This window comes from Streptomyces sparsogenes subsp. cuspidosporus (assembly GCF_039532705.1).
GTDB lineage: Bacteria > Actinomycetota > Actinomycetes > Streptomycetales > Streptomycetaceae > Streptomyces > Streptomyces sparsogenes.
In genome coordinates this window covers 1-47,707 of sequence record NZ_BAAASD010000055.1, presented here as the reverse complement: position 1 = coordinate 47,707, position 47,707 = coordinate 1, and the positions used below count along the sequence as shown (strand labels likewise).

Below are 47,707 nucleotides of genomic sequence, written 5' to 3'. Positions count from 1 at the left end.
CCAGGCCGTCCTCGCCCTCGCCCGGCGCCGTGTCAACGTGCTCTGGGCTCTCATCCGTGACGGACGGTGTTACCAAGTCACACCACCCGTCACGACAGCGGCTTGACATCAGCATTGGGAAGCCTCCTCCTGAGGCGTTGCGGGCGTCGCGGGCTTCGCGGCCGCTGCGGTACTACCGGGCGTCGCGGGCTTCGCGGCCGTCGCGGGCTTCGCGGCCGCTGCGGTACTACCGGGCTCCGTGGACTTCGCGGGCTCCGTGGGCTTCGCGGGGGCGGTGAGGGTGACGCGGTCGGCGCGGTGGTGGTCGACGTCGAGCACGGTCAGCTCCCAGCCGTCGAGGTGGACGGTGTCGCCTTCGGCGGGGATGCGCGCCAGGCGGGTGGCGAGCAGCCCGGCCAGGGTCTCGTACGGGCCGTCGGGCGCGGCGAGGCCGATGCCGGCGAGCTGGTCGAGGCGCACGCCGCCGTCGGCCTCCCAGACGGCGCGGCCGTCGTCGGCGGGCGGAGCGGGCAGCAGGTCGGGGGGGTCGAGCGGGTCGTGTTCGTCGCGGACCTCGCCGATGACCTCCTCGACGACGTCCTCGACGGTGACCACCCCGGCGGTGCCGCCGTACTCGTCGATGACCACGGCCATGGCGCCCTCGGCACGCAGGCGCTGCAGCAGGGTGCCGACGGGCAGGGTGTCGGGCACCAGCAGCGGGCGCGTGGCCAGGTGGGTGACGGGGGTGGCGGCGCGCTTGGCCGGGTCCAGGGCGAGCACGTCGCGGATGTGGACGGTGCCGATGACCTCGTCCAGGCTGTCGCGGTAGACGGGGAAGCGGGACAGGCCGGTGGCGAAGGTGAGGTCGGCGGCGTCGGCGGCGGTGGCGTGGGCCTCCAGGGCCTGGACGTCCACGCGCGGGGTCATCACGTTCTCGGCGGTCAGCTCGCCCAGGTGGAGGGTGCGGACGAACAGCTCGGCCGAGTCCGGCTCGATGGCCCCCCGCTCGGCGGAGTGGCGGACCAGGGCCACCAGTTCCTCGGGGGTGCGGGCGCCGGCCAGCTCCTCGGCGGGCTCCAGGCCCAGGCGGCGTACGAACCGGTTGGCGGTGTTGTTGAGGTGGCGGATGAAGGGCGAGAAGGCGGCGGTGAAGCCGCGCTGGGGGCCCGCCACGACCTTGGCCACGGCCAGCGGGCGGGAGATGGCCCAGTTCTTGGGCACCAGCTCGCCGACCACCATCAGCACCACCGTGGAGACGGCCACGCCCAGGACGGTGGCCACCGAGGAGGCGGCGCCGCCCAGGCCGACGGCCCGCAGGGGCCCGAGCAACAGCGCGGCGAGTGAGGGCTCGGCGAGCATGCCGATCACCAGGGAGGTGACGGTGATGCCCAGTTGGGCGCCGGACAGCTGGAAGGTCAGCCGCCGGACCGCCGCCAGCGCGCCCCCGGCGCCGCGCTCGCCCGCCTCGGCGGCGCGCTCCAGCTCACCGCGCTGGACGGTGGTGAGCGAGAACTCGGCGGCCACGAAGACCGCGCAGGCCAGGGTGAGGACCAGGGCGAGGAGGAGCAGCAGGACCTCGGTCACCGTGCCACCCCCCACTTCCCGCTCGACTGCCGACGGGGGACGACACGGCCGGTACTGGGAGGTTCACCCATGGCGGGTCCGCCGCTCCTTTCCTCGTTCTCTCAGGGTTTCCGGGGTCTCTCGGGGCTTTCCGGAGCCTCTCGGGGTTTCCGGGGGACGCATCCTCCCCCAGTCAACGTAAAGGGATGGTAAAGCATTCCCGGGGGGACGCGTCGCCTCTATGCTTCTACATGCGTGTAGAGAACGACGCGGAACAGAATACTTGTGAAGGAGTGAACGCCGCGATGGTGTTCAAACGACTGCTCGGCTCCCTCGGCATCGGCGGCCCCACCGTGGACACGGTCCTGGAGGGCGGCCCGGTGCGCCCCGGTGGCGCGCTGAGCGGCCAGGTCCACCTCAAGGGCGGGTCCTCGGACTTCGACATCGAGCAGATCACCCTGGAGCTGGTCGCCCGGGTCGAGGCCGAGTACGAGGAGGGCGAGCGCGAAGGCGTCGTGGCCTTCGACCGCTTCACGGTCGGCGGCGGGTTCCGGCTCGCCGAGGGGGAAGACCGCAGCGTCCCGTTCTCCGTCACCCTCCCGTGGGAGACGCCCGTCACCGAGCTGTACGGACAGCCGCTGGGCATCGTCCTGGGCGTGCGCACCGAACTGGCGGTGGCGGGCGCCAAGGACAAGGGCGACCTGGACCCGCTGACCGTGGGCCCGCTGCCCGCCCAGGAGGCGGTCCTGGAGGCCTTCGGACAGCTGGGCTTCGGCTTCAAGTCGGCCGACCTGGAACTGGGTCACATCCGTGGCACGGGGCAGACGCTGCCGTTCTACCAGGAGATCGAACTCACCCCCGCGCCGCAGTACGCCCACGCCGTGAACGAGATCGAGGTCACCTTCCTCGCCCACCCCGGCGGCATGGAGGTCGTCCTCGAGGCCGACAAGCGCGGCGGCCTCTTCTCCGGCGGCCACGACGCCGTCAACCGCTTCACGGTCGGCCACGAGGGCGTCGAACACCGCGACTGGAACGCGGAGGTGGACGCCTGGGTGCGGCAGATGGTCGAGAACCACGGCTCGTACGGCTCCCACGGCGCGCCCTACGGGCAGGATTACGGCCACCACGACGGGTATGCGCACGACGGCCACGGGCACGGACATGGCCACGGGCACGACGGCCACCACCGCTCCGGCCCGAGCACCGGCGCGGTGGTCGCGGGCGTCGCGGCCGGGGTCGCGGTCGGCGTGGTCGGCGGCATCGTGGCGGCCGAGGTAGTCGACGAGATCGGCGACGCCTTCGAGGACGAAGAGGACTGAGGCGGCGAAGAGGACCGAGACGGCGAACAGGACCGAGCCGACGAAGGGGACGACCGAGCCGGAAGGCCGCGCGCCCTGCTAGCTTTTACACCACTGTAGAAACACCTCACGTACGGAGTTCTCATGGCCCTGTGGGATCGCATCAAGGATTCCGCCCAGACGATGCAGACCCAGCTCGTCGCGAAGAAGAACGACCTCAAGAGCGGGGCGTTCCGCGACGCGAGCATGGCGATGTGTGCCCTGGTCGCGGCGGCCGACGGCAGCGTCGACCCGTCCGAGCGGCAGCGCGTCGCCCAACTCATCGCCACGAACGAGGTGCTGCAGAACTTCCCCGCGGACGACCTGCAGCGCCGCTTCAACGACTACCTCAACAAGCTCACCGCCGACTTCGACTTCGGCAAGGTCAGCCTGTTGCAGGAGGTCGCCAAGGCGAAGAAGAAGCCCGCCGAGGCGCGGGCCGTCATCCAGATCGGCATCGTCATCGGCGGCGCCGACGGCGACTTCGACAAGACCGAGCAGGCCGTGGTCCGCGAGGCCTGCTTCGCGCTCGACCTGCCGCCGGCCGAGTTCGACCTGTAAGCCAACGCCTCCGGCGCCGGCGCCCTACAGGGGGGTGGCGGCCTGGAGGACGAGGAACAGCGCCACCGCCGCGTTCGCCGAGGACAGCGCGGACGCGGCGGTGCCGGCGGCCGCGATCCACGCGGCCAGCCCGGCCGCGGTGGCCACCGGCGGCCACCACCGGGCCGGGGGCACCGGGCCCAGCAGCGCGGCCACCCGCCGGGGCACGGGCCCGGGCGCGGCGAAGCCCGCCAGCGTGGGGGCGGGCGTGCCCTGGGAGACCAGGGCCGCCTTGCCCACCGCCCGCGCCATCACCCGGCGGTCCCCCACCGCCCGGGCCGCCTCCTCGTCGGCCCACCGCTCCGCGCAGTAGGCCACCGCGCCCCGCAGCGCGTGCAGCAGCGGGTTCGCCCGCGCCGCCAACTGGGCCACCAGGAGGTGGCGGTGGTGCCGCCCGTCCAGGTGGGACCGCTCATGGGCGATCAGCGCCTGCCGTTCGCGCGCGGTCAGGCAGTCCAGCATCGCGGTGGAGACGACGATCCGCCCCCGCTCGCGACACGCCCCTGGCCCGCCCGGCAGCGCGTACGCGTACGCCTTGCCGTCGGGCAGCACCGCGACCGGCGACTGCGGCAGGCCGGCCAGCGCCGCCTGGGCGCGCCGCCGCACGCTCACATGCCGCACCACCGTGGCCGTACAGCCGACGGCCACCACGGCCAGCGCGCCGATCGCGGCCTTCCCGGCCACCTCGTCGTACGGCACCGCGGCCCGCACCTCGGGGTCGGACCAGCCGTCCGGGAGCGGATTGCCCGGCAGTTGGGCCGTGCCGACGACGACCAGCAGGCCCAGGCACAGCGTCGAGCACAGCGCGAGCACGCCCCCGACGAAGGTCAGCAGGCGGGTGGCGGCACGCGGGTGGAGATGCTGCTCGGCCAGGCGCGCGATCGGCAGCGCCGTGAGCGGCAGCACCAGGGGGAGGAAGACGAACACGCCCATGTCAGCCCTCCGACTCCTCCGCGGCCTCGCCCAACAGGTCGCGCAGCAGCCGCTCGTCGTCCGCGGACAGCCCCGTCACAAAGCTCGCCAGCACGGCCTCCCGGTCGTCCTGGCCGTCCAGCACCCGGCGCATCCGCAGCGCGGCCAGGCCCGCCTCGTCGGCCTGGGCCCGCCACACGAACGACCGGCCCACCCGCTCCCGCGCCACGGCCTGCTTGGTGTGCAGCCGGGACAGGATCGTCATCACCGTCGTGTACGCCAGGTCGCCCTCGAGCCGCTCCTGCACCCAGGCCGCCGTGACCGGGCCGCCCGCCCGGCACAGCACCTCCAGGACCTGCGCCTCCAGCTCGCCCTGCCCGCGCCGACGAGAACGCGGGCGCGGACCGTCCTTGTCCTGGTCCCTCACACCGTCTCCCTCCGCTCCGCCGGGACGCGCCGTACGCCGCCGGGCCGCGCGCTGCTCGCGGCCGGCTGACACAGGACCGTACCTCCTCGGAGGCCGCGCACCGCCCCCACGCGTCTTCTACAGTGATGTAGATTTTGCTTCGGCCCATCGGGGGCAGGCCCTCGGGCACCGGCCCATCGGGCACTGGCCCATCGAGCACAGGAGGAGAACGTGGGAGTTTCCCTGTCCAAAGGCGGCAACGTCTCGCTCACCAAGGAGGCGCCGGGCCTGACGGCCGTCCTGGTCGGCCTCGGCTGGGACGTGCGGACCACGACAGGCACGGACTACGACCTGGACGCCAGCGCCCTGCTCCTGGACGAGTCCGGCAAGGTGGCCTCCAACCAGCATTTCGTCTTCTACAACAACCTCACCAGCCCCGACGGCTCGGTCGAGCACACCGGCGACAACCTCACCGGCGAGGGCGAGGGCGACGACGAGGTCATCAAGGTCGACCTGGCCGCCGTACCCGCCGAGGTCACCAGGATCGTCTTCCCGGTGTCCATCCACGACGCCGAGGCACGCGGCCAGAGCTTCGGCCAGGTGCGCAACGCCTTCATCCGCGTCGTCAACCAGGCCGGCGGCGCCGAGATCGCCCGCTACGACCTGAGCGAGGACGCGGCGACGGAGACCGCGATGGTCTTCGGCGAGCTGTACCGCCACGGCGCGGAGTGGAAGTTCCGGGCGGTCGGCCAGGGTTACGCCTCCGGCCTGGCGGGCATCGCCGCCGACTTCGGCGTCAACGTCTGATCCGCGACGGCCCCGGCGCCGGCCCTCACGCCACCCCGACCGCACCGCCACGCCCAGGAAAGCAGGTACCGATGCTCGGGATCAGTGAGCTCTCGCTCCTCCTCATCGTCGTCATCGTCGTGATCGGGGCCAAGAAGCTCCCGGACCTGGTCCGCTCCATGGGCAAGTCGGCCCGCATCCTCAAGAGCGAGGCCAAGGCGATGAACTCCGAAGCCTCGCCCGCCGTCTCCCAGGACGGGTCCGGACACCGGGTGATCCGGGCCGAGCCCGGCGATGTCATCCGCTCCCGGACGGAGACCGATCCGGGCCATGGCAAGGAGGGCGGCAAGGACGGCGGCACAGGCGACGACAACGGCACGGGCAGGGGCAACGGCACGGGCACCGGCAGCGGCGCCGGGCCGCGCTGATCCCGCTCGGGCGGGGGCCACGGCCGCACAGCACCGAGCGGAACTGTCGGTACCCTGAAGCGGTCGCGGTCCCCCCACCACCACCTCGTACGGTGCCGTTGTCCGTCCGCGTCGGTTTGCTTCAGGTTCGATCAGGATCGAGGTTGGTGCGCACGTGCTGGTGGCGGATCGGTACCGGTTGGAGACGCCCATAGGCCGCGGAGGCATGGGCGAGGTCTGGCGCGCCACCGACGAGGTGCTGAGACGGACGGTCGCCGTCAAGTTGCTGATCGGGGACGACCCCGGCTCACAGGCGGCGGCCCGCTTCCGGCTCGAGGCCCAGACGGCGGCCCGGTTGAGCCACCCCAACATCGTGGGTGTCTTCGACTTCGGAGCGCGCGACGGGCGTTTCTACCTGGTGATGGAGTTGGTCGAGGGCCGCAGCCTCGCCCAGGAGCTGGCCGCCGAGGGCACGCTCCGCGCGGAGCGGGTGGCCGCGGTCGCCGCCCAGGCGGCCGCGGGGCTGGCGTCCGCGCACCGCACGGGGATCGTCCACCGGGACATCAAGCCGGGCAACCTGATGTCCGATGCCGACGGAATGGTCAAGATCGGCGACTTCGGGATCGCCCGGTTCGTCGACGACCCCGCCACCGCGCTCACCACGGCCGGGCAGATCATCGGCACCAGCCTCTACCTCGCCCCCGAGCGCGCCCTGGGGCGGCCCGCGGGGCCGGCCTCCGACGTGTACTCGCTGGGCTGCCTGCTGTACCAACTGCTGACCGGCACCCCGCCGTTCCAGGCGGACACCTCCGCCGCCACGCTCGCCCAGCACATCGACGCCCCGCCGCTGCCGCCCAGCCACCGGGGCGCCGCCCTGCCGCCCGCCTTCGAGAACTACCTGCTCGGCATGCTCGCCAAGCAGCCCGAGGACCGCCCCACCGCGCAGCAGATCGCCGACTGGTTCGGCTCCGGCGCCTGGCAGGGCCGCCCCGAGCCCATGCCGGAGCCCATGCCCGCCCCCGCCCCCGCGCCCGCGCCCGCCGCCATGCCGGGGCCGCCCCCGCACGCCCAGGTCTTCGGCACCACTCCGGCCGCCGGCCCGGCATCCGGAGCGGCCACCATGCCGCCCCGCGCGCCCGAGACACCTTCCGTGGCCACGTACCGCCTGCCCCAAGCCGCCGCGCCGGCCGACCGACGGCGCCGGCCCGCCCCCGCGCAGCGGCAGGGCGCCCGCGAACTCGTCCGGCGCCGGCCGAGGGTGGCGAGCCTGATCGCCGGTCTGGTGGCCTTCGTCATCGCGATTCTGATCGGCATCGCGTTGTTCTGATCGGCATCGCGTTGTTCTGATCCGCCGACGGGCCGGCGGACCGCCCCTCGCCAGGGGGTCACGCGGTCAGCCGGACATGGGCCGGGGTTCCAGCGTCCGGCGGGCCTCGTCGTCGACGGAGACGAACCGTTCCACTGTCCGCGGGGGCCAGCGGCTTCCTCCTCAAGGACGTCACCCCCGAGCACCTGGTCGCCGCCGTCCGCATGGTCCGCTCCGGCGACGCGCTGCTGGCCCCGGCCATCACCCGGCGCCTCGTCGAGCGGTACGCCCGCCGGGACCCCGAGACCGCCGCGCTCCACCGCGACCTGGCGGGGTGGACGGCGGGACGCCGACGGCGGCTGAGAAGAACGGCCCCGGTTTCCGTATCTCTTCGGTATGCGACGACAACCGATGAGGGGCGGCCCGGGCGGCCCGGTGAAAAGCAGGAAGAGACACAAGCGGTCCCGAGTGATCGTGATCTCCGTGGTCGGTGCGACGGCGTTGGCCGTGGGGGGCGGAGCGCTCCTGATGACCGACAACAACGCCTCGGCCGCCAAGGAGACCCCCGCGCAGCAGGCGGCCGCCCGGTCCGGGATGACGGTCAAGTGCCCCGATGTCGCCACCAGCCTGTCGAGGGTGCCGCAGCGGGCGCGGCCGGCCGTCAACGACGAGCTGGCGAAGATGGACAGCCAGGTCGCCGACGCCTACCGGCGGCTCACGGCCCAGGGCACGCGGGCCGACCAGGAGTTCGTGCGCACGCGCGTACTGGACCCGCTGACGGCCGAGCGGCGGCAGACCCTCGACCGCATCGCCACCGAGATCGAGAAGGTCGCCACCCGCCCGTCGGGCCTGGACTCGCTCGCGTCCTGCACGGTCAAGCAGGACACCGCGGCGCTCGCGGCCGCGTCGGACGCCCAGGCGCAGGGCGGGGGCGGCCAGGCGCAGGGCAGTCAGGCGCAGGGCGGGGGCGGGCAGGCGCAGGGCGGGCCGCAGCGGTCGGACTTCGTGGACATCCGCAAGGTGAGGCCCAACGTGAAGAACCCGCGGGTGCGGGCCACGGGCTCCAAGGGCCGCTTCTCCTCCCGCTGCGGGCGCAACGAGAACAAGCACTTCAACTCCGACAACGTCATCGTGGCCCCGGGCGTGAGCAACGGCGCCCACCACATGCACGACTACGTCGGCAACCTCAAGACCGACGCCTTCGCCTCCAACGAGGTCCTCGCCTCTGCCGGGACCACCTGCACCAACGGCGACCGCTCCACCCACTACTGGCCGGTCCTGCGGCTGCGGGACGGCACGAAGGAGGCCGACGCGGGCGCCCCGGGCGGCGGGACGGAGGGCAACATCGGGCGCATCCTGCGGCCCGCGTCCGTGCAGATCAGCTTCCGCGGCAACCCGGTGTCCAAGGTCGCGGCGATGCCCCGTTTCCTGCGCATCATCACCGGTGACGCCAAGTCGTTCACCAACGGAACGGCCAACGCCAACGCCTCTTGGAGCTGCACCGGCTTCGAGGACCGCCAGCTGAAGGACAAGTACCCACTGTGCCCGAGGGGCAGCAAGGTGGTGCGCACGTTCACGTTCCAGAGCTGCTGGGACGGCAAGAACGCCGACAGCGCGAACCACCGTACGCACGTGGCGTTCGCCCGCGCCGACGGCTCGTGCCCGCAGGGGTTCAAGGCCATCCCGCAGCTGGTGCAGCGGATCACCTACAAGGTGGCGCCCGGCGCGAGGAACATCGCGGTGGACAGCTTCCCCGAGCAGCTGCACAAGCCGGTGACGGACCACGGGGACTTCATCAACGTGATGTCCTCGAAGCTGATGAAGCAGGCGGTGAACTGCATCAACAGCGGCCGTCGCTGCGGCTGACGCACAGCGGCCCGGCAGGGGTTCCCACCCCTGCCGGGTCTACCGCGCGGCCTGGATGCCCAGGGCCGATTCCGCTCATTCGCCGGGCTGGTGACCGACGGTGAAGTGCTTGTCCCCGCCCGGGTTCTCGAGTTCGTCGAGGACGGCCACGGCGAGGTCTTCTGCCGAGATCCTGGACGTGCCGTCGGCATCGGCGATGAGGGTGGTGGTCCCCCGGCGGTACGCACCGGTGCGCTGTCCGGGTTCGAGGAGCGCCGGCGGGCTGAGGTAGACCCAGTCGGCCGGGTGGGCTCGGCAGACATCCAGTTGCGCGGCGCTGGCGGCGGCGAGGGTGCGGAATTGCCGCGGCACGTAATCCGGGCTGTCGAGGACGAGCCGGTCGGGGTGTCCCGGGATGCTCAGGGGGGCCGCGCCGCCGACGACGAGGATCCGTGCCCCGGCCGCCGCGGCGGCGTCGAGCAGGGCGGTGGTGGTGGGGACGGCGGTGTCCTCGTGGCCGGGGGCGGGGCGGGTCGCGGCCACGATCGCGTCGGCGTCCTTGAACAGCCGGCTCATGTGGTCGGTGTCGGTCGCCTCGCCCTCGACGGCGGTCACCGCGGGCGGCAGGTCGGCCGGCCGCTGGGTGCGGAACACCGCGACGAGGTCATGGCCCCGGCGCACGGCCTCCGTCACGACGCGCGAGCCGACCATGCCTGTGGCTCCGACGACGACGATCTTCATCGAGGTGTCCTTTCGGGGGTGGGTGTCCCGGGAGTGGGTGTCTCAGGAGTGGGTGTCCCGGGAGTGGCCGTCCCGGGGGCGGGTGTCGAGCCCGACGTGCGGGTGCGGGCGGGGGCGGGGAGCTGTCCGGCGACGATGGCGGCGAGCGAGAGCCCGAACCCGAGGAGCTGGACGGGGCCGAGCGTCTGGTCGAGCAGGACGGCGCCGAGCACGGCGGCGACCAGCGGCGAGAGCAGGCCGAGCACCGCGACCGAGGTCACGGGCAAGGTGGTGATGCCCTGGAACCACAGGGCGTAGCTGATCAGCCCGCCCACCAGGCCCAGCCACAGGTAGCCGAGGGCGGCGGCGCCGTCGATCGCGGGAGGCGGCCCCTCGACGAGGAAGGTGACGGGCACCAGGAAGAGCCCCCCGGCGGTGAGCTGCCAGCCCGCGAAGGCGGTGGGCCCGACCCCCGCGGGGCGTCCCCAGCGCTTGGTGAGCGTCACGCCGAGCGCCATGGTGACCGCGCCGGCCAGCCCCGCCACGATCCCCGTCGTGTCGAGCGCCGCGCGCGGCCCGATCACCACCAGGCCGACGCCGACGACGCCGATCACCCCCCACAGCAGGCGCCAGACGGACAGCCGCTCGTGGAGGACGGTCACGGCCAGGACGGCCACGCCGAGCGGCTGGGCCGCCCCCAAGGTCGCGGCGACACCTCCCGGCAGTCGCTCGGCCGCGACGAACAGCAGCGGCAGGAACAGCCCGATGTTCAGCACGCCGAGCGCCGCCGCCTTCCCCCACCAGGCCCCGCGCGGCAGGGTCCGGGTGACCGCGAGCGCGATCAGCCCGGCGGGCAGCGCCCGCAGGAGCCCCGCGAACAGCGGGTGTCCGGGCGGGAGAAGCTCGGTCGTGACCACATAGGTCGTGCCCCACACCAAGGGGGCGAGCGCCGTCAGCGCGGTGCGCGGCAGGTCTCCGCGGCGGATCCCCCCGGCTCCGCCGGACACGGTTCGGCTTGTCATATCTGGAGTCTCGCCGCGCGGGGATCAATGAGTCCAACACATGTTTGTCACGTCATTGATCTCGATCCGCGATAGATCATGATGGATCCATGGAACTCCAGCAGATGCGGTACGTCCTCGCGGTCGCCGAGACGAACAGCTTCACCCGGGCCGCCCAGCGGTGCCTGGTGGTCCAGTCCGCCCTCAGCCACCAGATCGCCCGCCTGGAGCGGGAGTTGGGCGCGCGGCTCTTCGACCGCACCAGCCGCCGGGTGCGGCTGACTCCGGCCGGTGAGGCGTTCCTCCCGGCCGCCCGTCAGTGTCTGGACGCCGCCGAGCGCGCGGCCGCCGAGGTCGCCGCGGCTGTCGGAGAGGTACGCGGGCGGCTCGCCGTGGGCCTGATCCCCACCGTCGCCGCGGTCGACATCCCCCGCGCGCTGCACGACTTCCGCCGGCGGTATCCGCAGGTGCGCGTCAGCTTGCGGGTGGGCGCGAGCGAGGACCTCGTCGAGCAGGTCAAGCAGGGAACCCTCGACGTGGCCTTCCTCGGGCTGCCGACCACCGCGCACCCCCAAGGCGTCACCACCCGGGAACTCGCCCGCGACCGCCTCGTCGCCGTGGTCGCTCCCGACCACCCCCTCGCCGGCGAGCCCGCGGTCACCCTGCGCAGGCTCTCCACCGAGGTGTTCGTGGACCTCCCGGCAGGGACGGCCGGGCGCGCCCAGTCCGACCAGGCCTTCGCGGCCGCCGGCCTGGTCCGTGACGTCGCCTTCGAAGTGACCACCGCGGACCTCATCGCCCGGCTCGTCGGGCAGGGCCTCGGCGTGGCCATGCTCCCCTCCGCCTACGCGCCGCAGCTCGCCGGCGTCGTCACCATCGAGGTCGCCGACGCGCCGGCCCGGGTGGAGTACATCGTCTGGAGCCGCTTCAGCCTCACCCCGGCGGCGACCGCATTCCTCGACGTACTCGACCTCGCCCCCGAGCCATGAGCCGGCCCCGGCGTCAGGGTCGCGCGGGGGTCAGCTCAGCGCCCGGTAGCGCTCGTTCCAGTAGAACGCCTGCGAGAAGCCCCACCCGGCGTAGACCCGGGCGAACGCCCGCAGCCCCGCCGCGTACCCCGGAGCCCGGCGGCCCAGCCGCCACTCCGGGTCCGCGGTGAGCACCGCCCTCAGTCCCTCCAGGAACACGGCGTTGTGCGGCGCGGTCTTCGGCGATCCGCAGAACGGCAGGGCGCGCGCCACCATGCCCGGATACGACACCGCCCACTGGTACGTCTGCTGCGCCCCCATGGAGCAGCCGATCACCAGCTCCAGGCGTTCGATGCCGAAGTGGCCGCGCACCAGGGCGTTGTTGGGCACGAACGTTGTCGCGCATCGTGATGTGCGGGAAGCCGGCGCCGGCCTGGGGCGCGGGGGTGTTGGAGGGCGAGGAGGACAGGCCGTTGCCGAAGAGGCGAACCAGGTGGGCAGCAGGATGGCGTTGGACTTGTCGGGCGCGAGCTGGCCGTGCGTCCGGTAGGCGAGGCGCGCCGGGTCGAGCACGCCGCCCGTCTCCAGGCGGAAGCCGGGCAGTTCGAGGACCGGGTAGTCGCTTGGCGTGGTCATGTGATGTTCCTGTTTCTGGTCAGGTCAGGGGAGTCGGGTCAGAAGGGTGATCGGCTCAGGGGGTCAGGCGGTGGGCGAGGGCGGCCGCCTTGGCCTCGTCTCCGGGACGGCATACGAGTTGCAGGGCGACGGGCAGGCCGTCGACCGCCCCGGCCGGGACGCTGAAGGCGGGCAGGCCCAGGACGTTCCACGGGCTGGTGAGGGAGAGCAGGGCGTCGCGTACGGGGATGACGCGACCGTCCGGGGCCACCTCGCGGGCGCCGAGCGGCGGAGCGGTGATCGGAACGGTCGGAAGGGCCAGCACGTCATGCCGGCCGAAGAGCTCCCCGACGGCGCGGATGAGGGCCGCGCGGGTGTCGAGCGCCGCCGCGTACCGCTCGGGGGAGACGGCCGACGCGGCCTGGAGCCGGCGCAGCACCTCCTCGTCGTACAGGCCCGGCGCCTGCTCCATGCGCCGGGCGTGCAGCGCGGACGCCTCGGCGCCCTGGATGGCCGAGAAGGCGTCGCGGCAGGCTCGCGCCCGGCGCCACACCACGTCCGGCACGGTGCCGACCGCCGTCTCCAGGGCGCGCCGCACCGTGGCCGCGACGCGGGGGTCCCCCGGCGGGGGCGCCTCCTCCGTGAGCCATCCGACGGTGAGCCCTCCGACGCGGCCGGTGTCCGGGGCGAGGCCCGCGTCCGCCGCCGCCCCGTCGAGGCGATGGCCGCGCCCCTCGCGCTCCGCCAGCACATCGTGGACGGTGAGGCAGTCCCGCACCGTGGGGGCGAGGACGCCGACGTGGTCGAGCGTCCGGGACAAGGGCAGCACGCCGTGCGTCGGTATCGCGTCGTAGGCGGGTTTGAAACCGACGACACCGCAGAGGGCGGAGGGGATGCGGACGGAGCCGCCGGTGTCCGTGCCGAGCGCGAACGCCACCATCCCGGCGGCGACCGCGGCGGCGCTCCCGGCGCTCGAACCCCCGGCCATCCGGGTGAGGTCGCGGGGGTTGCGCGTCGGGCCGTGGACGGAGCGGTCCCCCGTGGGCCCGTACGCGAACTCGTGCGTCGTCGTCTTCCCGACGATCACCGCGCCGGCCCGGCGCAGCCGCCGTACGCACGCGGCGTCGGTGCGGGCGACGCGGCCGGCGAGGTGGGCCGAGCCCGCCGTGGTGGGCAGGCCGGCCACGTCGATCATGTCCTTGATGCCGGTGGGCAGGCCGTGCAGCGGCCCGCGGTCCAGGCCCTCGCCGATCTCGCGGTCGGCCTGGCGCGCCGCCGCCAGCGCGCCGCCCGCGTCCACATGGGCGAAGGCGTTCACCCGGGGGCCGGACCCGGCGATGGCCTCCAGGGCGTGACGGGTGAGTTCGACCGATGTGGTGCGGCCCGCTCGCAGTTCCGTGGCCAGCTCGCTGATCGTCCGGCCGGCGAAGAGGCCCGGGGCGGCGGCATCGGGGTCGGCCGCGGCGGCGGCATCAGTGGTGGGGCAGAAGCTGGTCATGAAGGAGGGTCCTTGGTTCGGTGGCCGGTCGTTCAGAAGCCGGGGCACAGGCCGAGAAGTCGACCGCCTTCAGGCACCAGCCGGCCAGGACGCCGGCCACGGCCCGCCGTCGCGACACCCACCCACCGGGGGGTGTCGCGAGCGCGTCGGTCCAGGGCGCTCTCGCCTGCCACGAGTCCCACCTATCGGGGGGCGGCGGGGCTCAGCGTGTAGCCGAGCATCGGGTCGTACAGGTCGGTGCGGCGATCGCGGATCAGGTCGTTGAGCTGGTTCCAGACGGGGGCGCTGCGGGCGGCGACGATGTCGATGTCCGCCGTCAGGATGCGCTCCTCGTCGGGACCGGCCACCTCGCCCAGGGGCCACCCGTTGGTGCCCGCGATCAGCGAGCACCCCAGGAAACGCGCGTCCCGGTCCGTGCCGATCCGGTTGGCCGCGGCGATGAACACGTTGTTCACGTGCGCGGCCGTCATGGTCAGGTAGGAGGCCATGCACCGCCCGGACTCGTCGAACAGCGGCGGCGGGGTCCATACCCAGTTGTTGACGCTGCAGATGATGTCGGCCCCCTGCTGCGCGAGCAGGCGCGGCACCTCCGGGAACCAGATGTCCCAGCAGATGAGGAGGCCGATCCGGCCGATCGGGGTCTGGAACACGGGGAAGCCGAGGTCGCCCGGTTCGAACCAGAGCTTCTCCGTGTTCCACAGGTGGGTCTTGCGGTAGTGGCCCACGTAGCCGTCCGGGCCGACCAGTACGGCGGTGTCGTACAGCCGCGCGCCGTCCCGTTCGGCGAGCCCGCCGACGAGGTGGACCCCGCGCTCGCGGGCGAAGGACTCCCACGCGCGGACGTTCTCCCCCGAGGGGACCTCCTCGGCGTGCTCGTACGCCTCGGCCCGGGTGGCAAACGTGTATCCGGTGGCGCACAGCTCGGGCAGCACGATGAGCGTGGCCCCGTCGTCGGCGGCCCGGGCCGCGAGGCGCAGCCCGTGTTCGACGTTGCGACGGCGGTTCTCCACTCCCACCTGCGCGTCGCACTGGACGACGGCGACTCTGGCGGGGCTGACCCGGTGGTCGGCCTGGCGGGACGTGCTCATGGCTCTCGCCTCTCGTCGGTGTCGACTGCGAAACCCAAACGTTTGGGTACGCAAGAACAAGCCAAAACAAGTGACCCAAACCCATAGCCCAAACGTTTGGCCCAATCGTTTGGGCTATGATGTGCACGCGCTCGAAACGTCGTCAAGAGCAGCGGCCGAGAGAAGGTAGAACACAGATGGCAGACGGTGCGCGGCCGGTCACCCTGCAGTCCATAGCCAAGGAGCTGGGGCTCCACGTCTCCACGGTCTCGCGCATCCTGAACGGCCCGGCGGCCACCGGGGCGCGGGCCGCATCCACCGCCACCGCCGACCGGGTCCGCCGGCTCGCCGCCGAACTGGGCTACCGGCCCGACCCCCACGCCACCGGGCTGCGCACCCGGCGCAGCAATCTGATCGGCGTGCTCGTGCCCCGCATGTCCGACCTGGTGCTCGCCATGATCCACGAGGGCATCGAGGAAGCGGCCACCGCCAAGGGGCTCTCCACCATCGTGGTCAACACCCTCGACCGGCCCGAGACCCGCCGGGCGCGCACCGACATGCTCATCGCCCGCCGCACCGACGGCCTGATCTTCGGCGATGCCCGGGTGGAGGACGACTTCCTGGCCGAGGTCGCGGCCCGGGGCACACCGTTCGTCCTGGTCAACCGGCACTCGGCGGACCACCCCTCGGTCACCTGCGACGACTGGCTCGGCGGCCGGCTGGCGGCGGACCACCTCCTGGGGCTCGGCCACCGTGACGTCGCGATCATCGCGGGCGAGCCGCACGCCAGCACGGGGGTGGACCGCGTCGGCGGCTTCCTCGAGCGCTGCGCCGAAGCGGGGGTGCCGGTGCCGGGTGACCGGATCGCCCACGGCGGATTCGACACCGCGGCCGGCCGTGCGGCCGCCGACCGTCTGCTGGCCGCGGACCCCGCGCCCACCGCGATCTTCGCCGTCAATGACTTCGCCGCGATCGGCGCCCTGGGGGCGGCGCGGGACCGCGGCCTTCGCGTCGGCGAGGACCTCGCGGTCATGGGCTACAACGACACCCCCCTCGCGGCCGAACTGCCCCTCCCCCTGACCAGCGTGCTGTCCTCGACGCACGAGATGGGACGGCGGGCGCTCGCGATGCTGGTGCGGATCCTGGCGGGGGAACGGCCCCCGTCGGAACGGCTGCGGCCCGTCCTCACCGCCCGGGCCTCCACGGGCTGCTAGGGGGCGTGTCGTCAAAGGGGCGTGTCGTCAAAGCAGCGGCGTACGGGCGGCGTCAGCCGAGGAGTAGGCGTACGGGCGAACTCAGCCGACGTACCGGCGAACTCAGCCGAGGCGGCGTACGGGGGAGCCGTCGAGGAACGCCTGGATGTCCTCGACCGCCTCGCCGTAGTACCTGCGGTAGTTGTCCCGCGTGACATAGCCGAGGTGCGGTGTGGCCAGCAGCCGGGGCGCGGTGCGCAGGGGGTGGTCCGCCGGGAGCGGCTCGATGTCGAACACGTCCACCGCCGCCCCGGCGAAGGACCCCCGCCGCAGCGCGTCGAGGAGCGCGTCCTGGTCGACGATGGCGGCCCGCGAGGTGTTGACGAGATACGCGGTCGGCTTCAGCAGCGCCAACTCACCGGCGCCCAGCAGACCTCGGGTGCGGTCGCTCAGCGCGAGGTGGACGGAGACCACGTCGCTGGAGGCCAACAGCTCCTCCTTGGACCCGGCGAGCGCCACCCCGACCTCGTCGGCCCGCTCCCGGGTCAGGTTCTGGCTCCAGGCCGTCACCTCCATGCCGAAGGCCTGCCCGATCCGCGCCACCCGGCTGCCGATCTTGCCCAGCCCCAGCAGCCCCAGCCGCCGGCCGTGCAGATCTGCCCCGACCGTGCTCTGCCAGGGCCCGCCCGTACGCAGCGCGGTGTTCTCCACGACCAGGCCCCGGGCGAGGCCGAGGATCAACGCCCAGGTCAGCTCGGTCGGCGGGGTCTGGGAGCTGGCCGTGCCGCAGACCGTCACGCCGTGCCGCTCGGCCGCCGCGTAGTCGATCACCGAGTTCCGCATGCCCGAGGCGACCAGCAGCTTCAGCTTCGGCAGCCGGGCGAACAGCGAGGCGGGGAAGGGGACGCGCTCGCGCAGCGTGACGACGAGGTCCATGTCGGCCAGGGCCGCGACAAGCTCGTCCTCGGTGCCGAAGTGCTCGCTGAAGCTCACGACCTCCACCCGGTCCAGGACGGGCGTCCAGTCCGCGCTGCGGAGGGCGGCTCCCTGGAAGTCGTCGAGCACCGCGCAGCGCAGCTTCATCGGGATTCCTCCGTACGAACGTCACCGGCCCGCCTGTGACGCTGTTCCCGGCACAGGTTTATCGGCCATACTGCCAGCCGTGGAGCAGCGCATAGGACCGAGCACCCCGCCCGTGCCCGCCGCCGGGTTCGATCCGGCGTTCATCCCCGGCCTCACGGCCCCACGCCCAACGGAGGAGGAAACCCCGGACGAGAAGGCGGAGCAGCAGCCGCCCCAGGGCGCCGACGCGGCGGCCGAGGCAGAGCCCCGGGCCGTGGACGCGGTGGCCGAGGACGGCGCCGACAACGCCGGCGGCGCCGATGACGCCGAGGCGAAGGCCGGCACGGACGAGGCCGAGACGGCCAAGGGCGTGCGGGACGGGGCCGAGACGGCCGAGGACGCGCCGGAGAAGGCCGCGCCGGACGAGGACGACACCGACGGGCCCGTCTTCGAGGCCGCCGACCGGCGCGCCTCGATCAGCGCCGGCCGTCGCGGTGTCACCCTCCACATGGACGGGGAGACGGCCGAGTTCGACTGGGACGAGGTCGGCGCGGTCGAGATCGACACCCCGCGGTTCGGGCGCCGGTTCTCCGTCACGGTCTACACGACCGCGCGCCGCTGGTACGAGGCCGAGGTCCAGGCGCCGGCCAGGAGCGCGCTGAAGACGTGGACGGCCGAGCTCGACGCGGTGCTGGACGCCTACTTCGAGGACGCCAAGCCGTCGGAGGCCAAACCGTCGGCCGCCAAACCCTCGGCCGCCAAGCCGTCGTCCGCCAAACCCTCGGCCGCCAAACCCTCGGACACCGACTCCTGAGCCACCGACCCCTGAGCCACCGACTCCGGAGCCAGCGCCCCCTGGGCCACCAGCCTCCGCACGGCCATCGGCTCGGCGAGCACCAGGTGCAGCACCTGCCGCGCGTGGTGGACGTGGGGCGTGGCGCCGTGCCGGGCGAGGGCTTCGGGGCCCGTCCACTCCGCCACGACCACCATGTGACCGGGGTTGTTGGGGTCGGCGTAGGGCCGGTAGGCCAGGCAGCCGGGCTCTTCCAGGGACGGCTCGATCAGCGCCTCGAGGGCGGTGCGCAGCCGGTCCTCCCGGCCCGGCCGCGCCACGCACTCGGCGACCACGACGAGGGACATGGCGGTTCTCCTCGCACTGGATCCCACCGTCAGGGGCGGGCCGGGCCGGTGCCCGCGCCGGTGGCGGTGATGGCGGAGGCGATCTCGTCGAGGTCGGCCGGCGTCAGCTCCACCGCGCCCGCCCCGATCCAGCCGTCGACCTGGCCGGGCGTACGGGCGCCCACGATGGCCCCGGTGACGCCGGGCCAGGCCAGCGCCCAGGCGATGGCCACCTCGGCGACGGAGACACCGCGCCGCTCGGCGATCGGCCGCAGCGCGTCGGCCAGCCGCAGATTGGCGGCCAGGCCGGTGGTGAAGTCGGCTTGGGCGGAGCGCCAGTCGTCGGCGGAGAGGTTCGCGGCGCGCTCGGCGGAGAACGCGCCGGTGAGCAGCCCGGACTGGAGCGGGGAGTAGACGATCACGCCGGTGTCATGGGCGTGCGCCCAGGCGATCTCGGCGGCGGCCGAGCGGTTGATCGCCGAGAAGGGCGGCTGGATGACATCGACGTGGGCGATCCGCTCCGCCGCCTCCAGCAGCTCGGGCGAGTGGTTGGACAGGCCGATCGCCCGGACCTTGCCCTCGGCCTTCAGATCGGCCATGACCTGCCAGTACTCCTCCAGCGGCGTGGCGTTCGGGGACACCGCGCCGGAGCCGTCGCCCGCGTACTCCAGCGACTCGCCGGTGTCGGGCCAGTGCACCTGGTACAGGTCGATGTGGTCGACGCCCAGCCGCCGCAGCGAGTCCTCGATCTCGCGCCGCACACTGGCGGGTTTCATGATCCGGCGGGGCGCGGCCTTCGGATCGGCCGGGTCCCAGACCAGCCCGACCTTGGTGAACAGATACGGGCGCTCGGCCTCGGGCAGCCCGGCGACGGCCTTGCCGACCAGTTCCTCGGAGTGGCCGAGCCCGTAGACGGCGGCGGTGTCGATCCAGTTGACGCCGGAGGTGACCGCGTGGCGGATCGCGGCGACCGACTGGGCGTCGTCGGTGGCTCCCCAGCTGAAGCGCCAGTTGGCCCCGGACACCGCCCAGGAGCCGAAGCCGGTCCGGGTGATGTCCATGCCGGTGGTGCCGAGCGGAAGGGCGGGGAGTCCATTGACGGTGGTCGTGCTCATGGGTGGGTGTCTCCTGTGACGAGAAGGGTGGCCGGGGGCCGTGGTGGGCGCCCGGCGGGCCGGAACCGTTCCGGCGAGAGCAACTCTCCTCGTCCGGTCGCGGCGTACCCAGTGGCAGCCGGTGCCTGGGCACGGCATGACCAGGCTGGGCGGCGCGCGGGCCGGGGATACTTGGCGCATGGCATGGGACAGACGCGCGGAACTCGGCGAATTCCTCCGGTCCCGGCGGGCCCGGCTGCGGCCCGAGGAGCTGGGCCTGCCGGGCTACGGCGGCCGCAGGCGGGTCCCGGGCCTGCGCCGGGAGGAGCTGGCCCAGCTGGCCGGGGTGAGCGTCGACCACTACATCCGGCTGGAGCAGGGCCGTACCCTGCACTTCTCCGAGGCGGTCCTGGACGCGGTCGCCCGGGCGCTGCGGCTGGACACCGCGGAGCGCGAGCACCTGTACCGGCTGGCCCGCCCCTGGTCGGACACCGACCGCGCGGACGATACGGACCGTCCGCAGCGCGTACGGACGGGGCTGCGGCGGCTGCTGGACTCGGTGACCGACGTCCCCGCCTATATCGTCGGGCGTAACACGGATGTCCTGGCCTGGAACCACCTCGCCGCCGCCCTGATCACCGATTTCGGCGCGCTGCCGCCCGACCAGCGCAACCTGGCCCGGCTCGTCTTCCTGGACGAGGGGATGCGCAGCCTGTACGCCGACTGGCCCGGCAAGGCCGCCGATGTGGCCGCCTACCTGCGCCTCGACGCGGCCCGCCACCCCGACGACCCGGGGACGGCGGCGCTCCTCGCGGAACTCTCCGCGGCCTGCCCCGAGTTCCGCGAGGTCTGGGCGGAACACCGGCTCAAGGACAAGACCCACGGGCGATACGTCTACCGCCACCCCGTCGTCGGCGAGCTGGACCTGGGCTTCGAGACCCTCCGCCTGCCCGACGACCCGGACCAGGCGCTGATCGCCCACACCGTCGAGGAGGGCTCCCCGTCCGAGACCGCGCTGCGGCTGCTGGCGGCGTGGGCTCAGGAGCGCGTCGAGGACGGCGGCCGGGCGGCGCGCGGCGGCGCGCCGAGCGCCTGCGCGGTCGGGGTGGAGTCCGGCTTGTAGGAGACGGACACCAGCGGCTCGTCCAGGCCGGGGTCGGTGAAGGTCAGCACCAGCACCGGATAGTCGGCCGCGTCATTGCTGCTGGGCTTCGGCGTGGACTGCACCAGGTCCCGCATCCCATAGCCGTTGCGCAGCGCCGAGCGCGGCAGCTCGACCGTGAAGTAGAGCGGATCCGCCCGGGTGACCCGGATCCTGCCGCTCCGCGCCCCGGCGCCCTTGACGGACCGCGGCGACAGCCCGCGGGCCTGTGCCATCAGCCCCTTCCCGTGCGGGGCGCAGACGCGGACCGACACGCTGCCGGGGGCGAGGGGGGTCCGCAGAGAGAGCGGGTGGCGGTCGGTGCTGATCGTCGCGTCGATGGTGAAGCGCATCCTGCCGCCCAGGTGCGACTCCGACGCGTATCCATGGGCGAGCCCGGTCAGCCGGGGGCCTTGGTACTCGACCGGGGGAACGGACACGTCCTTCAGGCAGGGATCGTCGGCGCTCCACGTGGCGGCATCGCCGTCCCCACCGCCGCCCCGCGCGCCGCGACTTCCCGCGTACGCCAGCGCGAGCAGCCCCAGGACCAGCGCCGCGATCAGCGCGTACGACCGCCGCGACACATTCACCCCGCCCCTCCTCGCTCCGCCCCACCCGGCCCGGCCATCCAACCACGTCAGGCGGACATGCCGGCGGGCCGCCCGCCCGGCCCCCGTGGGCACCGGGCGGACGGTTGTCAGTCGTGCTCCCGGAGAGCGATGACCAATCGGCGGCCTTCCTTCGCGTCTCGCCGCATGAGCAGGGAGGCAGTGGTGTGCAGCTCGTTCCATGAATGAGGACGCCCCAGAGCCGCGGCATCAGGAACGGTCGCGACAGCCACAGACACGGCTTGCGCCAACTCGCCCGCACCTGCGAGTGCGTGTGCCAGACATGCGCGGTACCAGGTTTTGTCACGCCGGTACTCGTCGGGCAGCGCGTCCAGACCGGCCGTGATGTGCTCCGCTGCCTCACGCCAATCGCGCAAGTGCAGCGCAGCCATGCCTCGTTGCAGGGTGAACCAAGTCTCGTCGTAGAAATACATCCACACCGGCTCGTCTTCGGGGCGTTCGGACGCCCGGCTGATGAGCCTCTGCGCTTCGTCGAAAAGGCGGTGGGCGTCGCTCGCCTCGCCTTGAAGGGCGTGACCTCGGGCGGCCATCTGCACGGCCATCCCCTGCACGCCGAGAGACGTGCCCGGGGCTGACCAGCGGGCAGCCTCGGCGAGGCGCACGCACCGGGCTCCCCGCCCGCCCGACCAGGCCATGTGCGCCTTCATGCTGAGCGTCGTGGCGGCCATGTTGGCATCTCCGGCTTCCAACGCCCATTCATGTGACCGGTCGTACCAGGCCAGTGCGGCGGCGGTCTGTGCCTGGTCCTGTGCCATCCACGCGAGGAACTGCGCGTGTTCCGAGGCGAGCCGGATGACACGGTCTGCCAATCGGCCACGGGCGCCCGCATACAAGTCGACGACCGTACGCAGCTGCCGGCGCATCACATCGATAAGCGGCCGTGACCCGGTGAAGTCTTCGGCCCTGCGATGCTCGGCAAGCAGGCGATCAAGCCAATCGAGAGTCGCGGCGTCCACACGATGCGACATGTCGACGACGCTCGTCACCCGAGCCAACAGGTCTTCGTCCGGTACGGCCCCAGGGACGGCCACCCCAGTGACCGGGGCCGTGTCCGCGGTCAGTCGCGCCGCTGTGGCTTGCGGATCAGGAGGAAGGTCAAGGCCCGACACGATGCGTTGCCGCACCTCCACAGAGGTCACCTGGCGACGCCCGCGCTCGATGTCGGACACGTCGGATTGGGCCAGCCCGACGCGCTCCCCCAACTTCGTCTGGCTCAGACCAGTGAGCTTCCGGTACGTGCGGAAGACGGCGCCCCAGTCTTCGCTGGTGACCGCCGCTACTAGCTGCGGGTGGGACCACAGGATCTCGGGAATCTCTCCCATTCCCCAAATATAGGGCGGCTCTAAAGAACAACCCGGACCGCTTCAGGCGGTCCTGAGACGGCCGTCCGCCCGCTTCCTTGCCCCGGCGCCGGGCGGACGGCCCTCGAACCCCACTCCGGCCGTTCTCCGAAACGGACAAACCTCTCCGCGTCGAATCCTTATAAGCCATCTCATTTGGTTAAGGTCATGCGCCGCCAGCTCCCCGCCGACGGGATCATTGGCCAAAACGGGGCGCCGCCCGGCCTCTTGGAGGACAATCACTGTGCATGGCCATCGACTATCGCAAGCGCCCCAAAGTCGACTACAGCAAGCAGGTCAAGGCGCCCCCCGCCGCAATCAGCCTGGAGAAGGTCGCCGCCCGGGCTCCGGGGCTGGTCAGCCTCTACAAGACGGCTGCGGTCTCTCTGGCCAAGCACGACGTCGGTGGGCAGCGTGCTGCTGTCTACCTGGTCCTGGACCGCTCCGGGAGCATGCGCCCGTACTACCGTGATGGCTCCGTCCAGCGCTTGGCAGAGCAGACTCTCGCTCTCGCGGCCAACCTCGATGATGACGGGGTGGTGCCGGTCGTGTTCTTCTCCACGTTGGTCGACGGTACCGCTGAGATCAGCCTCGATGCCTACCAGGACCGAATCAACCCTTTGCATGACTCGATGGGTCACATGGGACGCACCAGCTACCACGTCGCGATGCAGGCCGTCATCGACCACTACCAGTCGTGCGGAGCCGACGATCCGGCATTCGTAGTTTTCCAGACCGACGGTTCTCCCACGTCCAGGCCGGCCGCGGAGCACGTACTCTGTACCGCCGCGAAGCTACCGATCTTCTGGCAGTTCGTCGGGTTCGGCAACGACGAATTCCGCTTCCTGCGCAAGCTCGACGACCTGCCGGTGCCGGGTCGGCGCATTGTCGACAACGCCGGGTTCTTCGCCGCCGGCCCGTCGCCGAAGGCTCTCTCCGACGCCGATCTCTACGATCAGTTGCTCCAGGAGTTCCCGCTGTGGCTGGCTGCCGCTCGTACTGCCGGCATCGTAAAAAGCTGAGTGCCCGAGGCATTGGTCGGCCCGCGGCGATCGGCGCCTGCTACGGGGCGAGGCAGCTCACAGGTTCACCGCCTTCTTGATGAGTTCGCCGATCCGCGCCTCGGCGGCGGGGGTCATCTCCGTGAGGGCGAAGGCGGTCGGCCACATGGCGCCGTCGTCGAGGTGTGCCTGGTCGCTGAAGCCGAGGGTGGCGTACCTCGACTTGAACTTCTGCGCGCTCTGGAAGAAGCAGACGACCTTGCCGTTCCTGGCGTACGCGGGCATCCCGTACCAGAGCTTCGGGGCGAGCTCCGGCGCGCCGGCCGTGACGATGGCGTGGACCCGCTCGGCGAGGACGCGGTCCGCCTCAGGCATCTCGGCGATCTTCGCGAGCACCTCGCTCTCCGGGTCCGCCTTGGCCGCGCCCGCGCGGGAGCCGCGGCGGGCGGCCGACTTCAGCTCCTGGGCGCGCTCCTTCATCGCGCTCCGCTCCTCGTCGGTGAAGCCGTCGTACTTCTCGTCGGTCGCGGTGGTGGTCTTGGCGGCGGTCCGGGTGCTCTTCATCGCGGGTTTCCTCTCGTGCGGATCGTGCGGATCTCGCGGATCGTGCGGATCTCGCGGATCGTGCGGATCTCGGTGTGACAACCAGGCTAGGGATCACCCGCGAGGGTGGCTTCTCGAAAACTGACCGGATGGCGCCGGCCGGATGTCGTCCGCCCGGATGGTTCCGGCGTCAGGCGGCCAGGTCGTGCTCGGTCCGGCGGCCGACCCGGGACCGGAGGGCCAGGGTCGCGGCCGAGGTCAGGACGCCGGCGAGGAGGGCGCTCCACCACAGGACGGCGGGGCTCAGGGAGGTGTAGACGGTGACGCCGAGGGTGAGGGCGCCGAACCGGGCCACTCCCCAGGTCCACTGGAAGGCGCCCTGGTAGCGGCCGCGGGCGTGGGCCGGGGCGAGGTCGGCGATCATGGCGGCGGCGATCCCCGCGACCACGACCTCGCCGAGGGACCAGACGACCACGGACACGGTGTACCCGGCGACGCTGTCCGCCACGCCGGTCAGGGCCACGCCCACGGCGATCAGCACGCTGCCCGCCGCCTGCACGGGGAGCTGCGGGAGCCGGGCGAGGGTGGCGGTGGCGAGCGGCTGGAGTGCGACCACGAACACCGCGTTGACCGCGGCCATCGCGCCGTAGACGGCCGGGGAGAGCCCGCTGTCGCGGATGGCCAGCGGCAGGGCGACCTCGGTCAGCGAGTAGACGAAGAGCTGGATCCCGAACAGCGGGAGCAGGGCGAGCAGCAGGCGGTCGCGCAGGACGACTCCGTAGCCGACGCCGTCCGCCACCGGGGCCTTCTCCTGCCGGGCGGGGCGGGTCTCGCGCAGCCGGGTGGCGACGATCGCCGCGTAGATCAGCATGGTGGCCACATCGACGGTGAACAGCAGCCAGTAGCCGTGCGCGGCGAGGAAGCCGCCGAGGACGCCGGCCGCGGCCGTGCCGATGTTGACGCCCCAGCCGAAGAGCGCGTACGCCCGCTGCCGGCGGCCCGCGTCCACCGAGTCGGCCAGCAGGGCGTACGCGGCCGGGCCGATCATCGCGCCCGCCGCGCTGATCAGCAGGGCGGCGGCCGCCATCGTCGCCGCCCCCGGCGCCGCGAACAGCGCGCCCTGCGCGGCGGACGCGCCCAGGAGGCCGATCAGCATCGTGGAGCGGCGGCCGATCCGGTCGGCGAGCAGGCCGCCGAGCGCCGGGCCCAGGAGGTTGCCGGCGCCCAGCGCGCCCAGGACAAAGGTGGTCTCGGCGCCGGTGACGCCGCGCGCCGCCAGGAAGAAGACCAGGAAGGGGGTGACGAGGTAACCGAGCCGGTTGACGATCGTGCCGGCGAAGACGGTCCAGACGGCGGGCGGCAGGCCGCGGAATGTGGAGAGCATGCGTGGAGCCTGCGGGGTGACCCGGCCGCCCTCCTATTGATTAAGGTGAGACCGAATCCACCGGAAGGATCGGCTGGAGACCTGGAGGATCGGCTGGAGACCGAGAGGATCGTATGGAGACCGGGCTCAGCTTTTCCGCCGCGGACCTGGCACAGACCCGCTTCGCGGTCTCTCCGATGTGGGAGGTCGTCACCAGTTTCCGGCTGCTGCGCGGCACCGAGGGCGAGCCGCCACCGCACCGGCGGTGGATGGCGCAGGTCCGGCCGCGGCTCGCGGAGGCGGGGCTCGACCGCGGCTGGCTCGCCACGCTGATCCCCGAACGCGCCTATCTCGCGGACTTCCTCAACCCCACCCCCGAGACACCCTTCCCCATGCTCGCCGCCGAGCTGGACGCGATCCGGCACACCCCGGCGGAGCGCGTACGCATCGACCTGGACAGGCTGGGCGCCGAGCGCGACCTGAGCAGATCGCCCCGGATCCGGCTGCTCAGGGAGGCCCCCGAAGCGACGCTGCGTAAGGTCGCCGCCGAGATCGAGACGTACTGGGAGCTGGCCCTCGCCCCGTACTGGGACCGGATCCGGCAGCTGCTCGAAGCCGATGTCTTCCACCGGGCCCGGCAGGTGGCCGAGCACGGCGCCGGACACGTCCTCGGCGAGCTGCACGAGACCGTCCGCTGGGACGACGGCACCCTGCGTCTGGTGCGCCGCCACTGCGCGCTGAGCCGGTCGGAGGCCGGGGCGGGCCTGCTGCTGGTGCCCTCCGCCTTCGCCTGGCCCCGGGTGTTCACCCGCTCCGTGCCCCCCGACCCCCCGCAACTCGCCTATCCCGCCCGAGGCATCGGCACCCTCTGGGAGCCGCGGAACGCCGGGTCGGTCGACGCGGTCGCGGCGGTCCTGGGGCGGTCCCGCGCCCTGCTCCTCGCGGAGCTGGACACCCCCGCCTCGACGACACGGCTCGCGGAGCGGTTCGGGATGTCGGCGGCCGGGGTGTCGCAGCACCTCACCGTGCTGCGCGGCGCGGGCCTGGTGACGGCACACCGGACGGGGCGTTCGGTGCTGTACGCGCGCACGGCGGTGGCCGACGCGCTGATGGCGCCCGCGGACAGCGTCGCGGTGGGCTGCTGAGGCTCCGCCCGGGGCGGGGGACGCCCGGGGCGGTCCCGGCGGCCGTGAGACCGCCGGGACCGCCCGAGGCGGGCGGCCGTGAAACCGCCGTGAAACCGCGGTGATCCCGGCCCCGCACATCCTCACCGCATGACGACTTCCCGACCCGCCCGGGCCATCACGGCGACCGGGCTGCGCAAGGCGTACGGCGAGCAGGTGGTGCTCGACGGCATCGATCTGGACATCCCCGAGGGCACGGTCTTCTCGCTGCTCGGGCCCAACGGCGCGGGCAAGACCACCATGGTGCAGATCCTGTCCACCCTGATCCGGGCCGACGGCGGCGAGTTCCGCGTGGCCGGGCACGATCCGGCGCAGGAGCCCGACGCGGTGCGGGCCGCGATCGGGGTGACCGGACAGTTCTCGGCCGTGGACAACCTGCTGACCGGCGAGGAGAACCTGCTGCTGATGGCGGACCTGCACCGCCTCGGCCGGCGCGAGGGGCGGCGGCGGGCCGCCGAGCTGCTGGAGCGGTTCGACCTCGTCGAGGCGGCCGGGAAGACGCCCGCCACCTACTCGGGCGGGATGCGGCGGCGGCTCGACCTCGCGATGACGCTGGTCGGCGAGCCTCGCGTCATCTTCCTCGACGAGCCGACCACCGGCCTCGACCCGCGCAGCCGGCACACCATGTGGCAGATCGTCCGGGACCTGGTGGCGGGCGGGGTCACGGTGTTCCTGACCACGCAGTACCTGGAGGAGGCCGACGAGCTGGCCGACCGGATCGCGGTGCTCAACGGCGGAAAGCTGGTCGCGGAGGGGACGGCGGAGGAGCTCAAGCGGCGGATCCCCGGCGGGCATGTGCGGCTGCGGTTCACCCGGCCGGAGGATCTGGAGCGGGCCGCCCGGGCCCTCGGCGAGGTGTCGCGCGACGACGAGGCGCTCACCCTCCAGGTGCCGAGCGACGGCAGTGTCCGGGAGCTGAGGTCCCTGCTCGACTGGCTGGACGCCGAGTCGGTCGAGGCCGAGGAGCTGTCCGTGCACACCCCCGACCTCGACGACGTCTTCTTCGCCCTGACCGGCAACCCGGCCCAGCAGCCCCAGCCCACCGCACGGAAGGTGAACGCGTGATGAGCGGCGCCCTGATCCACCCCTTCAGCGACTCGATGACAATGCTGCGGCGCAACCTGAAGCACGCGCTGCGCTACCCCGCCATGACGATCACCGTCGCCGCGATGCCGGTCGTCATGCTGCTGCTGTTCGTCTACGTCTTCGGGGGCGCCCTGGGCACCGGTGTCGGCCCGATGGGCGGGTCGGGCGGCGACGCGGACTACATCGACTACGCCGCCCCCGGCATCATCCTGATGGCGGCCACCTCCGGGTCGCTGGCGATGGCGGTGTCCATCTCCGTCGACATGACCGAGGGCATCATCAACCGCTTCCGGACGATGGCGATCTCGCGGGCCTCGGTGCTCGTCGGACACGTCGTCGGCAGCGTGCTCCAGACGCTGGTCGCCATCACGCTGGTCACCGGGCTCGCGCTGGTCATGGGGTTCCGCCCGAACGCCACCGTCGTCGAGTGGCTCGCCGTACTCGGCCTGCTGACGCTGGTCACCGTCGCGCTCACCTGGCTGTCGGCCGCCATGGGGCTGGCGTGCAGGAGCCCCGAGACCGCGAGCAACGCGCCCATGCCGCTGCAGTTCCTGCCGTTCCTCGGCAGCGCGATCGTCCCCACGGACTCGATGCCGACCGGGCTGCGCTGGTTCGCCGAGTACCAGCCGTACACGCCGATCATCGAGACGCTGCGGGGACTGCTGATGGGCACGGGGATCGGGAACAGCGGCATCATCGCGGTGGCCTGGTGCGTGGGCCTCGCCGTGGTCGGGTTCCTCTGGGCGCGGGCGTTGTTCAGGCGGGAGCCCCGGCGCTAGCCGTACTCGCGCGGAGCTGCCGTGAGGGGTTCGATCGCGGCGAGCGCGGCGGCCCGCAGATCGTCCCGCCCCAGGGCGGCGTACGAGGACACCGCGTCCTCGTACGCCGCCCTGTCGGCCTGTTCGGCCGCGCGGCGGGCGCGGGCCGAGGACATGGTCGGCTGGAATCCGCGCAGGAAGCGGAACCGCTCCGCCAGAGCGATCAGCCGGGCCCCGGACGCACCGGCCCCGGACGCACCGGCCCCGGACGCACCGGCCTCGGGCGCACGGGCCCCGGACGCACCGGCCCCGGACGCACGGGCGCCGGACGCACGGGCGCCCGCGTCGCCGGTGCGCCCCGCGCGGTCGAGCTCCACCATGGCCACCGCCAGCAGCAGCGCGCCGCACACCGGGAGCTCCATCAGATAGGCCGGGGGCTTCTCCACGGGGTGGCTGAGCATTGTCCACAGCTTGTGGGGAAGTGCCCCGGCGGTCTTCTCGATCAGGTCCACCCGGCCGTGGTGCGCGTGGGCGATCACGGCGGCGGCCTCGACCTCCAGGGTCCAGGGCTCCAGGCCGGGCGGGTCGGTGCGGTAGAGCGTGTTCTCGTCGCTGCGCGACGCCTCGACTGCCCGCCGCCACTGGCGCAGACCGGTCTCGGTGTCGCCGCGCGCGAGGGCCAGTTCCGCCCGTGTGCCGAGGTCGAAGATGACCACACCGACCGTCTCGTCCCTCCGGTCCGACGTGGTCAACGGCAGCCAGCGCTCCGCCTCGTCGATGGCGCCGAGCTGCAGGTTGACGAGGCTCAACGCCGCCCTGACGCCGGATATGTCCCCCCACGGCATGCACTCCTCCAGCAGCCGCAGCGCCTCCTCCCCATGGCGCCTGCCCTCCTCGCCCCGTTCGGCCTGGAGGCACAGCTCCCCGATCCGGGAGTGGGCGAGGACCTGGACCCAGGCGGCGCTCCGGCCCGCGAACGCGTCAAGCATCTCCCGGGCGGCCCGCAGTGCGCCGTCCAAGTCGCCCGCCCGCTCCAGGACGTAGCTCGCGACGGCATTGGCGACGCCGGCCAGCAGCGGCTCGCCGCTCTCGCACAGCGCGCGCAGCGGGGCGGGGTCCGGGCCCAGCACCTCGGGCGCGGCGGCCAGGACGGTCGCGACGGCCCGCAGGAGGGTGTCGGGCGGGGCGGGCGGCAGCCGGCGCAGGGTGGCGAGCGGACGGCCGGCGCGCAGCCCGACGACGGTGAAGGTGTTCGCGGTGAACAGCGCCGTGGCGGTCCGGGTGGCCTCGACGAGCGCGGGGTCGGGCCCCCGCTCGGGCCGGAAGTGCGACAGCAGCCGGCTGGTCTCGTCGGCCAGCACGGCCACGCGCGCGTAGTTGCCCTCGACGGTCCACAGGCTCGCGAGCACCGCGGAGACCGCCGCGACCGCCGCCCCGTCGGCCCGGGCGAGGCCGTGCCGCAGGGCGTGGACGAGGTTGTCCTGCTCGGCCCGGATCCGGTCGAGGGCCGCGAAGGGCTCGGGCGCGTGGGGCCCTTCGTGGTGCGCGACGCCGAAGTCGCGGGCCCACGCGACGAAACGGCCGAGCACCCGGTCGGTGTCCCCGGCCGCCTCCCGGTGTGCGGTGCTGAACTCCCGTACGGTCTCCAGCATCCGGAAGCGCGCCCCCGAGGGGGTGTCGGCGACCTTGAGCAGCGACTGGTCGGTCAGGTCCGCCAGCACCTCCAGGGTGTCGCCGTCCTCTCCCGGGCGCGCGTCGCCGTCCTCGCCCAGCAGGTGGCGTGCGGCGTCGGCCATGAACCCGCCGGGGAAGACGGACAGCGCCCGCAGCGCCGCCCGCCCGGCCGGGTCCAGCAGGTTCCAGCTCCAGTCGACGACGGCGTGCAGCGTACGGTGGCGGTCGGGCGCGTCCCGGGCGCCGCCGCGCAGCAGGGCGAAGCGGTCCTCCAGGCGCCGGGCGATCTCCGCGACCGACATGACCCGGACCCGCGCGGCCGCCAGCTCCACCGCGAGCGGCAGCCCGTCCAGGTGGCGGCACAGCTCCTCCACCGCCTCCCTGGGCAGCTCGGCCCCGGGGCGCACGGCCCGCGCCCGCTGCTCGAACAGCTCGACGGTCGTGGCGAGGCTCAGCTCCGGCAGCGGGTACACGGCCTCCGAGGAGAGGCCGAGGGGCGCCCGGCTGGTGGTGAGCACCCGCAGGTCCTGGGTGGTGGACACCAGGTGGCGTACGAGGTCGGCGGCGCCGCGTATGACGTGCTCGCAGTTGTCCAGCACCAGCAGGAGGGGCCCGGTGCCGAGGGCGGCCGCGATGCCGGTGAGGAGGTCCGTCGGCAGACCCAGAGGGCCGGCGGAGGCGGGCAGCACCTCGCCGACGCCGAGAGCCGAGGCGACCTCCCTGACCACGTCCTCGTCGGAGGTGACGCCCGCGAGCCCGACGAAGTACACGGCGCGCCGCCCCGCCCGGCGGCTCACGGCGTGCGCCAGCCGCGTCTTGCCCAGGCCGCCGGGGCCGACGACCGAGGCGACCCGGGATGCCTCCAGCAGGTCCGCGACGGCGGCGATGTCGTCGTCGCGGCCGAGCAGCGGATTGGGCTCGTGCGGGACGCCGTGGCGCACCACGGGCGCCTCGCCGCGCAGCAGTTCCTCGTGCACGGCCCGGAGCGCGGGTCCCGGGTCGGTGCCGAGTTCCTCGCGCAGCGCCCGGCGGTAGGCGTCGTACCTGGCCAGCGCAGCGGAGGGGCCCAGGGTGGCCGCCTCGCAGCGCAGCAGCTCCAGCAGCACCTCCTCGTCCCGGGGCCGCTCGCGGGCCAGTTCGGCCAGCGGCTCGGCCGCCTCGGCCCGCCGGCCGAGCCGGGACAGGGCCAGCGCGCGGGCGCGCGCCAGCGTCCGGTAGGTCGCGGCCCGCTCAGCGCGCAGCGCGGCCACGGGGTCCTTCTCGGCCACCGGGTCCCCGGCCTCCGACCCCCCGGCCGCCGTGCCCGGCGCCCCGCCGGCGGCCGCGCCGCCCGGGCCGCCGGCCCACAGCGCGAGGCCCGCCTCGGCGTGCGCGAGCGCCGCGGCGTGGTCGCCGGCGCGCGCGTGCCGCGCGCTCGCGGCCGCGCGGAGGAGCACCGCGGAGCTGTCGACCCGGTCCTCGGGCAGGGCGAGGCGGTAGCCGGTGGGGGTGCTGGCGATCACGTCGGCGCCGAGCTGGGCGCGGGCGCGGGAGACCAGGATCTGGAGCGCCTTGGTCGGGTTCTCCGGCCGCTCCGCCTCCGGCCAGAGCCCCTCCACCAGCCGCGCGGTGCCGCAGCCGGTGCGCAGGTCGCCCGCGAGCAGGGCGAGCAGGGCGAGCAGGCCGCGCAGCCGGGGACCGGTGATCTCGCGGCCGCGGCAGGATACCCGCGTCAGCAGGGCCAGTTCGGTGGTCACCGGGTCAGGTTAGCCAGCGGGGGCAGGGGGTTTGCGGTGAGTATGGGACAGCGACACGCCGACGGCACGGCGTGTCGCTGTCCCATACTCACCGCAGAATCCGCGACCAGTGGCGCGGCCGTACGGTCAGGGCTCGACCGGCCCCAGGCCCTTCGTCTCGGCGGTGGCCGCGCGGAGGGCGGGCGCCGCGCCCTCGAAGTAGCGGCGCAGCACCCGCAGTTCCTCGTCGCTGAAGTCGTCGAAGACCTCGGCCATACGGCGGCGGGCCGGGCCGAACGCCTTCTCGTCCTCCTCCTCGGGGACGGGCACGGCGGCCACGACGACCCGTCGCCGGTCGGCCGGGTCGGGGCCGCGGCTGACCCGGCCGGCCCGCTCCAGCCGGTCGACGAGGCGGGTGGTGGCGCTCTGGGACAGCCCGATCCGCTCGGCCAGGACGCCGGTGGTGAGCGGGCCCGCGAGCTGAAGGGCGTTGAGGGCGTAGAGGTCGGTGGGGTTCTGCCCGAGGGCGTCGGCCGCCGCCTGCCCGTGCAGCACGACGGCGGTGAGGTACGTGCGGTAGACGCCCGCCAGCTCTTCCAGCAGCGGTCCGCGTTCCTGGTCGGCCATGGTGTCGTGCCTTCCTTCCGGCATGTCGTCCCCCACCCCTTGCCAATTTCATGCACCCCTGCATATATTGCATGCACGCAAGCAATCTTATCAGTCAGTGAGCCAGTCCAGGAGGAGCAGTATGAGCACCCTCGCGACCACCACCACCGACGCCGCCGCCGTCCGCGCCCTCTTCGAGGTCAACAGCCGGGCCTGGGGGGACACCGAGGCCTTCGCCGGCACCTTCACCGAGGACGCCGACTACGTGACCTTCTTCGGCGGCCGCATGACCGGCCGGCACGCCATCGCCGAAGGGCACCGCGGGCTGTTCGAGGGCGTGCTGAAGGGCTCCCGGCTGTACGCCGAGATCGAGGACCTGGCCTTCCCCGCCCCCGGCATCGCCCTGGTCCACTCGCGCGGCGCCGTCCTCAAGGGCAAGCGGACCAGGCCCTCCGCGCGGGCCCTGTCGGTGCAGACGTACGTGATGACGCGCGGCGCCGACGGACGCTGGCTGATCCGCGCCTTCCAGAACACCCGCCACCGCCCGCGCGTCGAGGCGTTCAGCAACTGGCTGGCCGACAGGTTCGGCCCACGCGGGAAGTGACCCCCTGCGGACGGCCCCGTGGGGACGGGGTGGCTCAGAACCCGCCCCGGGGACGGAAAGAACCCGCCCCGGGGACGGAAAGAGCCCGCCCCAGGGTCGGAAAGAGCCCGTCCCTGGAGCCGGGCGGCGGCCCGGAACCCGCGCCCGCGGCTCAGAACCCGCGCCGGCCGGCCGCCGTGCGCCCCACCACCGCGCCCAGTTTGCGCAGCCGCCGCCAGTCCATGCGCGGCTTCGCCGCCGGCACCCCGGGCCGGTCCCGGGGCACCCTGACCCGCAGCGCGCCGGGCGCGATGCGGCAGCGCACCGGCACCGACAGCGCCATGGCCTCGCCGTCGATCCCGACCTCGATCTCCTCGCGGTCGGCGTCCACCAGCACCTCACCGGCCGTCCGCACCGTCAGGCCCGCCGCCTTCCGGCCGCGCAGCAGCCCGGCGGCCTGGGCGGCGTTGTCGACCTTGATGCCGAGCACGCCGAGCCTGCCGGAGTTCAGCAGCTCGCGGCGGCCGAGCCCGGCCGGGTCGTCCGTACGGTACGGGTTGTTGCTGACCAGCAGCGCCTGCGGGACGGGGATCCGGACCCCGTCGGCCTGTGCGATCAGCCGGGGGCCGCGCTGCCGGGTCAGCAGGTCGGGCAGCAGCTCCAGGGTGGTGCGCACCTTGTCGTCGCGGTAGGCCGGGCTCTGCACGACCGCCGCGTACGCGCCGAACGACGCGTTGTTCACGAAGGGGTGCTCGTTGGCGAAACCCAGGTCGACGCGGAGCTCCACGCCGTCGGTGAGCGCGTCCAGACAGGCCGAGGGGTCCTCGCGGTCCAGGCCGAGGTCCATGGCGAAGTGGTTGCGGGTGCCCGCGGAGATCACCAGGAAGGGCAGGCCGCGCTCCACCGCGACGGCCGCGACCAGCGCCTGCGTACCGTCACCGCCCGCCACGCCCAGCAGGTCGGCGCCCGCGTCCGCCGCCTCGCGGGCCAGGGCGGCCACGTCCTGGGGGTGGTCCGGGTCGAGCAGCGCCACGCGGGCGCCCAGGCGCTCGGCCTTCTCCACCAGCCCGAACCGGCCCACCTTCCCGCCGCCCGACCGCGGGTTCATGATCAGGAAGGGGCGCTCCGGGGCCGGGGTCCGGTACTCCGTCACCGGTACGGCGCCGAAGCCGGTGCTGCGGATCGCGGCCCGCCCCGTCCAGACGGCCACCCCCCACAGCCCCAGCGACACCATGACCACCCACAGCAGGTTCTGCGCGTCGTAGAACCCGATCACGGTGAGCGGCGCCACCACGGCCAGCGCCCCCGCCGCGATCCGGGCCGCGCCCCGGCGGGTCAGCACCCACCACACGGCGGCCGCCGTGACCGCCATCCCGCCGAGCCCCACCACGAGCAGGATCACGCTCGCGGTCCCGGCGAAGATCACCGGCAGCAGCACGGCCAGCACGGCGGTGGTCAGCGACAGCCGCGCCGACCAGCGCTGCCCGGAATGGGCCTCCTCGTCGGCCCCCCAGCCACCGCTGGGAGGCTCCCCCTCCAGCCCCATCGACCCTCCCTGGCCCGGCGAACCGCACAACGGCGTCCTGCCACTCTCGACGACACTCGGGACGCTCTCTCGACAGGGCGCCAGCGCGTCATGCTAGGCCCTGCGGCGGGCCGTTCACCGCCACGCCGCGACGGAGGCTCAGATGGCGGACCCCACGGCGTGACCGACAGCGGGGCCCGCGGCGGACTCCACGGCGGGACCAACGGCGGGACCGACGGCGGGGTCCACGCCGGGATCCACGCCGGGCCCGCCGACGGGGGTCACGCCGGGCCCACGATACGGGCGACGAGGTCGCGCCAGCCCTCCTCCAGCCGGTCCAGGGTCATGCCGCGCTGCCGGGTCAGATGGTGGATCAGCGCGGGCTCCAGGTAACCCATCAGCGTCTCCGCCCGCAGCTCGGTGTCGCCGCCGCCCCCGGCCTCGCGCAGCAGCATGGTGATGTGGGTGAGCCGGACCTGGCGCGGGGCGCTGCTCAGGCGGCGGTCGGCGGGCGGGTCCCCGGCCAGGTAGAGGTCGAGATACGCGCACATCTGCCGGAGCGTGGCCACCCCGAACGCCGCCAGCCGCTCGACGGCCGGGGCGCCGGGCCCGAGCGGGGGCGGGCCGGTGAGAAACGCCTGCTGGTAGGCCTGCTCCGAATGGTCGAGCAGGGCCTGGAGCAGTCCGGTACGGTCGCCGAAGCGGCGGAAGACCGTGCCCTTGCCGACGGACGCGGCGCAGGCCACCGCCTCCATGGTCAGCTTGTCCACCCCCCGCTCGGCGACCAGCCGCGCGGCGGCCTCCAGCAGCCGGGCCCGGTTGCGCGCGGCGTCGGCCCGCATCGGCGGCGCCTGGCCCGCCAGCGGCAGCAGCGACCGCCGGGCCGCGCCCGCGCCCTCACCCTCACCCCGCGGGGCGGAGGCGGGCTGGGACGGGGGCTGGGGCGGCGCTGACGAGGTCATGCCCCCTAGCGTAGCGGACCGCGGTCCGGTTATATTCAAGTGGACCGCGGTCCGGATATCTGGTATAACCTTCAACTAACGAGGTCCGCACCGCGGGCGCTTATCGATCTTGGAGAACTCATGTCTGTTCGTATCCTCGCCCTGGTCGGCAGCCTCCGCGCCGGCTCGACAAACCGCCAGCTCGCCGAGGCCGCTGCGAAGCACGCCCCCGAAGGCGCCGAGATTCAGATCTACGAGGGCCTGGGCGACGTCCCCTTCTACAACGAGGACATCGACGTCGAGGGGAGCATCCCCGCCGCGGCCACCGCGCTGCGCGACGCGGCCAACGAGGCCGACGCGATCGTGCTGTTCTCCCCCGAGTACAACGGCACCATGTCCGCCGTCCTGAAGAACGCGATCGACTGGCTGTCCCGCCCGTACGGCGCCGGCGCCCTCCGCGGCAAGCCCGTGGCCGTCATCGGCACCGCCTTCGGCCAGTACGGCGGCGTGTGGGCCCACGACGACGCCCGCAAGTCGGCGGGCATCGCCGGCGGCGCCGTCATCGAGGAGGCCAAGCTCTCCATCCCCGGCTCCCTGACCCGCTTCGCCGAGGTGCACCCGGCGGACGACGCGGAGGTCGTCGGCCAGCTCACCGAGGTGCTCACCCGCGTGGCCAAGGAAGCCGCCGCGGCGAAGGCCTGACCCTTCCCCTCACGCGAGGCCCCGCCGACCCCACGCGCAACGCGGTCGGCGGGGCCTCGCGCGTTCCCCCGCCTCCACTACGCTCTCGCCGAACGTCACCCTGAACCAGCGGGAGTGTCCGTGGAATTCATCCACTACGCCGACGGCGAGGCCCTGAGCTGCACCTCGATCGAACCCGCCGCGCTCACTGACCCCGCCGCGTCCGGCACCGACCGCGCCCGGGTGGTGATCATGCACGGGGCCGGCATCGGCAGCCAGCAGCGGAGCCTCCCCCTCGCCCGCGACTTCGCCGCGGCCGGCCACGCCTCCCTCGCGTTCGACTTCTCCGGACACGGGCGAAGCTCGGGAACGCTGGAGGAGCTGAGCCTGGAGCGGCGGCTCCGGCAGGCGCTCGCCGTGATCGAGGCCTTCACCGGCCGTGCCGTCCTGGTCGTCCCCGAGCGCGACGAGGTCATCCCGCCCGAGGTCACAGCCGGGATCGAGCAGGCCCTCCGGGCCAAGTCCCGGTTCTCCAAGATGGTTTTGGACGGCGCGGATCACCAACTCGGCCGCTGGCTCACGGAACACCCCGAACACCGCGCGAGGCTCGTGGCCCTGATGACCGACCCGGCCCTCAGCACATCTGGTGATCTCGCCGGTCCGGGAACGTCACCCGGTTGAGATTGCACCGCCGCGGCGTGGCCCCGGCACAGCGCGCATGCGCCTTCAGCGCCACACTGACCAGACACAACAACACGTCCGCGTCCCGCTCGGTGTCCAGGTGCACGGTCACCCACTGCGAGTCCGGCACCAGCCGGATCGCCGTCGACCGCCCGAGATGGATGGCCAGATTCCGGATGGCCGGTTCGGTAAGGTGCAGGTCGGCGTCCCGGTCGGAATGGAAGTGCACGATCTCGCACTCCTCCGTCCGCAGCGCCCGCCCCATGCCACAGCAGGCCGGGCCCTCGTCGAGGTCCGGCCAGTCCCGCAGTCGCTCCATGGCCCGATGCGCCACGCTCACAGAGGCATCTTCCCCCGGTTTCCCGGGGCCTCACCCTCACGTTGCCCGACCGTAACCATCCGGCCGGGCGGGCCGGATGTGCGCGACAGCGTTCGCGGTCGTCGCCGTCCGCTCCGTGCTGCACGGGCTTTCGGCAGATATATTTCGTAGCTCGATATATAGTCGGCGCGTGACAAGACAGAACCCGTCCTTGACGGAACCGCAATACTTCATCCTTGCCGCGCTCATGGACGGGCCGTTGCACGGTTACGGCATCATCAAGGCGGCCGAGCAGGCCACCGACGGGCGGCTCCGGATCGCTGTCGGCACCCTCTACGGCGCGCTGGAGCGGATGGAGCGGGCCGGACTGGTGGCCGCCGACCACGAGGAGATCGTGGACGGGCGGGCGCGGCGCTACTACAAGCTCACCGAGGACGGCACCGCGATGCTCAGCCGGGAGGCCCTGCGGATGCAGCAGGCGGCCGCCGTCGTCATCGGCCGCTCACGGAATGCCGGAGCGGCCCCGGCATGAACCGTCTGCTGCTTGCGGCCTATCCCGAGCCCCACCGTTCCCGGTATGGAGAGGAGTTGCTGGCCTGCCTGGCCGAGGCGTATCCCGGCCGCTCCTGGCCCCCGCCGCGGGAAGTTGCCGCTTTGGCGCGTGCCGGGGTGCAGGCCCGCGCCCGTGCCGTCGTCGACGACACCACTCGGCCGTGGTGGCTGGACGGCATCCACCTGGCCGCCCTGGCCCTCGCCGCGCTGGCGCTGGTTCCGTACTTGCAGGATGTGTGGCACTGGGCACTGCACATCGACCCCGGACAGCACGCCATCGCCTTCCACTTCTCCGGCTGGTACCCATGGGCCGAAGGTCCCACGCGCATACGGCTGCTGCCCTACGGGCTGCTCCCGCTGGGCTGCCTGATCGCTCTGCTGCGTGGCAGACCGGGGATCGCGCTGCCGGTCGCGGCAGCCATGATCTGGGCCGGCGCCACGTCCCACGGCCGCACCCTCTTCGGCGACGAGGGCAAGGCGGGCCTGGGCTACTACGGTCTCGGCACCCCGATCACCGCCCGTGACCTGGTCCTGGCGGGGACACTGTGCACCGCGTGCGCTGTGCTGACGGCCTGCCGTCCCAGCCGTCTGCGGCGCCGCTCGTACCGCTGGCTGGTGCCCGTCGTGCTCGCCATGTACGTGGCCGGGGGCCTGCACATCATCTCCGTCAGTCCAACCTTCCAACGCGGCCTGTTCGCCATCGAGGTCGCCGCGCTGATCGCCGCGTGGGTGGCGACGGCCTCCACCGGGGATCACCGGTGGCTGATCCCCGTCGCGGCGGTCGCGTTCATCCGCACGCAGGCGATCGTGATCCAGCCGCAGGGCTTCATGCAGTCCCTGCCGAACCTGGTCGTCCTCGTCCTCCTGATCGCCCCCCTCCCGGTCCTGGCGATCACCGCCCAGCGCCGACAGGGGCAGGCACTCGCCCCATAGGAGCGGACCCCCGGTGGGCCGACCGAGCCCGGCGGCCCAGGTCGTGCCGCAAGACGTGCGTGACCGAACTCCCCCCAACGGAAGAAACAGAGCGATGACACAGCACGATTCTCCGTCCCTGCCCGCGCACCGTCCGGGGGGCTCAAGGCAGGCCCCCGAGGCCCCCGACGACCCCAGCCCGTCGCGTACGACACGGCCGTGGATGCCGGCTCTGCTGTACACGCTGGGGTTCCTGACGGTCTACCTGCTCGCCATCTGCACCCCGTGGGGGCAACGAGCCGAGAACGCACTGTTTGATCTCGGTAAACAGGGCAGCGAAGAAGCATGGATCTACCCCCTGTCAGGATCGGAATACGGCTCGACGCCTATACCCCCGATGGAATTGAGCGCCAAGCCCACCCTGATGGCGGGCCTGGCCGTCATCGTGGTCCTCACCCTGGTGCGGCGGTGCTGGCGGCAGGGGTGCGCGGCGCTCGGGATCGTCATTCTCACGACCGGAAGCAAGGAGGCGTTCAAATCGGTTATGCCCCGCCCTGATCTGGTGGGCGCGCGCGAGAATCTCCTTGATCAGGGTTTTCCCAGCGGGCACACGGCCATCCCCGCCGCGCTGACCCTCGCCGCCGTCCTCGTGGTTTCCCCCCGCATCCGCCCCTACGTCGCCACGGCCGGTGTGCTGTGGCTCGCCTGCATCGCCGCCGCCAGCGCGACCATGGGCGGCCACCGGCCCAGCGAAGTGCTGGGAGCCACACTGTTGGCCTGTGCCTATTACGGCCTCGCAACCTGGCTGCTGCCGCCGGCAGCCGCCGCGTCAGGCGCCACGCGGAGCCCCCGTGCGCTGCCCATCATCACCCTGACGCTGGCACTGGCCGTCGCCCTCGCTTCCGGCGCACGGAACGACACCCTCACAAGGTCACTCGTCTCCGCGGCGACGGGCTTCATATGCGCGGCCCTGGTCTGGTACGCCGCAGTCGGGCGGCCCGCACACACCGCACGCCGCACACGCCCCGCACTGGGCTGACCACCCGGCGGCTCCGGGCGGGTCGGAGGGGTGGCGCGGGCGCGTCTCGGTGAGCCAGGGCAGCCATGCGGCCGGTCTTGTCAGTGGCAGAGCGTAGTGTCCGCGCCATGAACACTCTTCGCCTCGAGCCGTGGTCCGAAGCAGGTCTGAACATCCTGCACCGCCAGAACACTCCCGAGATGACCGAGCATCTCGGGGGGCCCGAGACCGAGCAGGCGATCGTCGATCGTCATCAGCGCTACCTGCGCCTGGACGGCGGCGAGATGCTGATCGTCCGCCTCGGTGACGTGGCGATCGGTTCGGTCGGGTACTGGGAGCGGGAGTGGGGCGGTGAGGACGTGTACGAGACCGGATACGGGATTTTCACCGAGTTCGGCGGTCACGGATACGCGTCCGAGGCCCTGCGACTGGCTGCGGACCGGGCGGCGGCGCGTGGCGCACGGCGTTACCTGCACGCGTTCCCCCACGTGGACCACGCGGCGTCGAACGCTGTGTGCCGCAAGGCCGGGTTCGAGCTGGTCGGCAAGGTGTCTTTCGAATACCCCAAGGGCACCTGGCAGGAGTCCAACGACTGGCGGCTCGACGTGAGTGCCCTGGGCGGCTGACCGCGCCTTGCCCTTGCCACCGCGTTCGGCCCACTGCCGACCGGGGCCTTCGACAACTCGGACAGCAGGGAGCGTTTCTTCCGATGACCACCCAGCCCGCACGCCCTGAGCGCAGCGGTCCCGAGACCGCCTCGGGCATGGATGTCCCGACGTTCAAGCCTTCTCTCGTCAAAGCGGTGTTCCGGGACGTGACCTCGATGCGTGTCTCCCGGTCGGCCGCGTGGGCGGCCGCATCGGTGACGCGGACAGTGCTGACGGAGATCATCGACGGCGCGAGGAGAGCGGCGGCGGAGGAGGCCCGGAAGAAGCTGGTTCCCGGGGACCTTCTCTCGGCGATCGACCGGAACGTCGAGCTCGAGGTGGGGACCAAGTGGTACGACCACAGCCCGACGTTTCGAGGCCTGACCGGTGTCCTGTACGACGCCGAGGGTGTCATCGTGCCTTCCCGCAAGCGCAGCAGGTCGCGCAAACCGAGCGCGGTGGTCGGCGCCCACAGGTTCCAGGCCGGGGTCAGGAAGCTGCTGCGGAGCCAGGGGGCGAGGGCCGTCCCGGCGATGGTCCGCGACCTGGACGGAATCGCGAGCGTGTTCCTGACAGACCTCGCCCGGGACGCGGCCATGGTCGTCCGCGAGGGCGGGGTCAAACGTTTCGGTACGGTCACCCCGGTCATGTCGGGCGAACCGGCCCCGGCCCCAGCCCCGTTCCTCAAGGATTCCCTCCGGGCCCTGTCCACCCGCAGGGGGGACGGGCGGACCATCGGCACGGATGACATCCTGGCCGCCACCACGATCCAGTTGTTCGGCGGCAACCTCAGGCAGCGAGCCCTCACCGAAGCCCGCGAGGCGACACAGAACACTTCGGCCGGCTGAGGCGCCAAGGGCCTCCCCCGGGCCGTCCTCCCCGGCCGTCCTCCCCGGCCGTCCTCCCGGGCCGTCCTCCCCGGCCGCCGGGGCGAGCGTCGCGTCCCCGGTCACTCGCGCCGCTCTCGCGACGCCTCCCCCGTCATGCCCGGCGGCTCGCCCCGTCCGGCCACACGACATCCACGGGCAGACCCGCGCCCCGCGCCTCGTACACCACATCCGCCGTGCCCCCGCCCTTCCCGGTCGGCGGCTGCCCGTTCCACACGGCCACCAGCCGTTCCGCGCGCTCCAGCAGCACGGCGTTCGCCGCCTCGTACGCCTCGCGGCTCGCCGTGGCGTACGGCATCACCACGACCTCGTACGCCGCGTCCCTGAGCCGGTCGAAGGTCGCGGCGTGGTCCGGCTTCACCTTCGCCTCCCGGTAATCCCGCGAGGGCACCACCACGACCAGCCGCCCGCCCACGGCCAGAACGGCCTCCGCGAACAGGCTGTCGCTGCCGCGCGCGATGCACGAGACGCCGACCAACTCGGCGGGCTCGTACGCGGCGAGGATCTTGTCCAACTCCGCCCGTACGAGGGGCACGGAGTCCTCGGTCAGGTCCATGTGGCCGGTCACGGCGATCGTCGTCAACGCACTCCCCTTGCCATGCGGTCCCTCTTCACGTCAGTGGAGCGGCAACATCAGCGCGTCGTACAACGGGGCGTCGGGGAAAGGCACCACTTCGCCAAGCCACTGGTAACCCCACGCCTCGTACCTGGCTCGAACTCGCGGGTGATCCCGCTCGACGAGCAGGGTCACCCGTTGTTCGTGCCGCGATCGCAGCAACTCGTCGTGGATCTGTTTGGCCACCCCGGTGCCACGGACACTCTGGATCACCATCAGTTCGGACAGCGCGAACGTCCGGCTGCCCGTCTCCACCACAGCGTCATCCGGTACGGGTGTACGCAGCCCGTTCCACCAGCGAGTGTCCGGCTGGAGGGTGCACCCGTACGCGAATCCGACGGGCGTTCCGGAGGTGTGGCCGACTGCTGCGGCGAACCCGGGGACCTCCGTGTTCCAGCCGAGGCGTTCGTTGAAACGGTCCACGCTGTGGAACTCTTCGCCCAGGCGATCCGCGTACACATCGGCGTACACGGACAGCAGCAGGGAGCGGATCTCCGCGAATCCTGACACGTCACGGCACTCGATCGTCAGACCATCCACGTTACGCCTCCAACTCCCGTGTTCGTTGTAACGACCGGGGCAGCTCTGCGGTGGTGCGGTGGCTCCGTCTCTCGGGGGATCTCCAGGGCTTCCATGGCGGTAGCTGCTCAGTCCCGAGTAGCGCCCTCCGGCCAGACCACGCGCGTACGGACACCCGTACGCTCGGCGTAGGCCACGACGTCGGCCGTGCCGCCGTACCCCCGGGCCGGCTGCCCGTCCCACACAGCGAGCAGTTCATCCACTACGCCCACCAGGATCTCGCTACCGGCCATGTGCGCCTGGGAATCCGACTCCACCATGCCCGTGCGGTGGACTTCCGCCGCTTGGCGCAGGAGTTCGTCATAGGAGTGGTGGTGCTCCTCGGGAAGGCCGTCCCGGTACTGCTCTGCGGGCACGACGACTTCCAGCACTCCTCCAGCCTCGAGGACCATCTCGGCGAACCAGGCGTCAGGGCCGTCGGCGATGCACGAGACACCCACCAGCCCCTCCGGAGTGTGGCGCTGTATCTCCTCTTTCAAGGCTTCCCGGACCAGTTGCTCCGTCTCGGTCGGCAGCCCACGGTGGCCAGTGATACCCAGTCGCATACGTCGCTCTCCCTGTCCGGGCGAAACCCCTACCACCCGCGACGCCAACGGGAGGGGATTGTCGTCGATCAACGCGTCAGGAGCTTGAGCAGCCGCGTCGTGTCGGAGAGGTCCTCCACCACGGTCGCAGCTCCGGCGGCCCGGAGCTCGTCCGCGCTCGTACGCCCAGTGGCCACGCCGATCACACGGACGCCACCCTCCAGGGCGCCCCTCACATCGGATGGGGTGTCGCCGAGCAGAACAGCTTGCGTCGCGTGGGCCTGCGCACGCTTCAAGGCCGTACGCACCAGTTCCGGCCGTCCGTCGGCGTCCTCGCCGAAGGCGCCGATCGTCAGGTCGAGGTGACGGTCGAGGCCGAACGCGGCCAGTTTGACCTCGGCAGCGGGGCGGATGTTGCCCGTCACCACGGTCTGCGTTACGCCATCGCGCGCCGTCAGGGCGGCGAGCAGGGATGATGCCCCGGGGAGAGCGTGACCGCGCTCGCGCAACTCGGCAGCGCGCCGTACGTGCGCGGTGCCGAGCGCCCGGGCAAACCGCTCGAACAGGTCACGGCTGTCCCGCAGCCCATGAAGTTGCAGCGTCTCGCGGAGAATCACCGGTTCGGTCGACCCGTCGATCTTCGCCTGCTCCCGCAGGCGTTGGCCGGTGACCTCTTCGAACGCCTGGGCCCACAACTCACGCCCGACACCTCGGGTATCAACGAGCGTGTGGTCGATATCCCACAGCACGAGCAAGTTCGCCGTCACTGCCCCACCCTTTCGATCGTTGAATACCGACCCCATGTGGTGACGTTCACCATACGCTGAGTGAGGACCCTCACGGAGGTTGGCATGGTCGCACCCGATCTGCCCATCGGCGACAGAATCAAGCGCTATCGCGGCGAGCGGCGGCAAGACGTCGTCGCCGGTCTCGCTGGGATCTCACCTGACTACCTCTCGCAGATCGAGCGAGGCCTGAAGGTCCCGTCGTTACCCATCTTGTACGCCATCGCCCAGGAGCTCGGAGTGCCCGCCGCCGCGCTGATCGCTGACACGGCCGCGCCCAGCACCACGCATCCCGACACCTCCGAACCCTCGATCGTGCGTGTTTTGATGGGTTTCGGGCCCCCAAGGAGCGACCCGGCTGCGGATCCGACCCTCCTGCGGCAGCGAGTGGAAGGTGCGTGGCGAGGTTGGCAGAGCAGCGGGACCCGGTTCACGGATGTGGGCCAGATTTTGGCCGACCTCATCGCGGACGTTGAACATGCCGCCAGGGCCCACCGTGACGCTGGAGGCATCGGCGCACGTCGCGAGGTCATGCGTGTGATGGCTGACCTGTACTTCCTCCTGCGGTCGTACCTTCGCCGAACCGGCCGGGTAGATCTGTCAATGGTGGCTGCGGACCGGGCCGTACGGGCAGCCGAGGAGGCAGATGATCCGCTGCGCATGGCCGCCGCGCAGTGGAACCTCGGGCATGTCCTCCTGGCTGCGCAGGAGCCGGACGGCGCGGAAGAGGTTGCGCTGCGCGCGGTCGAGCAGCTGCGAGCGGCCCCTATGACCGAAGTGGACCGTGTCGCGATGTCGGGCGCGCTGCAATTGGTGGCTGTGGTTGCAGAAGCGCGGCGTCGGAACTGGTCGGCAGCACGGACGCGCCTGAGGGAGTGTGCAGCCCCGGCAGCTGAACAGTGCGGTGAGGGCAACATCATGTGGACCGTCTTCGGCCCGACCAACGTGGTTCTTCACCGCGTCAGCATCGAGATGGAGGCTGGCGACACGTGCGAAGCCCTGCATGTCGCCGACGAGGTGGAAACCACCCGACTCCCTTCGATGGAGCGGTCGTTCACCTTCGCTCTGGAAGTGGCGCGCTGTCACAGCCTGCGTCGTGAGGACGCTGCAGTGCTCCTGAGCCTGCGAGACATGGAGGGCTTCGCACCGGAGGATCTGGCAAGGACCCCCCTGGCGCGGGAGTTGATTCTCACGGTGATTCGTCGCGGTCGGACGATGCACGCCCGGCAAGCGGAGAAGCTGGCTGAACGGATCGGCGTCTTCTGACCGGCGAGCCTGTGGTTCACCCGAGCTGACAGTTCGGCTGGCCGCCCTCCGACGACTCTACGGTCAGTTTCACCTGATCACCGATGACGTCGGGGGCTCCCGTGGAGACGACGAACAACAGCCACCCCGCCCTGCCATGGACGCCGCCCAGCGGGCAGAGCGCAGAGCTGCAGCCCGTGGGCCGCTCATGGGACGTGGTGCGCGTTGCCCTCTCCCTCGGCATCGGCAAACGCACGCTTGACTTACTGGGACCGACGACCGGCGCGGTCATCAAGAACCCGATCGACAGGGTCTTGTACTGGCTCATCGAGCCGGGCGCCGCCAGCGATTGGGACATGGGCCAACTCCCGTGCGTCGAAGTGTGGGGAGCGACCGCGTACATCGAGGTGCCGCCCGCGTCCCGTACGACCGGGCCCGGCATCCACTGGCACGTACCGCTCCGCTACGACCGCTACCTCACCGACCCGGCGGCCCTGCTCGCCGCACTGCGGGCCGCGACCCGCGAGGCGCTCGGCCCTCGCGAGGGGGCGGCCCGGTGACGGAGTACTGCTACCGCTGCGACAAGCCCACCCGCGAACCGGTCACCGTGCTCCGCGCCTCGGCGTCCGGGCCCAGGTGCCTGCGCCATCTGTGCCCGGACTGCAACCGCCGACGACCACACCCCGACGCCGACCTCTACCAGGTCCTCGTCACCCTCCAGCGCGACAGGCGCGCGACATGACCACCCCGGCCGGCGCCCGGCGCCTGTCCCCCTACTGCGCGCTCTACACCGCCGAACCCGACACCACACCCGACGAGATCCACGCGTACTGCAAGGGGCCGGGCGAGGTCCGGGCCAAGCCCATACCGCCCGCCACCCGTGGCGCGCTCCTCTTCACCATCCGCTGCGACTGCGACTGCCACCGCGCCTGAGGCCGTGACGTTGCGGTGAGTATCGGACAGCGACACGCCGTCGCTTCGGCGTGTCGCTGTCCCAAACTCACCGCAAACCCAGGCCCCGGCCGCGTAAAGCCCCCAGCCGTAGCGGGGGATCAGGCGCGGCGCCGGGAGGCGCCCGCGCCGAGCGCCGCCGCGCCGTGGAGCACGACGTCGGCGGGGCGGCCCAGGTCCAGATACATCCTGACGTCGTCGAAGCGCTCGTCGCCGACGGATATGCCGCTGGGCAGTCGGCCCCACTCCCGGAAGCCCAGATCCTCGTACAGGGCGATCGCGCCGTGGTTGTTGCCACGGACGCCCAGGATCAGCAGTTCGAGACCGGCCGTGCGGGCGTTGTCGATCAGCGCGGACACCAGGAGGCGGCCGAGGCCCCGGCCCCGGGCGGCTGGCTGGGTCATGACCTGCTGCAGCTCGGCGCTGTGCCGGTGGCTGGCGACGGCGGCGCGGCGGCGCCAGAGGGCGCAGCCCAGGACCTCGCCCGAGCCGTCCTCGGCCGCCGCCAGGGCGAGGGCCGCGTCCCCGGTCCGTACGTCGGCCAGGACGCCGTCGAGCCAGGCGTCGGTCTCCGCGCGGTCGGGCGGCGCGAGGTAGCCGATGGCGCCGCCGGTCGCGGTGACGGCGTGGACCATCCGATGGGTGCTCGCGCGCAGCGCGTCGCCCAGGGTGGTCGGCCAGATCAGCTCGACCCGGTCGGTCATGTCGTGTGCTCCTCGCGCTGTCCGATCGGTCATTCGATGATCGTGCTGCACGCGGCCCAGTGCACCCGGCCCATGTTCGGATCCAGCATGAACGACAGAGGGACCGGGTTCTTCTCCGTACCGATGTAGTTGCCACGGAGGGGCATGTCGTCCTTGGGGGCCAGGGTGAAGTCCGGCATCATCTCGCCGGACCGGTACACATATGTCGGCTGCATGCTCGGGTGACCGGCGATGATGTGATTCGCGTCCCAGGCCGTCAGGGGCTCGCCGACATCGGAGTACACGGCGACGCTCGTGCCCTCGGGCACCGGGGTCATCGGCAGGTCCGGGTCGAGGCCGCCATGGCCGGCGAACACCAGCTCGCCGTCCGGGCGTTCCTCGGGGAGGTAGTCCAGCAGGTGGGGCTTTTTGTCCGGGTAGGGCGAGAGGCCCAGCGGGTCGATCCAGCGGTGGGGGTTGAGGACGTAGGCCGCCGGGTTGGGGGCGGGGGTGAGGCCGAGGGGGTCGGGGGTGGTGTAGCGGGCGGTGGTGGGGTCGTAGTAGCGGTGGTGGTTGTAGTGGAGGCCGCTTTCCGGGTCCGCGTACTGGCCGGGGAAGCGGAGGGGGGTGTGCGTCAGGCCGGTGCGGTCTTCTGTCGTGGCGCCCCAGAGCGTGGTCCGGGGGTGCCAGGCGATGTGGCCGGTGTCGTCGACGAGTTCGGTGGGGGTGCCGGCGAGGTCGGTGACGATGGCGAAGAAGCGGCGGTCGATCTCGCGCTGGGTGGTGGCGTCGGTGATGCGCTCGGTCTGGGTCAGGGGGCGGAAGCCGTTGTGTTCCCAGGTCAGCGAAACGGGGTCGGGGACGTCCGGCGCGGTGGTGGTCTGTTCTACGAGGAGGTTGCCGTCCCAGGTGAAGTTGACCTCTTCGACCACCGTTTCGCCGTCGTCGGCGAGGCGTTGTTTGGCGGTGCGGCGGCCGAGGGGGTCGTAGAGGTAGCGCCAGGTGGTGCCGTCGGGGGTGGTGACGGTGGTGAGGTGGTTCTCGGCGTCCCAGGTGTAGT

The 47,707-nt window shown here is 72.5% G+C and carries 51 protein-coding genes and 2 pseudogenes; 27 read left to right on the top strand and 26 right to left on the bottom strand.

Features of this window, described 5'->3' with window-relative positions; genetic code table 11:
- Positions 1-108: 108 nt before the first annotated feature.
- A complete protein-coding gene (locus ABFY07_RS38155) occupies positions 109-1,563 on the bottom strand; it encodes a hemolysin family protein (RefSeq protein WP_346178872.1) in 1,455 nt (484 codons plus the stop codon).
- A gap of 284 nt (positions 1,564-1,847) precedes the next feature.
- On the opposite strand from ABFY07_RS38155, the gene ABFY07_RS38150 reads away from it, so the two are divergent.
- Both ABFY07_RS38150 and ABFY07_RS38145 read left to right on the top strand, forming a co-directional pair.
- Positions 1,848-2,861, top strand: a complete 1,014-nt coding sequence (locus tag ABFY07_RS38150) for a sporulation protein (protein ID WP_346178871.1) — start codon at positions 1,848-1,850, stop codon at positions 2,859-2,861.
- Between the two features lie 123 nt (positions 2,862-2,984).
- A complete protein-coding gene (locus ABFY07_RS38145; protein ID WP_065962370.1) occupies positions 2,985-3,440 on the top strand; it encodes a tellurite resistance TerB family protein in 456 nt (151 codons plus the stop codon).
- A 24-nt stretch (positions 3,441-3,464) separates the two neighbouring features.
- On the opposite strand, the gene ABFY07_RS38140 is transcribed toward ABFY07_RS38145, so the two are convergent.
- Together ABFY07_RS38140 and ABFY07_RS38135 are read right to left on the bottom strand one after the other, a co-directional pair.
- Positions 3,465-4,412 (bottom strand): M56 family metallopeptidase, encoded by a 948-nt coding sequence (locus ABFY07_RS38140; protein ID WP_346178870.1) that lies wholly within the window; start codon positions 4,410-4,412, stop codon positions 3,465-3,467.
- A gap of 1 nt (position 4,413) precedes the next feature.
- Positions 4,414-4,818, bottom strand: a complete 405-nt coding sequence (locus tag ABFY07_RS38135) for a BlaI/MecI/CopY family transcriptional regulator (protein WP_065962374.1) — start codon at positions 4,816-4,818, stop codon at positions 4,414-4,416.
- Between the two features lie 210 nt (positions 4,819-5,028).
- On the opposite strand from ABFY07_RS38135, the gene ABFY07_RS38130 reads away from it, so the two are divergent.
- From ABFY07_RS38130 to ABFY07_RS38110, 5 genes and pseudogenes are all read left to right on the top strand, one after another.
- Complete coding sequence (locus tag ABFY07_RS38130) at positions 5,029-5,604, top strand: TerD family protein (protein ID WP_346178869.1); 576 nt, start codon at positions 5,029-5,031, stop codon at positions 5,602-5,604.
- 71 nt (positions 5,605-5,675) lie between these two features.
- A pseudogene (locus ABFY07_RS38125) lies at positions 5,676-5,909 on the top strand (twin-arginine translocase TatA/TatE family subunit); the annotation flags it as partial.
- Between the two features lie 256 nt (positions 5,910-6,165).
- Positions 6,166-7,317 (top strand): serine/threonine-protein kinase, encoded by a 1,152-nt coding sequence (locus tag ABFY07_RS38120; protein WP_346178868.1) that lies wholly within the window; start codon positions 6,166-6,168, stop codon positions 7,315-7,317.
- Between the two features lie 134 nt (positions 7,318-7,451).
- Positions 7,452-7,670, top strand: a pseudogene (locus ABFY07_RS38115) (DNA-binding response regulator); the annotation flags it as partial.
- A 37-nt stretch (positions 7,671-7,707) separates the two neighbouring features.
- On the top strand, positions 7,708-9,162 hold the full coding sequence (locus ABFY07_RS38110) for a DUF1996 domain-containing protein (RefSeq protein WP_346178873.1): 1,455 nt from the start codon (positions 7,708-7,710) through the stop codon (positions 9,160-9,162).
- Positions 9,163-9,237: 75 nt separating this feature from the next.
- Here the strand turns inward: ABFY07_RS38110 and ABFY07_RS38105 are convergent, their stop codons facing one another.
- Together ABFY07_RS38105 and ABFY07_RS38100 are read right to left on the bottom strand one after the other, a co-directional pair.
- On the bottom strand, positions 9,238-9,882 hold the full coding sequence (locus ABFY07_RS38105; protein ID WP_346178867.1) for an NAD(P)-dependent oxidoreductase: 645 nt from the start codon (positions 9,880-9,882) through the stop codon (positions 9,238-9,240).
- Positions 9,879-10,883 (bottom strand): EamA family transporter, encoded by a 1,005-nt coding sequence (locus ABFY07_RS38100; protein WP_346178866.1) that lies wholly within the window; start codon positions 10,881-10,883, stop codon positions 9,879-9,881. The genes ABFY07_RS38105 and ABFY07_RS38100 overlap by 4 nt, the downstream gene beginning before the upstream one ends.
- An 89-nt stretch (positions 10,884-10,972) precedes the next feature.
- Here ABFY07_RS38100 and ABFY07_RS38095 point away from each other — a divergent pair, with 89 nt between their 5' ends.
- Complete coding sequence (locus ABFY07_RS38095) at positions 10,973-11,851, top strand: LysR family transcriptional regulator (protein WP_346178865.1); 879 nt, start codon at positions 10,973-10,975, stop codon at positions 11,849-11,851.
- Positions 11,852-11,881: 30 nt separating this feature from the next.
- Here ABFY07_RS38095 and ABFY07_RS38090 read toward each other — a convergent pair whose 3' ends face one another.
- The 3 genes from ABFY07_RS38090 to ABFY07_RS38080 all read right to left on the bottom strand — a co-directional run bounded on the left by ABFY07_RS38090 (position 11,882) and on the right by ABFY07_RS38080 (position 15,031).
- The gene (locus ABFY07_RS38090) at positions 11,882-12,466 is read right to left on the bottom strand and encodes an alpha/beta hydrolase family protein (RefSeq protein WP_346178864.1); all 585 of its coding nucleotides are present in this window, start codon (positions 12,464-12,466) and stop codon (positions 11,882-11,884) included.
- A 55-nt stretch (positions 12,467-12,521) separates the two neighbouring features.
- Positions 12,522-13,943 carry an amidase gene (locus ABFY07_RS38085; RefSeq protein ID WP_346178863.1) on the bottom strand — a complete coding sequence of 474 codons (1,422 nt, stop codon included), beginning with the start codon at positions 13,941-13,943 and terminating at the stop codon, positions 12,522-12,524.
- 182 nt (positions 13,944-14,125) lie between these two features.
- Positions 14,126-15,031 carry a nitrilase family protein gene (locus tag ABFY07_RS38080; protein WP_346178862.1) on the bottom strand — a complete coding sequence of 302 codons (906 nt, stop codon included), beginning with the start codon at positions 15,029-15,031 and terminating at the stop codon, positions 14,126-14,128.
- Between the two features lie 176 nt (positions 15,032-15,207).
- On the opposite strand from ABFY07_RS38080, the gene ABFY07_RS38075 reads away from it, so the two are divergent.
- Positions 15,208-16,224 (top strand): LacI family DNA-binding transcriptional regulator, encoded by a 1,017-nt coding sequence (locus tag ABFY07_RS38075; protein ID WP_065962387.1) that lies wholly within the window; start codon positions 15,208-15,210, stop codon positions 16,222-16,224.
- 102 nt (positions 16,225-16,326) lie between these two features.
- Here the strand turns inward: ABFY07_RS38075 and ABFY07_RS38070 are convergent, their stop codons facing one another.
- A complete protein-coding gene (locus ABFY07_RS38070) occupies positions 16,327-17,286 on the bottom strand; it encodes a D-2-hydroxyacid dehydrogenase family protein (protein WP_346178861.1) in 960 nt (319 codons plus the stop codon).
- Positions 17,287-17,365: 79 nt separating this feature from the next.
- On the opposite strand from ABFY07_RS38070, the gene ABFY07_RS38065 reads away from it, so the two are divergent.
- On the top strand, positions 17,366-18,079 hold the full coding sequence (locus ABFY07_RS38065; protein ID WP_346178860.1) for a hypothetical protein: 714 nt from the start codon (positions 17,366-17,368) through the stop codon (positions 18,077-18,079).
- Here the strand turns inward: ABFY07_RS38065 and ABFY07_RS38060 are convergent.
- On the bottom strand, positions 17,965-18,405 hold the full coding sequence (locus ABFY07_RS38060) for a putative quinol monooxygenase (protein WP_346178859.1): 441 nt from the start codon (positions 18,403-18,405) through the stop codon (positions 17,965-17,967). The two genes, ABFY07_RS38065 and ABFY07_RS38060, sit on opposite strands and share 115 nt — an antisense overlap.
- Positions 18,406-18,434: 29 nt before the next feature.
- Positions 18,435-19,499: an aldo/keto reductase gene (locus tag ABFY07_RS38055; protein ID WP_346178858.1), complete on the bottom strand. Its 1,065-nt coding sequence runs from the start codon at positions 19,497-19,499 to the stop codon at positions 18,435-18,437.
- 178 nt (positions 19,500-19,677) lie between these two features.
- On the opposite strand from ABFY07_RS38055, the gene ABFY07_RS38050 reads away from it, so the two are divergent.
- A complete protein-coding gene (locus ABFY07_RS38050; RefSeq protein WP_346178857.1) occupies positions 19,678-20,601 on the top strand; it encodes a helix-turn-helix transcriptional regulator in 924 nt (307 codons plus the stop codon).
- Here the strand turns inward: ABFY07_RS38050 and ABFY07_RS38045 are convergent.
- Together ABFY07_RS38045 and ABFY07_RS38040 are read right to left on the bottom strand one after the other, a co-directional pair.
- Positions 20,517-21,209 carry a hypothetical protein gene (locus tag ABFY07_RS38045; RefSeq protein ID WP_346178856.1) on the bottom strand — a complete coding sequence of 231 codons (693 nt, stop codon included), beginning with the start codon at positions 21,207-21,209 and terminating at the stop codon, positions 20,517-20,519. The two genes, ABFY07_RS38050 and ABFY07_RS38045, sit on opposite strands and share 85 nt — an antisense overlap.
- A 107-nt stretch (positions 21,210-21,316) precedes the next feature.
- Positions 21,317-22,570, bottom strand: coding sequence for an NsdA family TPR-like regulatory protein (locus ABFY07_RS38040; protein ID WP_346178855.1), 1,254 nt, complete (start codon positions 22,568-22,570; stop codon positions 21,317-21,319).
- 266 nt (positions 22,571-22,836) lie between these two features.
- Here ABFY07_RS38040 and ABFY07_RS38035 point away from each other — a divergent pair, with 266 nt between their 5' ends.
- Positions 22,837-23,610, top strand: coding sequence for a vWA domain-containing protein (locus ABFY07_RS38035; RefSeq protein ID WP_346178854.1), 774 nt, complete (start codon positions 22,837-22,839; stop codon positions 23,608-23,610).
- Between the two features lie 57 nt (positions 23,611-23,667).
- Here the strand turns inward: ABFY07_RS38035 and ABFY07_RS38030 are convergent, their stop codons facing one another.
- Both ABFY07_RS38030 and ABFY07_RS38025 read right to left on the bottom strand, forming a co-directional pair.
- Complete coding sequence (locus ABFY07_RS38030) at positions 23,668-24,153, bottom strand: iron chaperone (protein ID WP_346178853.1); 486 nt, start codon at positions 24,151-24,153, stop codon at positions 23,668-23,670.
- A gap of 169 nt (positions 24,154-24,322) precedes the next feature.
- Positions 24,323-25,516: an MFS transporter gene (locus ABFY07_RS38025; protein WP_346178852.1), complete on the bottom strand. Its 1,194-nt coding sequence runs from the start codon at positions 25,514-25,516 to the stop codon at positions 24,323-24,325.
- A 113-nt stretch (positions 25,517-25,629) separates the two neighbouring features.
- On the opposite strand from ABFY07_RS38025, the gene ABFY07_RS38020 reads away from it, so the two are divergent.
- The 3 genes from ABFY07_RS38020 to ABFY07_RS38010 all read left to right on the top strand — a co-directional run bounded on the left by ABFY07_RS38020 (position 25,630) and on the right by ABFY07_RS38010 (position 28,544).
- Positions 25,630-26,640 (top strand): ArsR/SmtB family transcription factor, encoded by a 1,011-nt coding sequence (locus ABFY07_RS38020; RefSeq protein ID WP_346178851.1) that lies wholly within the window; start codon positions 25,630-25,632, stop codon positions 26,638-26,640.
- Positions 26,641-26,769: 129 nt separating this feature from the next.
- Complete coding sequence (locus ABFY07_RS38015) at positions 26,770-27,744, top strand: ATP-binding cassette domain-containing protein (protein WP_346178850.1); 975 nt, start codon at positions 26,770-26,772, stop codon at positions 27,742-27,744.
- Positions 27,744-28,544, top strand: a complete 801-nt coding sequence (locus tag ABFY07_RS38010) for an ABC transporter permease (RefSeq protein ID WP_346178849.1) — start codon at positions 27,744-27,746, stop codon at positions 28,542-28,544. Before ABFY07_RS38015 ends, ABFY07_RS38010 begins: the two co-directional genes overlap by 1 nt.
- Here ABFY07_RS38010 and ABFY07_RS38005 read toward each other — a convergent pair.
- Complete coding sequence (locus ABFY07_RS38005) at positions 28,541-31,933, bottom strand: ATP-binding protein (protein WP_346178848.1); 3,393 nt, start codon at positions 31,931-31,933, stop codon at positions 28,541-28,543. The two genes, ABFY07_RS38010 and ABFY07_RS38005, sit on opposite strands and share 4 nt — an antisense overlap.
- A 126-nt stretch (positions 31,934-32,059) precedes the next feature.
- Positions 32,060-32,563 carry a MarR family winged helix-turn-helix transcriptional regulator gene (locus tag ABFY07_RS38000; protein ID WP_346178847.1) on the bottom strand — a complete coding sequence of 168 codons (504 nt, stop codon included), beginning with the start codon at positions 32,561-32,563 and terminating at the stop codon, positions 32,060-32,062.
- A 97-nt stretch (positions 32,564-32,660) separates the two neighbouring features.
- Here ABFY07_RS38000 and ABFY07_RS37995 point away from each other — a divergent pair, with 97 nt between their 5' ends.
- Positions 32,661-33,122, top strand: coding sequence for an SgcJ/EcaC family oxidoreductase (locus tag ABFY07_RS37995; protein WP_346178846.1), 462 nt, complete (start codon positions 32,661-32,663; stop codon positions 33,120-33,122).
- 151 nt (positions 33,123-33,273) lie between these two features.
- Here ABFY07_RS37995 and ABFY07_RS37990 read toward each other — a convergent pair whose 3' ends face one another.
- Entirely contained in the window at positions 33,274-34,647 is a 1,374-nt protein-coding gene (locus tag ABFY07_RS37990) for a diacylglycerol/lipid kinase family protein (RefSeq protein WP_346178845.1), read from the bottom strand.
- 260 nt (positions 34,648-34,907) lie between these two features.
- Complete coding sequence (locus ABFY07_RS37985) at positions 34,908-35,588, bottom strand: TetR/AcrR family transcriptional regulator (RefSeq protein WP_346178844.1); 681 nt, start codon at positions 35,586-35,588, stop codon at positions 34,908-34,910.
- A 120-nt stretch (positions 35,589-35,708) separates the two neighbouring features.
- On the opposite strand from ABFY07_RS37985, the gene ABFY07_RS37980 reads away from it, so the two are divergent.
- Positions 35,709-36,269, top strand: coding sequence for an NAD(P)H-dependent oxidoreductase (locus ABFY07_RS37980; RefSeq protein ID WP_346178843.1), 561 nt, complete (start codon positions 35,709-35,711; stop codon positions 36,267-36,269).
- Positions 36,270-36,389: 120 nt separating this feature from the next.
- Positions 36,390-36,929, top strand: a complete 540-nt coding sequence (locus tag ABFY07_RS37975) for an alpha/beta hydrolase (protein WP_346178842.1) — start codon at positions 36,390-36,392, stop codon at positions 36,927-36,929.
- Here the strand turns inward: ABFY07_RS37975 and ABFY07_RS37970 are convergent.
- On the bottom strand, positions 36,883-37,269 hold the full coding sequence (locus ABFY07_RS37970; protein ID WP_346178841.1) for a luciferase domain-containing protein: 387 nt from the start codon (positions 37,267-37,269) through the stop codon (positions 36,883-36,885). The two genes, ABFY07_RS37975 and ABFY07_RS37970, sit on opposite strands and share 47 nt — an antisense overlap.
- 169 nt (positions 37,270-37,438) lie before the next feature.
- On the opposite strand from ABFY07_RS37970, the gene ABFY07_RS37965 reads away from it, so the two are divergent.
- From ABFY07_RS37965 to ABFY07_RS37945, 5 genes are all read left to right on the top strand, one after another.
- Entirely contained in the window at positions 37,439-37,780 is a 342-nt protein-coding gene (locus tag ABFY07_RS37965) for a PadR family transcriptional regulator (RefSeq protein ID WP_125760678.1), read from the top strand.
- A complete protein-coding gene (locus tag ABFY07_RS37960; protein ID WP_346178840.1) occupies positions 37,777-38,733 on the top strand; it encodes a hypothetical protein in 957 nt (318 codons plus the stop codon). Before ABFY07_RS37965 ends, ABFY07_RS37960 begins: the two co-directional genes overlap by 4 nt.
- A 94-nt stretch (positions 38,734-38,827) precedes the next feature.
- Complete coding sequence (locus ABFY07_RS37955) at positions 38,828-39,751, top strand: phosphatase PAP2 family protein (RefSeq protein WP_346178839.1); 924 nt, start codon at positions 38,828-38,830, stop codon at positions 39,749-39,751.
- A 107-nt stretch (positions 39,752-39,858) separates the two neighbouring features.
- Positions 39,859-40,356, top strand: a complete 498-nt coding sequence (locus ABFY07_RS37950; protein ID WP_346178838.1) for a GNAT family N-acetyltransferase — start codon at positions 39,859-39,861, stop codon at positions 40,354-40,356.
- Positions 40,357-40,439: 83 nt separating this feature from the next.
- Positions 40,440-41,225: a hypothetical protein gene (locus tag ABFY07_RS37945; protein WP_346178837.1), complete on the top strand. Its 786-nt coding sequence runs from the start codon at positions 40,440-40,442 to the stop codon at positions 41,223-41,225.
- A 133-nt stretch (positions 41,226-41,358) separates the two neighbouring features.
- On the opposite strand, the gene ABFY07_RS37940 is transcribed toward ABFY07_RS37945, so the two are convergent.
- From ABFY07_RS37940 to ABFY07_RS37925, 4 genes are all read right to left on the bottom strand, one after another.
- Entirely contained in the window at positions 41,359-41,847 is a 489-nt protein-coding gene (locus tag ABFY07_RS37940) for a hypothetical protein (RefSeq protein WP_346178836.1), read from the bottom strand.
- A gap of 33 nt (positions 41,848-41,880) precedes the next feature.
- Positions 41,881-42,420 carry an N-acetyltransferase gene (locus ABFY07_RS37935; RefSeq protein WP_346178835.1) on the bottom strand — a complete coding sequence of 180 codons (540 nt, stop codon included), beginning with the start codon at positions 42,418-42,420 and terminating at the stop codon, positions 41,881-41,883.
- Between the two features lie 107 nt (positions 42,421-42,527).
- Positions 42,528-43,004 carry a hypothetical protein gene (locus tag ABFY07_RS37930; RefSeq protein ID WP_346178834.1) on the bottom strand — a complete coding sequence of 159 codons (477 nt, stop codon included), beginning with the start codon at positions 43,002-43,004 and terminating at the stop codon, positions 42,528-42,530.
- Positions 43,005-43,072: 68 nt separating this feature from the next.
- Positions 43,073-43,750 carry an HAD family hydrolase gene (locus ABFY07_RS37925; protein WP_428837079.1) on the bottom strand — a complete coding sequence of 226 codons (678 nt, stop codon included), beginning with the start codon at positions 43,748-43,750 and terminating at the stop codon, positions 43,073-43,075.
- 84 nt (positions 43,751-43,834) lie between these two features.
- Between ABFY07_RS37925 and ABFY07_RS37920 the strand changes: the two genes are divergently transcribed.
- The 4 genes from ABFY07_RS37920 (at position 43,835) to ABFY07_RS37905 (ending at position 45,946) form a co-directional block, all read left to right on the top strand.
- Positions 43,835-45,034, top strand: coding sequence for a helix-turn-helix domain-containing protein (locus ABFY07_RS37920; RefSeq protein WP_346178832.1), 1,200 nt, complete (start codon positions 43,835-43,837; stop codon positions 45,032-45,034).
- A 101-nt stretch (positions 45,035-45,135) separates the two neighbouring features.
- Positions 45,136-45,573, top strand: a complete 438-nt coding sequence (locus ABFY07_RS37915; protein ID WP_346178831.1) for a hypothetical protein — start codon at positions 45,136-45,138, stop codon at positions 45,571-45,573.
- Positions 45,570-45,755 carry a hypothetical protein gene (locus ABFY07_RS37910; RefSeq protein WP_346178830.1) on the top strand — a complete coding sequence of 62 codons (186 nt, stop codon included), beginning with the start codon at positions 45,570-45,572 and terminating at the stop codon, positions 45,753-45,755. Before ABFY07_RS37915 ends, ABFY07_RS37910 begins: the two co-directional genes overlap by 4 nt.
- Entirely contained in the window at positions 45,752-45,946 is a 195-nt protein-coding gene (locus tag ABFY07_RS37905; RefSeq protein ID WP_346178829.1) for a hypothetical protein, read from the top strand. Before ABFY07_RS37910 ends, ABFY07_RS37905 begins: the two co-directional genes overlap by 4 nt.
- 119 nt (positions 45,947-46,065) lie before the next feature.
- On the opposite strand, the gene ABFY07_RS37900 is transcribed toward ABFY07_RS37905, so the two are convergent.
- Both ABFY07_RS37900 and ABFY07_RS37895 read right to left on the bottom strand, forming a co-directional pair.
- Positions 46,066-46,668 (bottom strand): GNAT family N-acetyltransferase, encoded by a 603-nt coding sequence (locus ABFY07_RS37900; RefSeq protein ID WP_346178828.1) that lies wholly within the window; start codon positions 46,666-46,668, stop codon positions 46,066-46,068.
- Between the two features lie 29 nt (positions 46,669-46,697).
- The coding region (locus ABFY07_RS37895; RefSeq protein ID WP_346178827.1) for an RHS repeat-associated core domain-containing protein at positions 46,698-47,707 on the bottom strand (1,010 nt) is incomplete at its 5' end.

Excerpts from the sequence above, each read along its gene's own strand:
- ABFY07_RS38150 (WP_346178871.1), top strand. The coding sequence starts at position 1,848 with ATGGTGTTCAAACGACTGCTCGGCTCCCTCGGCATCGGCGGCCCCACC.
- ABFY07_RS38145 (WP_065962370.1), top strand. The coding sequence starts at position 2,985 with ATGGCCCTGTGGGATCGCATCAAGGATTCCGCCCAGACGATGCAGACC.
- ABFY07_RS38140 (WP_346178870.1), bottom strand. The coding sequence starts at position 4,412 with ATGGGCGTGTTCGTCTTCCTCCCCCTGGTGCTGCCGCTCACGGCGCTG.
- ABFY07_RS38110 (WP_346178873.1), top strand. The coding sequence starts at position 7,708 with ATGAGGGGCGGCCCGGGCGGCCCGGTGAAAAGCAGGAAGAGACACAAG.
- ABFY07_RS38105 (WP_346178867.1), bottom strand. The coding sequence starts at position 9,882 with ATGAAGATCGTCGTCGTCGGAGCCACAGGCATGGTCGGCTCGCGCGTC.
- ABFY07_RS38100 (WP_346178866.1), bottom strand. The coding sequence starts at position 10,883 with ATGACAAGCCGAACCGTGTCCGGCGGAGCCGGGGGGATCCGCCGCGGA.
- ABFY07_RS38095 (WP_346178865.1), top strand. The coding sequence starts at position 10,973 with ATGGAACTCCAGCAGATGCGGTACGTCCTCGCGGTCGCCGAGACGAAC.
- ABFY07_RS38090 (WP_346178864.1), bottom strand. The coding sequence starts at position 12,466 with ATGACCACGCCAAGCGACTACCCGGTCCTCGAACTGCCCGGCTTCCGC.
- ABFY07_RS38085 (WP_346178863.1), bottom strand. The coding sequence starts at position 13,943 with ATGACCAGCTTCTGCCCCACCACTGATGCCGCCGCCGCGGCCGACCCC.
- ABFY07_RS38080 (WP_346178862.1), bottom strand. The coding sequence starts at position 15,031 with ATGAGCACGTCCCGCCAGGCCGACCACCGGGTCAGCCCCGCCAGAGTC.
- ABFY07_RS38075 (WP_065962387.1), top strand. The coding sequence starts at position 15,208 with ATGGCAGACGGTGCGCGGCCGGTCACCCTGCAGTCCATAGCCAAGGAG.
- ABFY07_RS38070 (WP_346178861.1), bottom strand. The coding sequence starts at position 17,286 with ATGAAGCTGCGCTGCGCGGTGCTCGACGACTTCCAGGGAGCCGCCCTC.
- ABFY07_RS38060 (WP_346178859.1), bottom strand. The coding sequence starts at position 18,405 with ATGTCCCTCGTCGTGGTCGCCGAGTGCGTGGCGCGGCCGGGCCGGGAG.
- ABFY07_RS38055 (WP_346178858.1), bottom strand. The coding sequence starts at position 19,499 with ATGAGCACGACCACCGTCAATGGACTCCCCGCCCTTCCGCTCGGCACC.
- ABFY07_RS38050 (WP_346178857.1), top strand. The coding sequence starts at position 19,678 with ATGGCATGGGACAGACGCGCGGAACTCGGCGAATTCCTCCGGTCCCGG.
- ABFY07_RS38040 (WP_346178855.1), bottom strand. The coding sequence starts at position 22,570 with ATGGGAGAGATTCCCGAGATCCTGTGGTCCCACCCGCAGCTAGTAGCG.
- ABFY07_RS38035 (WP_346178854.1), top strand. The coding sequence starts at position 22,837 with ATGGCCATCGACTATCGCAAGCGCCCCAAAGTCGACTACAGCAAGCAG.
- ABFY07_RS38030 (WP_346178853.1), bottom strand. The coding sequence starts at position 24,153 with ATGAAGAGCACCCGGACCGCCGCCAAGACCACCACCGCGACCGACGAG.
- ABFY07_RS38025 (WP_346178852.1), bottom strand. The coding sequence starts at position 25,516 with ATGCTCTCCACATTCCGCGGCCTGCCGCCCGCCGTCTGGACCGTCTTC.
- ABFY07_RS38020 (WP_346178851.1), top strand. The coding sequence starts at position 25,630 with ATGGAGACCGGGCTCAGCTTTTCCGCCGCGGACCTGGCACAGACCCGC.
- ABFY07_RS38015 (WP_346178850.1), top strand. The coding sequence starts at position 26,770 with ATGACGACTTCCCGACCCGCCCGGGCCATCACGGCGACCGGGCTGCGC.
- ABFY07_RS38010 (WP_346178849.1), top strand. The coding sequence starts at position 27,744 with ATGAGCGGCGCCCTGATCCACCCCTTCAGCGACTCGATGACAATGCTG.
- ABFY07_RS38000 (WP_346178847.1), bottom strand. The coding sequence starts at position 32,563 with ATGCCGGAAGGAAGGCACGACACCATGGCCGACCAGGAACGCGGACCG.
- ABFY07_RS37995 (WP_346178846.1), top strand. The coding sequence starts at position 32,661 with ATGAGCACCCTCGCGACCACCACCACCGACGCCGCCGCCGTCCGCGCC.
- ABFY07_RS37990 (WP_346178845.1), bottom strand. The coding sequence starts at position 34,647 with ATGGGGCTGGAGGGGGAGCCTCCCAGCGGTGGCTGGGGGGCCGACGAG.
- ABFY07_RS37985 (WP_346178844.1), bottom strand. The coding sequence starts at position 35,588 with ATGACCTCGTCAGCGCCGCCCCAGCCCCCGTCCCAGCCCGCCTCCGCC.
- ABFY07_RS37980 (WP_346178843.1), top strand. The coding sequence starts at position 35,709 with ATGTCTGTTCGTATCCTCGCCCTGGTCGGCAGCCTCCGCGCCGGCTCG.
- ABFY07_RS37960 (WP_346178840.1), top strand. The coding sequence starts at position 37,777 with ATGAACCGTCTGCTGCTTGCGGCCTATCCCGAGCCCCACCGTTCCCGG.
- ABFY07_RS37955 (WP_346178839.1), top strand. The coding sequence starts at position 38,828 with ATGACACAGCACGATTCTCCGTCCCTGCCCGCGCACCGTCCGGGGGGC.
- ABFY07_RS37950 (WP_346178838.1), top strand. The coding sequence starts at position 39,859 with ATGAACACTCTTCGCCTCGAGCCGTGGTCCGAAGCAGGTCTGAACATC.
- ABFY07_RS37945 (WP_346178837.1), top strand. The coding sequence starts at position 40,440 with ATGACCACCCAGCCCGCACGCCCTGAGCGCAGCGGTCCCGAGACCGCC.
- ABFY07_RS37930 (WP_346178834.1), bottom strand. The coding sequence starts at position 43,004 with ATGCGACTGGGTATCACTGGCCACCGTGGGCTGCCGACCGAGACGGAG.
- ABFY07_RS37920 (WP_346178832.1), top strand. The coding sequence starts at position 43,835 with ATGGTCGCACCCGATCTGCCCATCGGCGACAGAATCAAGCGCTATCGC.
- ABFY07_RS37905 (WP_346178829.1), top strand. The coding sequence starts at position 45,752 with ATGACCACCCCGGCCGGCGCCCGGCGCCTGTCCCCCTACTGCGCGCTC.
- ABFY07_RS37900 (WP_346178828.1), bottom strand. The coding sequence starts at position 46,668 with ATGACCGACCGGGTCGAGCTGATCTGGCCGACCACCCTGGGCGACGCG.